Consider the following 44,601-nt stretch of genomic DNA (forward strand, 5'->3'; position numbering starts at 1 on the left):
CCTGCCATGGCTGCCATGTCTGCCATGTCTGCCACAGCAGCAGCGCGGCGGCCACTGCCACGCTGATGCCACCCAGCGCCAGCCAGACGGGCCCGCGCTGGGCCGCAGAGGACACCGCGGCAGCGTGCAATGGCACTTGCGGTGCATGGATCGACGGCAACTCGCCCAGTTGGCGCTCGGCCTGCGATTTTTTCAGTGCTTCCAGTATGTAGGACATCTTATTTTCCTGCCACCATCACCGTCGCAGCGGGCGCCGCCACGGCAGGAGCTGCGCTGCTCAGGCGCGGCTCCGAATTATCACCCAGTTGCATCAGGCGGATGAACGTTTTAGGGCCAGCCAGGCCATCGGCCCGCAAGTTCTGGCTCTGCTGGAAAGCGCGCAGCTGGCTTTGCATCTCGGCATCGAGCGGCAGATTGGCGGCAGGCGCCGGCAAGCCCCGCTGTTGCGCCAAGCGCTGCGCCAGCCAGTCCACGTCGGCGCCGCGCGCCCCCAGTGGCACTTCGTCGCGCCAGTTGCGCGGGGCGCGCCAGAAGGTAGTAAAACTGCCATCGCTGCGCTGCGCCAGTTGGGCCAGCGACAAACTTTGTTGTTTGCCGTCAAACATCAGCGTGGCGCTCTCGTCCTGCACGCGCGTCAGCAGCGCCAGCTGTTCCCCCCCTTCCCCATCGCGCAAGGCCAGCATGGCGGGGCGGTCCAGCACGCGCAGCTCGGCGATACCGCCCCGGCTATGCAGGCAACGCAGGCCGGCGCGTGTGCCCGCCTGGCAAGCGTCGCCGGCCGGCAACTGTTCGCCCCACAGACTGGCCAGCTGGCGCAGCACGGCGTTGCGGTCCGGCACGCGGGTGGGCGTGGGCGTAGGCGCGGCGGCAACCAGCACGGCAGACGCGGCCGGATGCGAGGCGGCCACGGCAGATACTGGGGGCACAGAGGGCGGGCGCGGCATGACATGCCAGGCCAGCGCCGCCGTGACCACGGCGCCGGCCAGCACGCCGCCGGCCACGTGCGGCCAGCGCAGACCCCGTCCGGCTGCCGGCTTGCCCTCTTCGGCAAACACTTCCTCGGCGGCACGGCGCAGTATCTGGCGCGTCACCTGCGGCTGGTTTTCCACGTAGGCGCCCAGCAGCGCACGATCGCACAGCAGGTTGATGCGGCGCGGCACGCCGTGGCTCAAGGCATGGATCTGCGCCATCAGGAGCGGCGCGAACGGCGTCTGCGCCGTGCTGCCCGCCACGGCCAGGCGGTGGCGTACATAGTGGGCCGTTTCCTCGGCCGTCAGCGAACCGAGGTGATAACGGGCGATCACGCGCTGCGCCAGTTGCTCCAGCTCGGGCCGGGCCAGCATGGCGCGCAATTCCGGCTGGCCGATGAGGATGATCTGCAGCAGCTTGCGTTCGCTCGTCTCCAGGTTGGTCAGCAAGCGCAACTGCTCGAGCACGGCAGCGGACAGGTTTTGTGCCTCGTCAATGATCAGGACATTGTTCTTGCCCTGCGCATGGCTGGCCAGCAGGTGGGCATTGATGGCGTCGACATAGCCTTTCACGCTGGCCACGCCGGGCGCCAGGGCGATGCGGAATTCCTCGCAGATCGACAGCAGCAATTCCTCGACGGACAGTTTCGGATTGAAGATATAGGCGAGCTGGCAGTTTTCCGGAATCTGCTCCATGAAGCAGCGGCACACGGTGGTCTTGCCGGCGCCGATTTCCCCCGTCAGCAGCACGAAGCCGCCGCCGCTGCCCACGCCATACAGCAGATGCGCCAGCGCTTCGCGGTGGCGTTCGCTCATGAACAGGTAGCGGGGATCGGGGGCGATCGAGAACGGCGATTGCTTGAGCTGGAAATAATGCGTGTACATGGAGACCCTGCGGATGAAACGATCAAAATGCGCGGCGACAAGCCGAACCCCTCAACGGGTGCGGGCCGGCGGCAACGGCTTGTATTTGGCGCAATACACTTTCGCCTTGCTACGGAAGTAGACAATTTTACTGCCAGGCATGGAACCACGGACGGGAAAGGCGGAACTGTCGAGTTTATTGAAACGCAGGCCCGAGGCGCTGCGGATGGCCGGTTCCAGCTTTTCCGGCGTCGAATCGGCCACCACGCCCATGAAGACGAGGGGACTGGTGTCGTCGCTGACGATGACGTCGGTTATCGGCGCGCCCCACAAGGTGGCATCCGTGCGGAACCAGTAGGCGCCCCCCTCATGCTTGTAGGCAGGGCCGAAAGCCGTCAGCAAATAGGCATAAAAGGCCTTGTTGTCGATCTGGTCGATGCACAGCACGGCATTGCCCACCACTTGCCCGAACGTGGACGGCGGCGGCTTTTGCTGCGCCAGCACGCCGGACACGGGCACACCGAAGGCCAGCATGGCGCACGCCGCCAGCAGGGCAGGCGCACGCCACGGCCGCGTCGGGGAACGGCGCAAGCGCATGATCAGCGCTTGCGCTCTTCTTTCTTGACCTTCTTGGCTTCCTTCTTTTCCTTCATGCTCTTGGCCGGTTCTTTCTTGGCTTCCTTCTTGCTGTCCTGTGCCTTGCTCATCATCTACTCCATACCTGGGCGGAAATGCCTGGGCCATTATGACACTCCCCCATGAAAATGCCACGTCATTTCCCCCCATGCAACAGATCCCGCCCGGCAAGCTCAGGCAGCGCATGCGCTTATTTGCAAAAAGCCGTAGGCATTTTCAATTTATTATGTTTTAATACACGAACTTTATAAAAAGATATTGTTTAGGTGTGGCAGGACCGGCACCGTAGCAAGCATACACACTGGGGACAGGACATGGCCGGCATACGCCAGACCATGTGTAATCGATTCACAGCCCTCGGCGGAAACAGACAATATGATGAGAAAGATGATCTTGCTGGGCGCGGCCCTGTCGCTCTCGGTCGCTGGCAACACGCATGCGGCAAGCACTTCGCCGGTTCAGATGGCGGCCTACCGGGCGGCGCCCTCCCCCCAGGCCGTGCGCCTGGCCTATTTCCAGCCGCCGCAAGCGAGCCTGCGCGTGCCCACGCCGCAGGAACCGCGCACGCATTCGCTGCTGCTGGTCGCCATCGGGCTGCTGGGCCTGCGCATGCATTCGCGCACGCGCAACGATAAATTCCATACGCTGACGTAAAAACAGCCGCGCAAGGCGGCTGTTCTGTCATGCGCGCAGGCGGCATCCGCCTGCCTAGTGCAGGCACAGGCGGCGGCGCGTCTTTTCGATCAGTGCCGCATCGTAGGGATACAGGTTCTCGATAAAGAACAATTCCGTTTCGGCCTCGTCTTCCAGGCACATTTCTATCATGACCGGGCCATCGCTTTCGCGACCCAGGAAATCCTTCGGCCAGCGGTTCTTGCGGTGCGTGCGCATCATTTCCATGCCCAGCGCAGCCAGCGGCGCCGACACGCCAGCGGCCAGCGCCTCTTGCTGCCAGTCGTCCCAGTACGCGCTCTTTGCTGCCTTGTCGTTCATCATGCTCTTCCAACTCAGGTGTAAAAGCCGGACTTTACTCTTCATGGCGTCCCTTGCCAAGCATGCATACAAGCAATAGCGCAACACCAGGCATAGACCAGTCCGAAAAGTGGCATTAAACAAGGCCAATTTCAATACCATTCGCAATACAAAAAATAGCCTTTATTAACAATCACTTGCAATCACACCCACGGGGGTGCTGCGTCGGGCGCGACAGAATTTTACAATACCACTTAAATACCTCTTGACTAGCCATCAGTGCAACAATATAGTGCCTTCAGCTTTTTCGCCGCCCGACAAATAGAAGAACCGAGACAGGCGCCATCAATCAACCGCGGGACTGCACAACATGATCGAATACATAATCGGCGTCGACGGCGGAGGTAGCGGGACCCGCGTACGCCTGGCGCGCCTCGATGGCCAGGAACTGGCACAGGGACAAAGCGGCCCATCCGGCCTGGGGCTGGGCATCGACCGGGCCTGGACGTCCGTGGCGCATGCCGTCACGCTGGCCTTCCGCGCCGCCGGCCTGGAACAGCCGCCGCTGCAGCGCATGGCCATCGGTCTGGGCCTGGCCGGCGTGCACAACAAGCAGTGGGCCGCCAGCTTCATCGAACACCATCCCGGCTATGCCTTTGTGGCACTCGAATCGGATGCCCTGACCACCCTGCTGGGCGCGCACGCCGGCCAGCCGGGCGCCATCGTTGCCATCGGCACAGGCAGCGTGGGCGAAGTGCTGCACGCGGACGGCAAGCGCCACCAAGTGGGCGGCTGGGGCTTCCCCTCCGGCGACGAGGCGGGCGGGGCCTGGATCGGCATGCGCGCCATCAACCATGCGCAGCAGGTAGTCGACGGGCGCGTGCCTGGCAGTGCCTTCGCCACGGCCATCATCGACGCCTGCGGCGGCCAGCGCGACGCCATGCAGGTGTGGCTGGCGGCCGCGAGCCAGACCAACTTCGCGCAACTGGCGCGGCTGGTGCTAGAGCACGCACCCAGCAATGCCGTGGCGCGTACCATCCTGACGGACGCGGGCCAGCAGATCGCCCTCATCGCCAGGGCGCTCGACCCGGCCGGCATCTTGCCCGTGGCCCTGTGCGGCGGCCTGGCGGCGCCCCTGTCAAGCTACCTGCCGGCGACACTATTGCAACTGGTCGTGCCAGCACAGGGCGACTCGGCCGCAGGCGGTCTGCGCCTGATACGCAAGCACTTGCAGGAGCAATGACCATGCTGGCCAAACTGTCTGCCTTCAAACCGAATCCCGCCAGCGACACGCCGCTCTACATGCAACTGGCGAACATGCTGTCGGACGGTATCGCCAGCGGCGACTGGCGCGCCAACCAGGCCTTGCCTTCCGAGCGCGTGCTGTCGGAAATCCTGGAAATCTCGCGCGTCACGGCGCGCAAGGCCATCGACATGCTGTGCGACCGTGGCATGCTGACGCGCAAGCGCGGCTCGGGCACCTACATCACGCCCAAGCTGGAACAGCCGCTGTCGCGCCTGACGAGTTTTTCGGAAGAATTGCGCCAGCGGGGCTTTACGGCCGGCTCGCGCTGGCTGCAGCGCGACATCGGCGCGGCCGCGCCGCTGGAATTGCTGTCACTGGGACTTTCGCCGCACATGCCGGTGGCGCGCCTGCGCCGCCTGCGCACGGCCGACGACGTGGTCATGGCGATCGAGACGACCACCATCCCCGCGCTGTATATGCCGGACCCGCAGCAGGTCACCGATTCGCTGTACGGCTACCTGGAGTCGCGCGGCACCATCCCGATGCGCGCGCTGCAGCATATCCGCGCCGTCAACGCCACGGCGGAACAGGCCAAGCTGGCCAATATCAAGACGGGTGAAGCCATGCTGCACATCACCCGTGTCAGTTATCTCGACAACGGCGCAGCGGTGGAACTGACCCACTCGTATTGCCGCAGTGATTATTATGAATTCGTAGCGGAGTCGCGCAGATGAGCAGCACTATCAAAGGCAATATCCTTACCCCCGGCGGCTGGATCCACGGCGCCATCGCCTTCGGCGAGCGGGTCGACAGCATCACGGGCGATTCCCTCCACCCGTCGGGCAACAGCGACGATTATATTTTGCCCGGCTTTATCGACCTGCACGTGCATGGCGGCGCCGGCAAGGACATCATGGAAGGCGGCGAAGCCGTCTACACCATCGCGGCCATCCATGCGCGCCACGGCACCACCAGCCTCTTGGCCACCACCATGACGGCGCCGCCGGAAGATATCGACATGGCCCTGACGGCCATCGGCATCGCCGCCAAGCACCGCCGCCCGAACACGGCGCGCGTGCTGGGTGCCCACCTGGAAGGTCCGTACATCAATGCCGGCAAGCTCGGAGCGCAGCCCAACTTCGCGCGCGCCGCCACCCTGGCAGAAATCGAGCGCCTGCAAACGCTGGCCAGGCTGCGCGTCATCACAGTGGCGCCGGAAATCGCCGGCCACCTTGAGCTGGTGCGCGCCCTGGCAGACGCCGGCGTGCGCGTGCAGATCGGCCATACCCTCGGTTCGTATGAAGACGGCGTGGCAGCGCTGGAACACGGCGCCATGGGCTTCACACACCTGTTCAACGCCATGAGCGGCCTGCATCACCGCGAGCCTGGCATGGTCGGCGCCGCCCTGGCGCACGCCGAATATGCCGAACTGATCCCCGACCTGCTGCACGTGCATCCGGGCGCCATCAAGGTGGCCCTGCGCGCCATCCCGCGCCTGTACTGCGTCACCGATTCGACCGCCGCCACCGGCATGCCCGATGGCGAATACATGCTGGGTCGCCACGCCGTGCAGAAATGCATGGGCGGCGTACGCCTGCCCGACGGCACCCTGGCGGGCAGCACCCTGACCCTGGACCAGGCGCTGCGCAACCTGGTGGGGCTGGGACTGGACCTGGCCGACGCGTCCAGGCGCGTGTCGACCAACGCCGCCGATTACCTGGGCCTGGAAGAACGCGGCCGGCTGGCCCCCGGCACTTACGCCGATCTGGTGGTACTCGATCGCGATCTCAAACTCAAAGCTGTATATATAGAAGGAGAAATCTGTGACCTCAATGATGCTTAAAGAAGCCATTTCCGCCGCCGAATGCGTCGCCCTGCAACTGGCCAGCGACACGGAACGCTATGCGGAACTGGGCCGCAAATTGAGGAGCACCTCGTTCTCGACCGCGCTGACCATCGCGCGCGGCAGCTCCGACCACGCCTGCAACTACGTCGCCTACCTGATCATGGCGCGCCTGGGCCGCGTCGTGGCGTCCCTGCCGATGTCTCTGGTGACACTGAACAAGTCGCCGCTGGTGACGCGCGACACGCTGGCCATCTCGATCTCGCAATCGGGCCAGAGCCCGGACGTGGTCGAACCGATCCGCTACTTCCGCGATGGCGGCGCCACCACCGTGGCCCTGGTCAACGACATCGATTCGCCCCTGGCGCACGCCGCCGAGTGGGCCATGCCCCTGCGCGCCGGCAAGGAACAGAGCGTCGCCGCGACGAAAAGCTTCATCACCAGCCTGGTCGCCGGCGCGCGCATGGTGGCACAGTGGCAGAACGACCCCGAGTTGCTGGGCGGCCTGGATGCGCTGCCCGAAGCGCTGCTCGCAGCAACCCGCGTCGACTGGTCGCCAGCGATCGACGTGCTGGCGCCGGCGCGCAACATCATGGTCGTGGGCCGCGGCATCAGCTTCCCCGTGGCGCTGGAAGCGGCGCTGAAATTCAAGGAAACCTCAGCCCTGCAGGCGGAAGCCTTCAGCGGCGCCGAAATCAAGCATGGCCCGATGGCCCTGATTGAAGACGGCTATCCGCTGCTCATCTTCGCCACCCGCGGCCCGACTCAATCCGGCCTGCTGCAACTGGCCACGGAAATGCGCGGTCGCGGCGCCAAAGTCTTGCTGGCGGCGCCCGACGACGTGGCCGAGCGCGACCTGACCCTGCCGGTGGCGGCGACGCCCGATCTTGACCCGATCGTTGCCATCCAGTCCTTCTACGTGATGGCGGCGAAACTGTCTGCCGCGCGCGGCATGGACCCGGATGCGCCGCGTCACTTGAGCAAGGTCACGAAGACAAATTAAGCAGTAGGCGGCAGCTGCGCTCCCGGCAAGGGGCGCGGCTGCCGGCAACAGCACGAATATAAGCGACGGCAAGGGCATGTACCCGCGCCGCAGACTCATGGACATTGGAGCCTCGCGCTCCAGGATAAAAATGACGATCAAGAGACTGTTGGCGGTTGTTGCCTGCGCGGGCCTGCTCGCGCCGCAGGCACGGGCTGCCGAGAAAATCGAATTCTGGACCTTCAGCATGAAGCCCAAGTTCACGCCGTATTTCAATGCGGTGGTGGCGCGCTATGAGGCGCAGAATCCCGACGTCAAGATCGAATGGATAGACTTTCCGTGGGACATCATCCAGACCAAGCTGGTCACGCGCATCGTGGCCGGCACGCCGCCAGCGCTGGTCAGCCTGAACGTGCCATGGGCCGACGAATTTGCGCGCGACGGTTTGCTCACGCCCGTCGATGCCCTGATCAAGCAAGCGCGCGCCAGTTACATTCCCAGCGCCCTGGACGACTTGCGCTTCAAGGGTCACACCTACGGTTTTCCCATGTACAGCAATGTCGCGGTGATCGCCTTCAATACCGCCATTTTCAGGCAGGCGGGCCTCACGCGCGGCCCCACCAGCCTCGATGAACAACTGGCGTTCGCGCGCCAGATCGCGCAACGCACGGGCAAGGCCGGCATCGCCCCCGCCCTCTCGAAAATCGATGGCCTGTTCATGCAGCAGGGCCTGGCAGTCATCACCGACAACCGCGCCGTCTTCAATTCGCCGCAGCACGTGGCGCTGGTACAGAAACTGGCCGACACCTACAAGGTCGGTGGTTTGTTGAAGGAGAGCCTGTTCGCCGAAGATAATTTTCCGGCCGTGATCGACGCCTACAAGGGCGGCCGCCTGGGCATGCTGCTGGCGCCGCCGACTGCCATGCAGCGCATCCGCGGCGACGCGAAAGACATCTACGCCATCACCGACGTGGCGCCCGCGCCGCTGGGCCCGACCGGTATCGCCGATGGCGGCTGGCTGGTGCACTTCGCCATTCCGAAAGGCGTGCCGGCGCGTTTGCTGCCGTCGGTCGGCAAGTTCGCGCGCTTCCTGACGAACGACGACAACCAGCTGGCTTTCGCCAGGCAGGCCAGCGTCTTTCCCACCACCGTCAAGGCAGCGGCCGACCCGTTTTTTCTATCCACGCCGCAGAACGCGGGCGCGGCCGAAAAGGCGGTGGCCGCCGGTGCCCTGTCGATGGGCCACTCGCGCACCTTGTACGTGGCTGGCATCGATGACTACGACGAATTGCGCCGCTCGCTGGTGAAGGCCGTCGAAGCGGGCGTGACGGGCAAGCAGGATGTCAAGCAGGCGCTGGACCAGGCCGTCGCCATCTGGAACCGCAAGCTGGCCACCCTGCCGCGCCACTGAGGACACCATGAAACTCGCCCACCGCCACACCCTGCAAGCCTGGCTGTTCCTGACCCCGGCCCTGCTGCTGCTGGCCGCCTTTTCCTTCTGGCCCGTCGGCTACGGCTCCGTGCTGGCCTTCACCGACTACAGCCTGATACGCGAGACGCGCTTCGTCGGCCTGGATAACTTCCGCTACATCTTCAACAACGAGATGTTCGTCTCGGGCCTGAAAAACTCGCTGATATTCCTGCTGATGGTGCCCTTCGTGCAAGTGGGCGCCATCGTGCTGGCCGTGCTGGTGAACAACCGCCTGCCCGGCATCCGTTTATTCCGCGCCGCCTTCTACGTGCCGGTAGTGACCACCGTGTCCGTGGTCGGCATCATGTGGGGCTTCATGTTCCACGAACAGGGCGCGCTGAACTACGTGATGATGACGTTAAAGCTGGTGAACGCGCCCGTGGGCTGGCTGACGAACGATAGCCTGGCCCTGTTTGCCGTCATGTTCGTCACCCTGTGGCGCGGCCTGGGCTGGTACATGGTGATGTACCTGGCGGCGCTGCAAGCCATCCCGTCAGACATGCAGGAAGCGGCCATGCTCGATGGCGCCAACCGCTGGCAGCGTTTCTGGAAAATCACCGTGCCGATGCTGCGCCCGACCATCATGCTGTGCTCCATCCTGTCCGTGCTGGCAGCCTTGAAGGCATACCAGGAAGTCGATGTTCTGACGCAGGGCGGGCCGATGAATTCCACCTTCACGGCGCTGTACTACGCCTACGACCAGGGCCTCAAGCACTTGAAACTGCCGCGCGCACTGGCGGCCAGTTTCGTCGTCTCGCTGTTCTGCATAGCCATCGCCCTGCTGTGCCTGCGCTATTTGAAACCCAAGCACCGCTGACAGGCAATGACCATGAAAATCCGCTCCCGCCCCCTGAAAACGCGCCTGCCGATAGCAGGCCACTATGCCGTGCTGTGCGCGATCGCCGTCATCTGCGTCTTCCCGTTCTGGTGGACCCTGGTGACGGCCATCTCCACGGAAGGCAATATCTTCGCCTTTCCACCCACCTTCTGGCCGAAGGCGCCATCCTTCGACAACTTCATCGAAGTCTTCCAGGCCATCCCGATCTGGTCCTTCTTCAAGAACTCGGTGCTGATCGCCGTATTTACCGTGTTCTGGAAACTGCTGCTGTGTTCACTGGCCGCGTATCCGCTGGCGCGCCTGAAATTTCGCGGCCGCAAACTCGTGTTCGGCCTGATCCTGGCCACCCTGGTGCTGCCCTCGGAAGTGAACTTCCTCGTCAACTTCATCACCATCACGCAAATGAGCCTGGTCGACACCTACACGGGCGTGATCCTGCCCAACGTGGTGACGGCCGTGGCCATTTTGCTGCTCAAGCAGGCGTTCGAGGAAGTGCCACAAGACTTGATCGACGCGGCGCGTGTCGATGGCGCCACCGAATGGGTCATCTTCAGCCGCATCATGCTGCCGTTGATTACGCCATGGCTGGCCACCGTCGGCATCCTGACGGCTGTCGAATCGTGGAATGAATACATCTGGCCCTCCATCGTCATGAGCAAGCCCGATGAATTCCCGCTTTCTGTCGGCGTGCTGTATTTGCGCGGCACCTTCGGCAGCAGCACGCGCGTGATCGCCGCCGGCACCCTGATCACCATCGTGCCGACCCTGCTCGCCTTCCTGTTTACCCAACGCTTTTTCATGCGCGGCATGGACGGCGCAGTCAAATGAAAACGTCTCTCGATAAGGAAGCTTCCATGCACGACAAGCGCATCAGCATCAGCAAAAAAGTACGCAGCCCGATCTCCTGGGTACCGACCTTGTACTTCGCCCAGGGCCTGCCGTTTTACGCCGTGGCCCTGGTGGCCGGCCTGATGTTCAAGAGCCTGGGCGTGCCGAACGACCAGATCGCCCGCTGGACGGGCCTGATCGGCTTTGCCTGGGTCTTCAAGTCGCTGTGGAGCCCCTTCCTGGAACTGGCGTCGAGCAAGAAGACCATGGTGGTGCTGTTCCAGTTCGCCGGTGGCCTGAGCCTGGGCCTGATCGCGCTGGCCCTGCAAACGCCGCTGTGGTTTGCCGCCTGCATCGCCGTGCTGTTCGTCGCTGCGCTGGCGTCGTCCACGCACGACATCGTCTGCGACGGCCTGTATATCGCCAGCCTGTCGAACAAGCAGCAGGCGGCCTACGCGGGCTGGCAAGGTGCCTTCTTCAATGCGGGCAAATTCATTTCGCTGGGCGGCCTGGTGATCCTGGCCGGCTACCTGGAGCAAAAAATCGGCATCAAGCCGGCTTGGTCGGTGATCTTCCTGATCATCGGCGCCATGATGCTGTCGCTGGCCGCCTACCACCTGTGGGCGCTGCCACAGGTGCGCAACGCAGCGGTGGCCGACAAGAGCGTGGCCGGCATCAGCCGCACCCTGTGGGACGTGCTGGTGGACTTCCTGAAAAAGCCTGGCATCTGGGGCATGATCGCCTTCATCATCCTGTTTCGCGCCGGCGAGGCGCAGGTGCAAACCATCGGCCCGCTGTTCCTGCGCGAAGCGCGCGAATTGGGCGGACTGGGCCTGTCGACGACGGAAGTGGGCGCCGTGTACGGCACGGCAGGCACCGTGGCCTTCTTGCTGGGCAGCATAGGCGGCGGCTATTTCACCTCCTGGCTGGGCCTGAAGCGCGCCATGTTCTTCCTGATCCTGGCCATGAACTTGCCGAACCTGGTGTTCTACTACCTGAGCCACAGCATGCCCACCGATCTGACCCTGATCACGGCCGCGCTCAGCGTGGAGATGTTCGGCTATGGCTTCGGCTTTGTCGGCCTGATCCTGTTCATGATGCAGGTGGTCTCCGTGGGCAAATACCAGACGGCCCACTATGCGTTTGCCACCGGCGTGATGCAGCTGGGCTTTGTGCTGTTCAAGATGATCAGCGGCGACATCCAGACGGCGCTCGGCTACAAGAGCTTTTTCCTGTGGGTGCTGGTGTCGGCCGTGCCCGTATTGATCCTGTCGCGCTTCATGCGTATCGGACCGAAGGCTCCTTCCGACCAAGCTGACGCCGGCGCCACATCCGCGCCGGCCAGCGCCAGCTAGGATAGAACCACCTCATGGCACACATTGCATTAAAAAATATCGTCAAGCTGTATGACGACAAGCACCCGGTCATTCACGGCATCGACCTCGATATCGGCGACGGCGAATTCGTCGTCTTCGTGGGGCCGTCCGGCTGCGGCAAATCGACCCTGCTGCGCATGATCGCCGGACTGGAAGACATCACGGATGGCGAACTGCATATCGGCGGCAAGCTGGCCAACGATATCGCGCCGGCCGAGCGTGGCCTGGCCATGGTCTTCCAGAGCTACGCCCTGTACCCGCACATGACGGTGTTCGAAAACATGGCCTTCGCCCTGAGCCTGGCCGGTCACAAGAAGGCGGACGTGCGCGCCGCCGTCGAACGCGCGGCCGACATCCTGCAAATCACGCCACTGTTGAAACGCAAGCCGAAAGACCTGTCGGGTGGCCAGCGCCAGCGCGTGGCCATCGGCCGCGCCATCGTGCGCAAACCACAGGTGTTCCTGTTCGACGAGCCGCTGTCGAACCTCGATGCCTCGCTGCGCGTGCAAATGCGCGTGGAAATCTCGCGCCTGCACCAGGAATTGAAAACCACCATGATCTACGTCACGCACGACCAGGTCGAGGCCATGACCCTGGGCGAGCGCATCGTCGTCTTCAACGGCGGACGCATCGAACAGGTGGGCAGTCCGCACGCGCTATATAACAATCCCGGCAACCTGTTCGTGGCCGGCTTCCTCGGTGCGCCAAAGATGAATTTCGTCGCTTGCGTCGCCGTCGCCAGCGCTCCCGGCACGGTGGCCGTGCGCCTGCCCGGCGGCGCCGTGATCGAGGTCGAGGCGCGGGGCCAGAGCGTGGCAGCAGGCGACCAGCTGACTCTGGGCGTGCGCGCCGAGCATGTCGGCCTGCAGCACGGGGAAAATGCGGGTAACAACGTCGTTGACGCCACCGTCAGCCATGTCGAATACCTGGGCGACGTGGCCATCGTTTACGCCAGCATGCACGGCGTGACCGAGATGCTGGCCGTCAAGCTGCCGGCCGAGGAAGGCTTGCGCCAGGCGGGCGACACCATGCGCCTGCATCTGCCAGCGCAGCGCTGCCTGCTGTTCGATGCCAAAGGGCAAGCCCTGGCACGCACGTTTGCCGCACCCGCTCAGCCGTTTATGTGACAATAGCCGCTCTGTAACATGCCACTTCTGTTTGACTTATGCAGGCAGACTGGCAGAATGTGTTTTTTCAAGCTTCCTTGCCCCTCTGGCAATGCCACTGCACGATGTTGCGGCTGCCAGTGCCGGTGCGTATTTTTGTTATTGATTGAAAGATAACCCATGTCCCAATTCCGCCTTGCCCGTCTCAGCCTGATCCTGGCCGCCATCGGTCTGAATGTCCTGCCTGCCCTGTCGCATGCGCAGGATGCAAAACCTGCGGCCGCCGCCGGTGCCCCTGCCGTAGCCCCGGCCGACACGGTGCGCCCTGAAGTGTTCAAACTGCTCGATCCGACCGTCGTGAAGGCATCGATGGATGCCAAAAACTACGCCGACGTGCAAAGCCGCATCGACCAGGCTGCCGCCATTCCAGCCTTGACGCCCTACGAATTGTTTGTGCTGAACCGCCTGCGCGTGGCGCTGGCATCGACCACGAACAATGCCCCCATGGCCATGACGGCGCTGGAAGCGGTGATCGAATCGGGCAAGCTGGACAAGAAAGCCCAAGGCGACTTCATCCAGGCGCTGGCGAACTACCACTACAACGCCAAGGATTACCCGAACGCCATCAAATGGTTTACCCGCTACCAGACGGAAACGGGCGACGTGGCCACCGTGCGTCCCTACATCATCCGCGCCTACTACTTCAGCAATGATTTTGCGCGCGCGAAACAGGAACTGATGGCCGATGTGACGGCCAAGCAGCAAGCGGGCAAGACGCCGACCATCGAAGAACTGCAATTGCTGGCCAACACAGGATCGAAAAGCAAGGATCCGGCCACCTACCTGATCGCCATGGAAAACCTGGTGCGCTACTACCCGTCGGACGACTACTGGAGCGACCTGCTGGGCCGTTTGCAAGGCAAGGCCGGTTATTCGGACCGCTTCGCGCTGGACGTGCTGCGCCTGCAATTCCAGGCCGTCGCTACCATGCCGCCTCAGGACTACAGCGACATGGCGGAAATCGCCCTGCAAAACGCCTTCCCGACGGAAGCGAAAAAAGTCCTCGACGCCGGCTATGCCAAGGGCGTGCTGGGCACGGGCGCGAATGCTGCCAAGCACAAGAAACTGCGCGACCAGGCCAACAAGGCTGCCGCCGACGATGCGAAAAACATCGCCAGCGGCGAAGCGTCGGCCATGAAAAGCAAGGACGGCACGGGCTTGACCAACCTGGGCTACGCCTTCGTGACGATGGACCAGTTCGACAAAGGTATTGACCTGATCCAGAAAGGCATCGCCAAGGGCGGCCTGAAGCGCCCAGAAGACGCCAAGCTGCGCCTCGGCTATTCCTACGCCATGGCCGGCAAGAAAGACGATGCCATCAAGGTGCTGGAAACCGTCAAGGGCAGCGATGGCGTGAGCGATCTGGCCCGTTACTGGATACTGTGGCTGAACCGTCCTGCCACCCCAGCGGCAGCACCGGCGGCAGCGGCACAGTAATTCTTGCTCACGCAAGCACGCGCAAAGCGGTTCCCGGTCCAGGCCGGGGCTGCTTTTTTTTCGACCTTTTCCTTCCATGCCGCCAGCCACCGCCACCGCCACCGAACGATTGACCAGCCTGGACGCCTTTCGCGGCTTCGTGATCATCACCATGATCTGGGTCAACTACCTGGCCGGCATGCCCGGCATTGCTTATTGGCTTGAACATACGGGACCGCGTGCCGACGGCATCACCATGCCCGACCTGGTCTTTCCCGGCTTTCTGTTCATGGTGGGCATGGCCATTCCGCTGGCCTTGCAACGCCATTGCGGCCACGTCACGCCAGCCTTGCTGGGACGCCTGCTGTGGCGCTCCGCCAGCCTGATGCTGGCCGGCGTGGTGCTGGCGAATGCATACCGCTACGATGCGCAGGCGGTGCTGCTGCCGCAGGCCGTGTCGCACTCCGTCTATTTCCTGCTGTTTTACAGCGCCATGATACTGCTGTGGCGCCAGGGCGCGGGCAAGCTTGAGCTGGCTGCCGGCGGCGCCTTGATGCTGTTCCTGCTGGCGACCTTCCGCGGCGAATTGAATGCGGAATTTTCCAGCACCTGGCTGCAACCGTCGTGGTGGGGCATCCTCGGCATGATAGGCTGGTCCTACCTGCTGTGCAGCCTGATGTACCTGATGTGCCAGGGCAACGGCACGGCGCTGATGGGCGTATTTGCCCTGCTGATCGCGCTGTACATGGGCGGTACGGCGGGCAGCCTGGATTTCCTGCCGGCTGGCGTGAACGCCATCGTCAATGTGCCGCAGGTGCTCGGTTCGACGGCGGCCAATGTAATGGCCGGCACCCTGGTGGGCCAGCTATTCCTGCGCGGCGCGGCCCTGAGCCATGCCCAGCGCATCCGTTTCATGGCATGGTTCGCGCTGGGCCTGCTGGCGGCCGGCCTGCTGCTGCGGCCCTACCACCACATCAACAAGATCGCGGCGACGCAATCCTACACGCTCGTGTGCAGCGCCCTCATCCTGGCCCTGTTCCTCGTGTTTTACATCGTCATCGACGTGTGGCGCTGGCGCGCGTGGGCGGTGGTGCTATTGCCCGCCGGTACCAATGCCCTGTTCGCCTACATCGTGCCCGACCTGTGGCAGCAACTGGCGGCCGTACTGCACCTGCCGCGCTTCTGGTGGCCCTACCTGGAAACGGGCGGCGCGGCCGGCCTGTGGAATGCCGCCGCCGTCACCGCCCTGATGCTGCTGTTCACCGCCCTGGCCACGCGTTACGGCCTGAAGCTGAAGTTCTAGACTTTGATATAAATCTTGCGCTTGTCCATGGCGTAGGCGATCAGCCAGCACAGCAGCATGAAACTGACGGCAAACAGCAGCGAGCCCACGCGCGCCGGCGCCCAGCCCGTGAACCACTGCTGATACAGCCACTGGTACAGATTGCCGCCACCGATGCGCACGGTAAAGGCGATGATCACCAGCACTTCCGAGACCAGGTAAATGAACAGGGTGTTCTTGCCGAAGACTTCAAAAAAATACGTCCAGCCCGTGATCTTGCGCACGTCGATGAGGAACATCAGCAGCGCCAGCAGCAGCAAATCCAGGCCGATGCCCAGCATCACGTAAGAGCTGGTCCAGAGTTTCTTGTTGATCGGAAACACCTCATTCCAGCATAGCGCCACGACCACGCAGAGTGCACCGGCCACGGCCAGTTGCCCCAAGCGGTAGCGCAGTTGCGCCGGCGCCGTCTGGCGCAAAAAACTGCCCGCCAGGTAACCGGCGATCACGTTGACGATAGACGGCAAGGTGCCAAGCACGCCTTCCGGATCGAAGGCGAGGCCTTCGCCGTGGTACAGGTGGCTGTCACCCAGCAGGATCAGATCGAGCTTGGCCGGCGCGTTGCCATGCAAGCTGTAGTCGCCCCAGGTCGCCAGGATGGCCCAGTAGACCAGCAAGGCGCAGGCGCTGAAGAGCAACGCGCCCCGCGCCTTCCAGTAATGCAAAATCAGCGCGGCGGCCAGGTAGCACACGGCGATGCGCTGCAGCACGCCGGGAATGCGCGTCTGCGACAGCGGCGACCAGGCGAACTGGCCCGCATCGTCGAGCTTGAAGAAAGGGAACCAGTACAGCAGGAAGCCGAGTAAAAAGATCAGTGCGCTGCGCTTGCACAGCTTGGCCAGCACGGCGCCATGGCCCAGGTTTTCATACTTGCCCAGCGCAAAGGCCAGCGCATTGCCGACGACAAACAAAAAGCTGGGAAAGACCAGGTCCGTCACAGTAAAGCCATGCCATTCGGCATGCAGGAGGGGCGCATACACGCTGCCCCAGTCGCCGGGCGTATTGACGACGATCATCAGGGCGACGGTCAGGCCGCGCAGGACGTCGAGGGCGAGGTAGCGCTGGTTCATGGCTGCGCCCCCTTCAGGATGGGCGCCAGGGCAGTGCCCAGCACCTGCTGCGCATCGCCGCTCAATTCCCAGAACATACCGCCACGCAAGCCCATGTCGCGGATATAGCGCACTTTATGGGCCACCGATTGCGCATCCTCATAGCTGATGAAGACGCCGCTGTCGCGGTTGTACAGATATGGCACTTGCGACGCGCCATTCCAGTGGCGCTGGAAGCCGCGCGCGCCCTTGCCGTCGCGCAGGTAACCCTGCTCCAGCAGATGCCGATAGGTGAAGGTCGGCGTACCATCAATCCCGCTGGCTGCGCCCTGGCAAGGCTGGTACAGGCCGTCACTGCGGGGACCTGCGGCGCACTGCTTCCAGCCATAGCCATAGAAGGGCACGCCCAGCACCAACTTGGCGGCGGGCACGCCGGCGCGCAGGAAGCGCGTCACGGTGGCGTCCACATTCAGGGCCTTGTCGCGCTGCGGGTCGGCGGGATCGGCATACAGGGGGGCCAGCTGGCCACTCTCGGCATCCCAGACGCCGCGATAGTCATACGTCATCAGGTTGATCCAGTCCAGCTGCGCCGCCAGGCGGACGATCCAGCCGGGCGCGGCGGCGCTGTCGTCGCTCAGGCTGGCATGCGCACCGGCGGCGATGGTGATCAGGTAATGGCGGCCGGCCGTCTGCTTGCCCGCCTGGTCGAAGGCGCTGCGCAGTTCGCTGGCCAGGCGCACATAGTTTTCCTTGTCGTCGCCTCGGTGGCAGACCTTGCCTTCGATGCAGGGGATTCCCCCACTCGTCGGATGCTCCCAGTCGATATCGATGCCATCGAGACCATGCTGGCGCACCAGTTCCAGTGCGGAAGCGATGAATGCCTGGCGCGCGGACGGCGTGGCTGTCATGTCCGAAAAGCGGTTCGACCAGATCCAGCCGCCCACCGACAGCAGGACGCGCAGCTGCGGATTATTGTGCTTGAGCGCATTGAGTTTGCGCAAGTTGTCGGCATCGGCTTGAGGCGCCGGTAGCACGATGCTGCCATTGGCCGGCCGGGACGGCTGGCCCTGCGCATCGAGGCAGGCGCTCATGCCACCGCCCTCGGGCGCAGGATTGCCATGTTCGCCATCCCAGCAGATGTCGGCGAACGCGTACTGGATCAGGCTGACATTGCCAGGGCGAATATTGTGCTCGTTAACGGGAAAATCAGCCGATTTCCAACCGGGATAATAGGCCACCACTTCCGGCGCGAAAGCCGGCGCGGCGGGAGCGGCGGAGGCTGCCAGTGGCAGCGCGCAAGCGAAGCAAGCCAGCATTGCATGTAATGTCATCGGATGTATCTCACCATGTAAAGAAAAGCATCTTGCAATAAAAAAATGGCGGAGCCAGCTGCGCTCCGCCATTGTCATGCCATCCCAGGTGTCCGCCGGGGGGCATCCACTATATAAACGTCTTACATCTTGCCTTGCAGTGCCAGGTAGATCTGACGACCATTCTTGTAGAACGCGCCTGGCATATCATCCGAACCAGGGGTCTTGATGGTCGAACGCGACAGTGGATTGTTCAGATCCTTGCCGTCCAGGGTGATGGCCAGGTTTTCCGTCAGCTGGTAGGCGATCGATGCCGACAGGCCGCCGATGCCAGCCTGATACGCTGCGCTGCGGCGCGAGGTGCCGTTCAGGAATTGCGAACGGTAGCTGTACGTCAGGCGCGCGCTGAACTTGTCGTTTTCAAAGAACGCGCCAATGTTATAGGCGTTTTTCGAGGTGCCGATCATGGTGCATTCGCCGAAATCACCGCATGGCGAACCCTTGACGTTACCCGTTTCCTTGCCATCGGTATAGGTGTAGTTGGCGTTCACACCGAAGCCTGCTGGCAACGCTTGTACGTACGACAGTTCCAGGCCCTTGACTTCCGCCGTGGTATTGGTTGGCGTGCCAACTTCATACTGGGTGAACTTGTTCTGCAACTGGTTGTAGAACGTCGTCACACCTTTGCCGTAGGTCACATAACCATCGAGCGACGAGTAGAAGATGCCAGCCGAGACCATCGATTTTGGGGCGAAGTACCATTCCACGCCGATGTCGGCGTTGTTCGAGCGGATAGGACGCAGGTTAGGATTGCCGGCGTTGCCGTCGAGCTGGTTGTCGCGCAGATCCAGGCCGGCCATCATGCCCAGTTCAGGACGAGCCATGGTGCGGCTGATGCCGAAACGGCCGATGATATCCTTCGTCACATCCAGACGGAAGTTGGCGCTAGGCAGGAAATCATTATACGTGTTGGTGTAGTTTTTGATTACATACTGGGCAGCCGGATTCAACTCGTAGCGGTTGACGTCTTCCTTGGTATGCACATAGCGCACGCCGAAGTTACCCGAGAGGCCTTCCGTGCCGAAGTTCGCCATCGCGTACACCGACTGGGTCGGCTCCTTGATGTTGAATTCGGACTGGCGCAGATTGCCTTCGTACGTGGCATTATCGTTGAGCCACTTGTTGACGCTCGCTTGCGAGAACGTCCAGTAACCGGCGCCATTCACGCCCAGGTCGTTGAAGTTGCTTGGGAACGATGTCAGGCCGTTCATCGGCAAGTTGGCAGTCACGCCCAGCGATGGCTTGGCAACGATGCCGATGGCCGTCAGGTCACGCTTATGTTCCGCAACGCGGGCACCGAATTCCACCGACGAGATCGCTGGCAAGTCCAGTTTCAGGAAGCCGTCGATCTGGCCATAAGTTTCCTTGTCGTTCGCAGTGACGTGCGAGCCGTAGGTGTAAGGTGTTGCCTGACGGCCGCCGATCGAGAACTTATCCGCACCCGGCGTATCGTAGATCACGCCATGGCTGGCACCCTTCTGGGTGTAGCCGCCGCCCGTCCAAGGCATCCAAACGCCCAGCGCGCCGCTTTCTGTATTGCCCACGCCCTTGGTCGTGCCGACCTTGCCCGAGAAGGTCAGGCGGTCATTGACGCGGTACTTGGCATCGACGTTGAAGAAGTCGGACTTGCTTTCCGCCACAGGACGGCTGAACTCCTCCTGCACGGCACTGGAATAGCCGGCGCAGACGACGCCGCAATTGGCTGGCACGGTGGTGTGCAGGCCGGTAACAATACCGCCCTTGTAAGTGCCGCTGACATTGCCGACAGGATAACCACCCTTGCTGCCCGTTTCCAGGCCCACGGTCTGGATGAAGTTATGGTTAATGTTCGGCGCGTCGAGTTCGGAGTGGAACAGGGTGAAATCCAGCGTCAGCGCGTTGCTCGGTTTTATCTGCACGTCGATCAGGCCGCCCTTGCGCGTACGTTCCTGTTCGAACCAGGCGGTACCACCCATGTAGTTGACGCGGCCACCGGCCGAGCCTGGCAAGGCAGCAGCGACTGCCGAATCCGGCTTGACTTCGTCATACCAGACGCCATTTTCCTGGCCGACACGGCTCAGTTTGCGCTTCTGATAGAAGCCCTGCACCATCACACCCATGGTGTTGGCATCGTTCTTCCAGTTCAGCATGCCGCTCACTTGCGGATCTTTCTTGCCCGAGTTGGACGAGTACACGGCGCCCAGGCTGACCTGACCCGTAATTTGTTTCTTGAAGTCCAGCGGTTTGCGCGATTCGATATCGATCACACCTTGCGCGCCACCTTCCAGCAGATTCGCTTGCGAGCCTTTGTGCACGGTGACGCGGCCGATCAGTTCGGATGGGAACAGCGAGAAGCTGACGCTGCGGCCACCGCCGATGATGTTGTCGGCAAACCAGTCGCCACTGCTGACGGAGTGGCCATTGAAGGTAGTCAGGGTCAGGCCGAACGGTGTGCCGCGCAAGGCCACGCGGTCGTTTTCGCCAAAGCTGCCTTCGTTGCCGCCGGCAGCGGCGACGCTGACACCTGGCACGCGTTGCAGCGAATCGGCGATATTTTTGTCAGGCATCTTGCCCACGTCTTCAGCCGTGATCACCTCGACCAAGCTGTCGGAATTGCGTTTTTGGTTCAAGGATTGTTGCAGCGATGCACGGATACCCGTCACGACGACGGTCTGGCCTTCGTCAACATCAGCCGTCGCTGCCGGCTTGGTCTCTTTAGCCACGGCTTCCTGCGCATGCGCCGAGAAACTCGCGCCGGCCATCAACATAGCCACAGCAGCGGCGATAGGCGTCAAATTGCGTGCTGCAGAGCTAGCTGTCAAATTGCGTTTCATGTACTCCCCCTTGATTTAGGCTCCAGGATTGGAACCTTTTCATTTTTAACGTAGGTCTTCTTTCCAGCCCGCCTACTCTCACCGGCGTGCTGCAGACCCTTCGGCACAACCACTTACAAAACCAATTCAACGCCAATATACTACTATCCAATACCAGAACACTACCAGTTGCAACTTTTTTTTTATAACGTTGTTTGAATCACACAGACCACTTCTCCTGAATCACTCTGTAGCCCGTATGAGTGAGGTAAATACCTGCAAGGCCAGGAATAAATTGACGGCCTGATAATTCAAATTGGTTTTATAACGGTCTTTTTTGGTATTATCCAGCGACTCAAAACAGATACAGAGCGCGTCTGTAACGCGCCGTAACGGAGACCCTCAGCGTATGACAACCCTGGCTCACATCATGCAAGGCCTGGGGCAGACGAGTAGCCTGCCCCTGTACCAGCAACTGCAGCGCGCGCTGCGCGAAGCGATCGACAAGCGCATCCTCGGCCCCGAGGAAGCCCTGCCGGCCGAGCGCCAGCTGGCCAGCGACCTGTCCGTCTCGCGCATCACCGTGCGCAAGGCCATCGATGGCCTCGTCAATGAGGGCTTGCTGGTGCGGCGTCCCGGCTCGGGCAATTTCATCAATACGCGCATCGAGAAGAATTTCGCCAAGCTGACCTCGTTTTCAGAGGACATGCGGGCGCGCGGGCGCACGCCGCGCAGCGTGTGGCTCAAGCGGGCAGAAGGCACCGTCACGCCGGAAGAGGCCTTGCGCCTGCGGCTGTCGCCGGGCGCGCCCGTGTACCGTTTTCACCGTATCCGCTATGCGGACGAAGTACCGATGTGCCTGGAATACGCGACCATCGTCGCCAGCTGCCTGCCAGCGCTCGACGCCGTCGACGTGTCCATGTATGACGCGCTGGAACAGGCGGGCAACCGGCCCGTGCGGGCCTTGCAGCGCCTCAGCGCGCTTTTACTGACGGGGGAGCAGGCCAGCCTGCTGCAGGCGGAGCAAGGTGATGCGGGCTTGTCGGTGGAAAGGCTGGGCTTTTTGCGCGATGGCCGCGCCGTGGAATTTTGCCGCTCCTACTTCCGCGGCGATATGTATGACTTCGTGGCTGAATTAAGTACCAATTAATACCAATCGCCCCATTTTCTCAATACCAGAGAAAACCACTTATTGCAGTGCAATATATATGCCGCCATCGCGCCGATATAGGCAACGCAATGGTGAAGTCATCGGCAGCGATTATGTGGCAGCCTCTCAAATAATATAAAACAGCGGCGCAATGCGGTTTTGCGCATTGCAGCAAAATGTGACGTTTTCCGTCACGGCGCAGGCACGGCGCGCCGGCCCAGGCACAGCACAATCACGCCCAGCGCCACGCACAGCCAGCCGAACAGCGGCCCCAGCCATCCTGCCCAGGTGGCGACGGATGCGCCTGCCGGCAGCGGCGCCAGCAGGGTGCTGCCCGGCATGGCACTGCTGGCCCGCTCCGCCAGCACCCGCCCATACGCGTCGCTGACCGTCAGCACGCCCTCGCGCGCCGCACGCAGCACCGCATAGCCGTTTTCCACACCGCGCACGACAGTCATGCGCGCCCCCATCCAGGCGTCAAACTGGAAATCCCAGGCCGGCACCAACATCGTTTGCGCCCCGGCCGCGCCATACGTTTGCCCCAGGGACGCGAAATGCATGTCCTTGCAGATGGCCAGGCCCATGGCCAGACCCGCCACCGGCTGCACGGCGTAGGCGCTACCAGCAAGAAACTCGCGCTCCGGCGGCGCCAGATGATGTTTTTGATAGCTGACGGGCGCCGCGCCATCGGGTGCGAACAGCCAGGCCAGGTTGCGCCGGCCGGCAGCGTCTTGCACGCCGAGGCCCACGGTGATCCACACGCCCGTACTGCGCGCCAGCGCCTGGAAGCGCTGCCGCACGGCCTCCGCCTGCGCGGGCGCCAGCACGGCTATCTTTTCCGGCAACAGCACCAGGCTGGCGCCCTGCCCGGCCAGCTCTTCGACATGGCGCGCATACTGGTCCCAGATGGCTTGCGCACGCGCCGGCGGCGTGGCCGGGCCGATAAAGTCATCGATGGCCACCAGCCCCGCCAGCGGCCCGCTTGAGGCCACCGCGCCCTGCACGCGCCAGGCGCCACCGGCGAACGCGGCCGCCAGCAGCAGCACGGTCGCGCCCGCCGCTGGCGCATACGTGCGGCCGCCCGCCAGCAGCAAGGCCAGCGCGCAGGGGACCAGGCACAGCAAAAACAGCAGGCCAGGCACACCCGCCAGTGCCGCCACCTGCAGCGCGGCCACGTTATCGGCTTGCGAATACGCGAGGCTGCCCCAGTTGCCGTCCGGCAGCAAAGCCGCCATCAGGGTATCGATGGCCACCCACAGCACGGGATAGGCCAGCACCGTCCAGCCGGAGCGGTAGCGCAACACGAGGCGCCGCGTGGCCAGCACCACCAGCAGCCACAGCAGTGCCTTGACGAGCAGCACGGCCAGCACGGAGGCCAGGGGCATGAGCAGGCGAAAATAGGCAAAGTTGGATGACAGGCCCAGCACGGCCGCCAGGAACGTCATCCAGGCCGCATCGCGGCGCGACGAGCGCAGGGCCAGCCACAGCACGGGCAGCGGCGCGCACCAGGCGAGCCAGCCCAACGGCTGCGGCCCCAGCACCCAGTACAGGGGCAGGCCCGCCGCCAGCGCGGCGGCGATTTGCAACAGGCGCTGGCGCAGCGCGGTGCCGCCGGCAGACGTGGCCGGCGCAATCATGCTTGGGAACATACTCATGCTTTCAAGGGCAGCCAGATTTCCACGCCGCCAATGCCGCTGGCGGGATCGAAATGCTGGTCATAGCGTTCAAAATCGGGGGCGTCCGCCACCTCCAGCCCGGACTGGGGCAGCCATTCATTCCACACCGTATGCCAGGTGGCGCGGATGGTGGAAATATGCCCGCCGTGATGAAACACGGCGTAGCGTTGCGGGGCGATGCGCAGCCGCGCCCAGCTGTCGGGAACCAGGGAAAAGTCGCTCACCGGCATGGCGCACAGGTAATCGAAATTGCCCGCATCGTCATTGTTGCAGCACACGCCATACACCAGCTGGCCGGGCGCCACGTGGGGCAGGAAGCGCTGCCACAGAGCGGGGATGCCGGCCGAGGTTTCTGCGCGATACCGTTCAAGCAGGCCCGCTACCAGCAAGGCGGGACCCTGCTCGAAACGGGGCGCCTCCAGCGCAACGCCAGGTGCCACATCCATTTTGATGGCCTCCACCAGCGCGAGGTTGGCGACGTGGCGCTGGGCACGTACCTTTTCCGGCGTGATCTGGAACTGCTCGCGGAAGGCCCGCGTAAATGCTTCATGGGAACTGTAGCCGGCCTGCAGGGCGACGGCGAGGATGTCTTGCGCGCCCTGCGCCAGCACCAGGGCGGCCTCACTGAGCCGGCGCGCCCGCACATAGCGCATCACGGAGTGGCCCGTGGCCAGGCCAAACGCGCGCGTCAGGTGACACGGCGAGGCGCCGCCCACGTGGGCGATATCGCCGAGCGAGATATTGTCGGCAAAATGCGATTCGATATACCAGAGTGCCTTGGCCAGATAATGCATGAACGCTTCCCGTTGAACGAGCAGCGACTGTAGCATTTTCAGGCGAAGCTGATTTGACCGGAATTGCGCAATGCGGGAGTACTTCCGCATGCACTTTTCATGTAACAGTTGGCCGCTGCTGATCCGGGCCAGGAAGGCGAGCAGGTCGTCGATACTGACGACGCTGGCGGGGTCCAGGGCTGAGGATGTCGCGGTCGGTGAGGATGCCGATGGGGACGCGCTCGCCGTTCGGCTGTTCGGCCACGATCAGGTCGCCCACATGACGCTGGCGCATCAGCAGCGCCGCTATCTGCACGCTCGTGTCACGCTGGCAATGGCCGGTTTGCGGGGGCAGATACGCGTGTCGCCACTGCGTTGGAGGCAGAGTGTCCGCGCTACGCCAACCCACCGAGGCGGGTTTGAGGCACATCAGTGAAACGGATCTTACTTTTCTTCGGGGGGCGGCAGGAAGCAGGCTTCGACGATCTGCAAGTCATTATCCTTGGCAAATTCGCGCACGAAGTGAAACGCCATCGGCTCGATCTCGCGCAGCTTGGTGTTGACCACCACCGACTTGACGCCATTGACGACGGTCGGGCGCACGTAGGGCGAATACTGGAGGTGCGCGTTGCGCCCGCCACCTTCGGGATTGAAACAGGACATCACTCCACAAAGGCGTTCGGCCCAATCGCTGGGTCGGAATTGCTTGCCATTGCTGGTGAGACCAAGGATGAAGAACTCGTCTGAGAGTTCCCCTGTTTTTTGAGATAACTCGGCCATGTGGCTTGTCGGGACTGGATTGCGTGAATGGCCCCGGCGGGTAAGCCGGGCTGGTAATTCAACTACGTTTGCTGCGGTAAGCCAGTATTATATCTTATAGAAGACTTGGGTTCTACCTCGATCTGCCCCGACTATGCAAACAGGGGCCGGCACGCCTTGCGCGCCAGCCCCTATTTTAACCTTGTTCCACGCGCAAGGCGCATGGATGGCGCGTGTGCGTCCGCGTCAGCCGAGGAAAACGGCGCCCGACATCAATAGCAGCAGCAACATCCACAGCAGCAAGGCGCGCCAGACCAGGCCAACCGTGCTCTGCAAGGCGCGCGGGCCCGGCTCTTCGCCCGGCAGGATATCGCTTTCGCTGTCGCTGTCATCGACGGCCAGGTCGGGCGTGACGAGCACGCGGGCCGCCGTTTCCACCGGCGTGCCCAGGCGCACGCCCATGGCGCCGCCGCCGGCCGTCAGGATGATGCCGATGGCCTCGTCCTGCCAGCGCTGGGCAAAATTGCGCCAGGCGTAGATGGCATCTTCGAAATTGCCGACCACGGCAAAGGCCACGGCCGTCAGGCGCACGGGGATCCAGTCGATCCAGTAAAAGGCGCGCGCGGCGAACTGACCGAAAGCTTCATTGCGCATGTGCTCGGGCTCGTTCCAGGCGCGCGCCAGGTATTCGGCCACGCGGTACATCACTGCGCAGGCGGGCCCCAGTGGCATGAGGAACCAGAAGAAGACGCCAAACACATTGCGATGCGTGGTGATCAGGGCTTTTTCCACGGCGATGCGGGCGATTTCACTCGCTTCCATGCCCACCGTGTCGAGCTTGGTCCAATCGGCCAGCAAGGTGCGAGCGGTCGCTTCGTCGCCGGCGCTGAGGGCCAGTTGGATGGAGGTAAAGTAATGGCTGTAGTGACGAAAGCCCAGGGTCAGGTAGACGATGAGGACGTTCCAGGCAAAAGCCAGCAGGGAAAGCTGATAATGCTGCAAGAGCCAGTACACGCCAGCCGCCGGCACCATCAGCACGCCGATCATGAGGAACCAGCCCATGCGGCCATGGTTGGCGTGGCCGGCATTGAACCAGGTCTCCATGCGCATTGCCAGGCTCTTGATTTCGGCGTAGATCGGATTATCCGCGCGCAAAGGTTTGAGCTGCTCGATCAGCAATGCGCAAAGTATGGAGAGAAATGTCATCAAACGTCCTTTTTGTCTTTTTCAGCAATACCGCAATGCCCGCTACGATAGCGCAGTGCAGTGCTGGAATCAAACTTATTACGTGCGGGGCAGCATTTTACGCGCGCAAGAGGTGAAACAGATTGCGCAGCATGCCGGCGGTGGCGCCCCAAATGTAGAAGCGCTCATACGGCATGGCGTAGAAAGAGCGCCGCCCGCCGGGCAATTCCACCGACAGGCGCTGATGGTTGAGGCCATCCATGAGGAAGGCCAGCGGCACTTCGAAAATTTCCGCCACTTCGGACGGGTCGGCGCGCAGTTCGAACGGTGGCGCCACCAGGCCCACCACGGGCGTGACCTGGTAGCCGGTACCCGTCAGGTAGTCGGGCAGGCAGCCCAGCACTTCAATGTGCGCGCGCGCCAGGCCGACTTCTTCTTCCGTTTCGCGCAAGGCCGTGGCGGTGGGCGACACATCGAAGGCTTCGCTGCGTCCGCCGGGAAAGCTGACCTGGCCCGCATGGCTGCTCAGGTTGTCCGTGCGCATGGTCAGCAAGATGGTCAAGCCCTGCGGGCGCTGCACCATAGGAATAAGCACGGCGGCGCGCACCGGCACGGCGCGGGCGGAGAGGAAATCCTGGGTGATCTCGGGCTGCCAGTCCGGCTGTTCGGCCAGGCGCTGGCGCAGCCAGCCTGGCGTCAGGCGCGCGGCGTCGAGCGCCGCCTCGCCGGCGATCGAATCGATGGCGAGTTGTTTGGGATCAAATGCGATGGTGGCCATGGCAGCTTGCCTCAATAGCAATTCAGAATAAAAAAAGGGCACCCTGAGGCACCCTTTTCCCAACGCAGACGCTGATATTACGCGCTTGCTTTCGCCACAACGCGGCGATTTGGCAATTTTTCTTTGATACGCGCCGATTTACCCGAACGCTCACGCAGATAGTACAGCTTGGCGCGGCGAACATCACCACGGCGTTTCACTTCGATCGAAGCGATCAGCGGCGAGTACAGTTGGAACGTACGCTCGACGCCTTCGCCGGACGAGATCTTGCGAACGATGAAGTTCGAGTTCAGGCCACGGTTACGACGGGAGATAACGACGCCTTCGTAAGCCTGGGCGCGCTTGCGCGTACCTTCGACTACGTTGACGCTGACGATAACGGTATCGCCTGGTGCGAATTCAGGAATGGTTTTACCCAGACGAGCAATTTCTTCCTGCTCTAATTGTTGAATCAAGTCCATTTTTATAACTCCGAAAACCATCATGCCGGCGCACTGTGGATAGCAAGTATCCGCCCGGTAGAGGATGGGTAACACAATATGGGCAACATGCCCGGCACTGCAAAGCCACCCTGCTTGCCGTCCGAAAACGGCTTACAGGCTGGCCAGAAATTTTTCGTCGGTCTTGCTGAGCAAGCCGGCGGCGCGTGCGCTGACCAGCAGGTCAGGCCGCTTTGTCGCGGTCGCTTCCAGCATGCGCTGGCGGCGCCACTTGACGATCTCGGCATGATTGCCACCCATCAAGACGGGCGGCACGGCCATGCCTTCATACGTTTCAGGCCGCGTATAATGCGGCGAATCGAGCAAGCCATTGACGAAGCTATCCTCGATGGCCGATGCCTCGGTGTTCAAGACACCCGGCAACAGGCGGATCACCGCATCCATCAGCGCCATGGCAGGCAATTCACCGCCCGACAGGACGAAGTCGCCGACGCTGATCTCTTCGTCGACGCAACGGTCCAGCAAACGCTGGTCCACGGCTTCATAGCGGCCACACAAGATCACCAAACCAGGTTCGGCTTTCAACTGCGTGACACGCTCATGCGTCAACGGACGGCCTTGCGGCGACATGAACACCACGCGGGGCGCCGCCAGGCCGAGATCGGTCTGGCGTTGCTTTGCTGCATTAATTGTCGCTTCGAGTGGACGGGCCATCATCACCATGCCGGGGCCGCCGCCATATGGGCGGTCATCCACGGTGCGGTGATTGTCGCTGGTGAAATCACGGGGATTCCACAGCGACAAGCCACATCTACCCTGCTCGAAGGCACGCCGGGTCACACCCGACTGCGTCAGCGCGGCAAACATTTCCGGGAACAGGGTCACGACATCAAATTGCATCGTTCACCATCCTGCAAAGTTTGCCCGGCGCATTGTTAAGCGCAGGCGGTTTAATAATCGAGGCCCCAGTCGACCGTGATCTTGTTGGCGGTCTTGTCAACGTTAATGACAAACTGACCAACAAACGGGATCAGGCGCTCAGGCGCCTTTTCAACGGTCTCATCGGCAGTGGCGACGGGCGTAACGCGCAAGATCGACTGCGGACCATTGCTCATCATGTCGTGCACTGTGCCGAGGCACTCGCCTTGCAAATTCTCGACTGTCAGTCCGATCAGATCGGACCAATAAAATTCATCGGCCGTCAGCGTCGGGAAATGGCTACGCGGAATTTGCACAGAGACGCCTTTCAGCGCTTCTGCGGCATCCCGCCCGACCACACCCACCAGCTGGGCCACGACGTCGCCGCCGTGTAACTTCGCTTGCCTGACTTGAACATCATGCAAGGTCGGTTTATCAAACCACCAGGTTTTGACGCTTAATAATGCATCCGCGTCGTCGGAGAAAGGAGTGATCCTGACTCCGCCAGCAATGCCATAAGCACCGGAGACATAGCCTACCTGTACCAGGTCATCGGGGACTTTCACCCCGGATGCAGTCTTGACCGTCAAACCAGTGATCTAATTAAGCTGCTGCTTTGTTGTTGCTAGCTACCAGGCGAGCAACGGTTGGCGACAATTGTGCGCCAACGCCTTGCCAGTAGGCCAGACGGTCTGCGGTGATACGCAGTGGAACTTCGCCACCTTGCGCCATCGGGTTGTAAAAACCGATACGCTCAATGAAGCGACCATCGCGGCGATTGCGCGAATCAGTAGCGACGATGTTGAAGAACGGGCGCTTCTTGGCGCCTCCACGAGCTAAACGAATAACGACCATAATATTTCCAAAAAGTGTGCTGAGGCGGAAAAAGCCGCAAATTATAGCGCGCTTTACCGCCAGGCAGCAAGCGTTATGATGACGGGCGTGTAATTTGGGCTAATCAAACATTATGACCAGTCATGGCCGAAGACGCAATAGGCGCGTGCGTCTATCGTGCCGGTAATGCCACTCCCAGGCAGCACAAGCGCGCGACAACATCGCCTGCGCGCCGTCTGAAAGTGCTATCGTTGCGGCAGGCAATGACCGATACTGGCAATCTTTACCGATGAGCAACTCTGGAGTCCCATGACCACCGCTACCATTTTGCAACAGTCGCACAAGAACAAGGCCGTCACGACACTACTGGCTTTCCTGTTGGGCATGCTAGGCGCCCACCGCTTCTACTTGCATGGCGCCAAAGACCGCTGGGGCTGGCTACACCTGGCCGCCCTGCCTGCCACCGTGCTGCTGCACCAACTGCTACCCGACGCCGACTGGTTTTTCCAGATATTGCCGCTGACCTTGTCCGCCCTGGGCGGCTTCCTGGAAGCGCTGGTCCTGGGCTTGATGCCGGACGACAAGTGGGATGCGCGCTACAACGCCGCCTCCGGCCACCTGTCGGACACGGGCTGGCCCCTGGCCGTGGTGCTGGTCGCTACCTTGATGCTAGGCGCAGGCGTGCTGATCGCTACCATGGCGCGCCTCTTCGACTTGCTATATACGGGCGGCGCCTACGGCTAATTTCCCCACGGAAATAGCATCACTCCGGCCCCCTGCACGCACATGTAAGTGTTGGTAAGCAATCATGATTTTCCTCTATACTGCATGCACAATGCCGGCATTACTGGCACATTCAACACCCCCTAGGAGAAGATCATGATTCGTCGCCCACTCATCCTCGCAGTCGCCATCACGGCCCTGTTCAGCACCTCCGCCTTCGCGCAAAACCTGTCGCCGAAGGCGCAATACGCTTACGACACGAAGCAAGCCAGCACGCGCTATGCGGACGACAAGAAATTGTGCGCAGAAGAAAGCAGCTCGAAAGCCCGCATGCAATGCCTGCGCGACGCCAAGGGCGAATACGACCAGGCCATCATCAACGCCAAGGCGGCGCAAAAAGCGGGCAATTCCTACGCCAACCAGCCTTCCAAGCAGCCGCAGCACCAAATCTGCGCCGATTGCGGCAAGGTGCTGGCAGTCAATGTCGCTGAAAAAGCGGGCGAAGGCGGCGCGCTGGGCCTGATCGGCGGCGGCGTGGCTGGCGCCCTGCTGGGCCGCCAGGTGGGCGGCGGACGCGGCAAGGACCTGGCTACCCTGGCAGGCGCCGCTGGCGGCGCTTACGCAGGCAAGCAAGTCGAAGGCCACATGAAGAATGCCAAGACCTGGACCGTCACCGTGCAATATGAAACGGGCGCCAAGGCCGATTTCGCGTTTGACCAGGACCCTGGCCTGGCGGCTGGCGACTTGGTACGCAATTCCGGCAACGGCATCGCCCGCCGATAAGAGTGCCTGAACGCTTTCCCAAGCATTCTTGATAGAAATAAAAAAGCGCTGGAGATCACTCTCCAGCGCTCTTTTTGCATTTTGCCGGCAGTCACCGGCAAAGATGCAACTTAAAACTGCTCTTCCGACAAGGCCATCACGCCGGCGCTGCCGTCGATGATGGTGGCGCGCAAGCCCGGTGCTTGCGACAGGATGTGGTCGGCAAAGAAGCGCGCCGTGGCGATTTTTGCCTTGTAGAACGAGGCGTCGCCACTACCTTCTCCCAGCCTTTGCTGCGCCACCACGGCTGCGCGTGCCATTTGCCAGCCGCCCAGCACGATGCCCGCCAGTTTCAGATACGGCACGCTGCCCGCGAACACGGCCTTGATATCCGTCTTCATGTTCGCCACCACGTATTCCACCACCGCTTCCAGCGCGGCACTGCCTTCGGCCAGATGGCGCTGCATGGCCTGGAAGTCGGCGCCAGAGAGCTCGCCCAACTGGGCTTCTGTGGCGCGCACCTGGGCAATGATGGCTTTCGCCACGGCGCCGCCGTCGCGCACCGTCTTGCGCCCCACCAGGTCGTTAGCCTGGATGGCCGTCGTGCCTTCGTAAATGGTGAGAATCTTGGCGTCGCGATAATGCTGGGCGGCGCCTGTTTCCTCAATAAAACCCATGCCGCCATGCACTTGCACGCCGTCGCGCGTGACGTCCTGCGACATTTCCGTGGCCCAGCCCTTGATCACGGGCACCAGGTATTCATAGGTGGCCAGGCTTTCCGCGCGCACGTCGGCGTCCGGATGGTGATGCGCCACGTCGCTGATGGCCGCGCCCACGTAGGCCAGCGCGCGCGCCGCCTCCGTCTGCGAACGCATGGACATCAGCATGCGGCGCACGTCCGGGTGATGGATGATGGAGACAGGACCCGTGGACCCCGCCAGGTCGCGCGACTGTACGCGGTCCTTGGCGAACGCCACGGCCTGCTGATAGGCGCGCTCGGCCAGGCCGATGCCTTGCAGGCCGACGCCGAAGCGGGCCGCGTTCATCATGATGAACATGTATTCGAGGCCGCGGTTTTCCTCGCCCACCAGGGTACCGATGGCGCCGCCATGGTCGCCAAACTGCAGCACCGCCGTCGGGCTGGCCTTGATGCCCAGCTTGTGTTCGATGGAAACGCAATGAGCGTCGTTGCGCTCACCGAGACTGCCGTCCGCATTGACGAGGAATTTCGGCACGATGAACAGCGAAATGCCTTTCACGCCAGCGGGCGCGTCCGGCGTGCGGGCCAGCACCAGGTGGACGATATTTTCCGCCATATCGTGCTCGCCATAGGTGATGAAAATCTTCGTGCCGAAGACTTTATAGGTGCCGTCGCCCTGGGGCACGGCGCGCGTGCGCACGGCGGCCAGGTCGGAACCGGCTTGCGGCTCCGTCAGGTTCATGGTGCCCGTCCACTTGCCCGACACCAGGTTTTCCAGGTAGACCGCCTTCTGCTCATCGCTGCCGGCCGTCAAGAGCGCCTCGATGGCGCCGTCCGACAGCAGGGCTACCAGGGCAAACGAGATGCTGGCCGAGTTGAGCATTTCGATGCAGGGCGTGGCCAGCAGCTTGGGCAAGCCCTGGCCGCCGAACTCGGTCGGGTGCTGCACGCCTTGCCAACCTGCTTCGCCATAGGCCTTGAAGGCTTCCTTGAAGCCTTTCGATGTGGTCACCTGCCCGTCGTGCCAGAAGCTCGGCTCCTTGTCGCTGGGCCAGTTCAGGGGGGCCACTATGCCGCCGCAGAATTTGGCGTTCTCTTCCAGCACGGCCTCGGCCGTATCGGGCGTGGCATCTTCGCAGCCCGGTAAGGTATGGACTTCGGCCAGACCGGCCAGTTCGTTCATGACGAACAACATGTCTTTCAGCGGGGCTTGATAGCTCATCTTCACTCTCCAAGAAAAAAGCCACGCGCGGCTCGCCGTGTGGGGCGGGCCGGCGTGGCTTTGTGATATACAAAACCTAGATGGGTGTGACTTAACCCAGTTCTTTCACCAGTTGCGGCACGATCTCGAACAGATCGCCCACGATGCCGTAGTCGGCCACGGCAAAGATCGGCGCTTCCGGATCCTTGTTGATGGCGACGATGGTTTTCGAGTCTTTCATGCCGGCCAGATGCTGGATCGCGCCCGAGATGCCGACAGCGATGTACAGCGATGGGGCGACGATCTTGCCCGTCTGGCCAACCTGCCAGTCGTTCGGCACGAAGCCGGCGTCGACGGCGGCGCGCGAAGCACCCATGGCGGCGCCCAGCTTGTCGGCCAGCGGTTCCAGGATGTGGAAGTTCTCGGCCGAACCCATGCCACGGCCGCCCGACACGATGATTTTCGCGGCGGTCAGTTCAGGACGGTCCGACTTCGCCAGTTCGCGGCCCACGAAGGCCGACTTGCCGGCGTCGGCAACGGCGGAGATCGTTTCCGTGGCAGCCGAACCGCCGGTAGCGGCGGCCGCATCGAAACCGGTGGTACGCACGGTGATGACCTTGACCTTGTCGCCAGATTGCACGGTGGCAATGGCGTTACCGGCGTAGATCGGGCGCTCGAAGGTATCCGGGGAATCGACCTTGGTGATTTCCGAGATTTGCGCCACGTCCAGCTTGGCGGCCACGCGCGGCAGGATGTTCTTGCCGTAGGCGGTGGCTGGCGCCAGGATGTGGCTGTAGTTGCCGGCGATGGCCAGCACTTGCTCGGCCACGTTTTCAGCCAGGCCGTCGGCGAAGTACGGCGCGTCGGCGACGATGACTTTCGTCACGCCGGCGATTTGCGCGGCGGCAGCGGCAGCAGCCGAGGCGTTCGAACCTGCGACCAGCACGTGCACGTCGCCGCCGCACTGGGCAGCCGCGGTCACGGTGTGGTGGGTGCTACCCTTTAAGGTAGCGTTGTCGTGTTCAGCAATAACTAATGCGACCATGATGTGTCCTGTAATTGTTCTGGATAAACGGCGGGGCCGCGCTTAGATGACTTTGGCTTCGGTACGCAGCTTGGCGACCAGGGTAGCGACGTCCGGCACCTTGATGCCGGCCGAGCGCTTGGCTGGCTCGACGACTTTCAAGGTCTTCAGGCGTGGCGCAACGTCGACGCCCAGGTCTTCCGGCTTGACGGTCTCGAGCGGCTTTTTCTTTGCCTTCATGATGTTCGGCAAGGTCACATAGCGTGGCTCGTTCAGGCGCAAATCGGTGGTGATGATCGCTGGCAAGGTCAACGCCAGGGTTTCCAGGCCGCCATCGACTTCGCGCGTGACCGTGACTTTGCCGTCTTCCAGCACGACTTTCGAGGCGAACGTGGCTTGTGGCCAACCCAGCAGGGCTGCCAGCATCTGGCCGGTCTGGTTGCTGTCATCATCGATGGCTTGCTTGCCCAGGATGATCAGTTGCGGCTGCTCTTTCTCGGCCAGGGCTTTCACCAGCTTGGCCACGGCCAGCGGTTCCAGTTCAGTCGTCGTTTCCACCAGGATGCCGCGGTCGGCGCCGATGGCCATGGCCGTGCGCAGGGTTTCCTGGCACTGCGTCACGCCGCAGGAGATGGCGACCACTTCAGTGACCTTGCCGGCTTCTTTCAGGCGCATCGCTTCTTCCAGCGCGATCTCATCGAAAGGGTTCATCGACATTTTGACGTTGGCGGTATCGACGCCAGTGCCGTCACTCTTGACGCGGACTTTGACGTTATAGTCGACCACGCGTTTGACGGGTACCAAGACTTTCATAGCTATGCCTTTGGGAAATTATAAAAATGACGGATCAAGTGCTGATTGTGCGTTCGATTATAAGAGAAATTTGAATCCTGAACCGAATTTAAGCACGATCGTGCGATTTTTTATTAGAACAATCCATCTAAACTGTGCAGCTTTGGGGATTTCAGGAAGGTCGGCCGCTACGCTGCAAGGCAGCAAAAGGGCTTGAAAGTGACGTAAAAGTGATGCAGCACGGCAAGGTATCAGGCAGGCCGCGCCACGGCGGCCCCGGCTGGCAGAATTATTTGCGTTGCATCAGGAAGACGAATTCGGTACCCGTCTGCACATGCGACAACAGGGCATTGCCCGTTTGCTTGGCGAAAGCCTGGAAATCGCGCACGGAACCGGGATCGGTTGCCATGATGCGCAGCACTTCCCCACTCTGCAGCTCTGACAAAGCCTTTTTCGCCTTCAGAATCGGCAACGGGCAATTCAAGCCCCGCGCGTCGAGTTCTTTGTGAAATTCCATAATTTCGGTATCAAGTAGTGTGTCGCTCATCATCAATATCCCGCCATTTTTGTTGTACTGATTTTCGACATACTACTCTAAATCAGGGGCATTGACGCGCTGCACCAAAATAGTTCATCGGCTGTTGTGGTGTCACAACGAGATTCCACACGGCAAAACGGCCCACAAACAGTGTCTGCGGGCCGTTTTCATGGGGCTGTGGGGTAAAAACCCCGCATGTCCTCTGGCTTACGCCTGTGTTGCGCGTTCGCCAACCCAGGCCGGCACGCCAGCCAGGGCGTTCGCCAGGCCGCTGGCATCGGTGCCGCCAGCCTGCGCCATATCGGGGCGTCCGCCGCCTTTTCCGCCCACTTGCTGTGCAACGAAGTTCACCAGCTCGCCCGCCTTGACCCTGGAAGTGGCGTCCGCCGTCACGCCGGCGATCAGGCTGACCTTGCCGTCAGCCACGCTGGCCAGCACGATGGCGGCCGTTTTCAGCTTGTCCTTCAGCTTATCCATGGTTTCGCGCAAACGGGCCACGTCGGCGCCGTCGAGCACGGCCGCCAGCACCTTGATACCGTTCACATCGACGGCTTGCGTGACCAGCTCATCGCCCTGGCCCGAGGCCAGTTTCGATTTCAGCGCGGCCAGTTCTTTCTCCAGTGCCTTCACGTGGTCCTGCACCTGGACGATGCGGGCAGTCAGCTCTTCCGGCTGCGCCTTCAGGGCGTTGGCCGCTTCGACCAGGCGGCGGTTGATGGTTTGCACCAGCGCCAGCGCGCCCTCGCCCGTCACCGCTTCCACGCGGCGGATGCCGGCGGCTACGCCGCTTTCGGCGATGATCTTGAACAGGCCGATGTCCCCCGTGCGCTGCACGTGGACGCCGCCGCACAGCTCTTTCGAGCTGCCGATATCGAGCACGCGCACTTCGTCGCCGTACTTCTCGCCGAACAGGGCCATCGCGCCATGCTTGACGGCATCGTCAAACGACATCAGGTGCGCTTGCGTGGCGCGATTTTCCAGGATTTCTTTATTGACGATGGTTTCCACGGCGGCGATTTGCTCCGCCGTCATCGGCGCATGGTGGCTGAAGTCGAAACGGGTTTTGTCGGGATCGACCAGCGAACCCTTTTGCGCCACGTGGCTGCCCAGCACTTCACGCAAGGCCTTGTGCATCAAGTGCGTGGCCGAGTGGTTGCGGATGGTGCGCGCGCGCTTGGCCGTGTCGACCTCGGCCGAGACGGCGTCACCCACCTTCAGCACGCCCGACTCGAGCACGCCGTGGTGGCCAAAGACGTCAGCCTGGATTTTCAGGGTGTCGCTGACGGCAAAGGTGCCTGCGCCCGAGGCGATCGCGCCCTGGTCGCCCACCTGGCCGCCCGATTCCGCGTAGAACGGCGTGCTGTCGAGCACGACGATGCCATCCTGGCCCGCTTTCAGCTCCTGCACGGGCGTGCCGGCTGCGTACAGCGCCACGACCTTGCTGCTGAAGGTCAATTGATCGTAGCCGACGAATTTGTTTTTCTCGCCCGCATACTCGACCTTGCTGTCCTTGTGCGTCTTGCCACCCTTGCGCGACAGTTCCTGGCTTTCCTTCAGGGCCGCATCGTAGCCCACCTGGTCGAACGTGATATTGCGTTCGCGACAGATATCGGCCGTCAAGTCTGGCGGGAAGCCGTAGGTTTCATACAGGGTGAAGGCGGTGGCGCCGTCGATGCCCGTGGCATCCTTGGCCAACTGCGCTTCCAGCACTTTCATGCCCGTTTCCAGGGTTTCGCCGAAACGCTCTTCCTCGGCTTTCAACATGTTGGCGACATTTTCTTTCGCTTCTTCCAGCTCCGGATAGGCGCCGCCCATCTCGATGGCCAGATCGGTCACCAGCTTGTAGAAGAACGGTTTCGTCTGGCCCAGCTTGTGACCATGGCGCAGGGCGCGGCGGATGATGCGGCGCAAAACATACGCGCGGCCTTCGCTGCCCGGAATGATGCCATCGACAATCATGAAGGCGGCGGCGCGGATGTGGTCGGCAATCACGCGCAACGACTTGTTTTCCAGGTCGGTGGCGCCCGTTTCACGCGCGGCAGCCTTGATCAAATGCTGGAACAGGTCGATTTCATAGTTCGAATGCACGTGCTGCAGCACGGCGGCCAGGCGCTCCATGCCCATGCCCGTGTCGACGCAAGGCTTGGGCAGCTTGTGCATGACGCCCGCTTCGTCGCGGTTGAACTGCATGAACACCAGGTTCCAGATTTCAATGAAACGGTCGCCATCTTCGTCCGGCGAGCCCGGCGGGCCGCCAGGAATGTCGGCGCCGTGGTCGTAGAAGATTTCCGTGCACGGACCGCATGGGCCCGTGTCAGCCATCTGCCAGAAATTGTCGGACGCGTAGCGCGCGCCCTTGTTGTCGCCGATGCGGATGATGCGCTCGACAGGCACGCCGATTTCTTTCGCCCAGATATCGTACGCTTCGTCATCTTCGATATACACGGTGACGGTCAGCTTGTCAGCCGGCAAGCCATATACCTTGGTCAGCAATTCCCACGCGTACTGGATCGCATCGCGCTTGAAATAGTCGCCGAAGCTGAAGTTGCCCAGCATTTCAAAGAAGGTATGGTGGCGCGCCGTGTAGCCGACGTTTTCCAGGTCGTTGTGCTTGCCGCCGGCGCGCACGCAGCGCTGCACGGAGGTGGCACGCGTGTACGGACGGCTGTCCGTGCCCGTAAACACATCCTTGAATTGCACCATGCCGCTGTTCGTCAACAGCAAGGTCGGATCGTTGCCTGGCACCAGGGAGCTGGAACGGACGATGGAATGGCCCTTGGACTCGAAAAATTTGAGGAACTTGTCGCGGATTTCAGATGATTTCATGTTTTTTTGGCAAAGAGTGGCGGCAGCTTTAAAGGGAAGATTATACGTGATCTGGGTACGGGAATTGACGCCGGGCGGGCCGCACTGTTGCAAGCCTGCCCAGCAATGCCACCCTGCCCGCTCAGGCCGGGTCGTGGCCGCCGGCGCAGGCGTGCACAGTGGTGGCAACTGCCGCGGTGGCGCCCGCCGCAACGGCAGGGACGGCGCCGGCGGTGGCATTGCAGTCGGCGCAGCGGCCGTACAGGGTCAGTTCATGGCGCTCGACAACAAAGCCTTGCGGTGCCATGCGCTTTAAGTCGCCGGGGCAATCATGCACGTCGAACACACGCTGGCACGTGGTGCACTGGAAATGGTGGTGGTGGTGAATGGCTGCCGTGTTCGACTCATAGCGCGGGTTTTCACCCGGCAAGGTCACGACGTGCACCTTTTCTTCCAGCACCAGCGATTTCAAATTGCGGTAGACGGTGGCGATGCCCAGCTGCGTCACCTGCAAGCTGGCCTGTTCGAGGATTTCCTGCGCCGACAGGGGGCGCTGGGCCGACTCGATGGCGGCTTGAATAGCGGTTTTTTGACGTGTTGTGCGTTCCATAGCCGACAGAATACACCATCCGCCTGCATCTACCGCCCGGAAAAACTGTCACACAGTAATGATAATGGGTTATCATTATCATCTTAGGGCAGACCAGCACCGTGCACGCACTGCCCCAAACTTGCCAACACCGTTAGCCGATAAGGAACTCTTGCCCATGTCCGTCCGTCCTCACCAACCAACTCCCCTCGCGCTGGCCATCATGCTGGCCTTCGCCGCGCCCGCCAGCGCCCTGGCGCAGCAGGCAGCCACCTTGCCTGCCGTCACCGTCTCGGCCAGCGCCCTGGCCCTGGGCAGCGACGACATGAGCACGCCTGTCACCGTCCTGGAAGGCGAGGAACTGGTGCGCTCCCGCGAAGCGACCCTGGGCGAAACCCTGGCCGGCCAGCCCGGCATCACCTCCAGCCATTTCGGCGCAGGCGCCAGCCGCCCCATCATCCGCGGCATGGATGGCCCGCGCGTCAAAGTGTTGTCCGATGGCGCCGAAATACAGGATGCCTCGACCATCAGCCCCGACCATGCCGTGGCGGCCGAACCGATGCTGTCGGAACAGATTGAAGTCTTGCGCGGCCCGTCCGCGCTGGCGTATGGCGGCGGCGCCGTCGGCGGCGTCGTCAATGTGATCGACAAGAAAATCCCCACGCGCGTGCCGGCGAAAGGCTTTGAAGGCAGCGCGGAAGTACGCGCCAATTCGGCTGCGCGCGAGAAGGCGGGCGCCTTTGAAGTCACTGGCGGCTCCGGCAACATCGCCTTCCACGCGGAAGGCGTCAAGCGCGACGCCAAGGAATACAAGGTCGGCAGCGGCTGGGAAGGCGGCTCCAAAGTGGCCGGCAGTTACAACAAGACGGACACGGGCAGCGTGGGCGTGTCGTGGGTGGGACAGCGCGGCTTCCTGGGCCTGGCCTTCACCAGCCAGCATGCGCAATACGGCTTGCCCGGCCACAACCACGAATTCGAGAGCTGCCACCCGCACGGCACGCACCTGCATTGCGGCGGTCATGACGGCCACGACCATGGTGCTGAAGAGGAACATGACCACGAGCACGCCAGCGTGCCCTTCGTGAAGCTGAAGAGCGAGCGCTGGGACGTGCGCGGAGAATTGCGCGATCCCGTGCCCGGCTTCGCCAAGCTGCGCCTGCGCGCCGCGTTCACCGATTACAAGCACGATGAAATCGAAGGTGCGGAAATCGCCACCACGTTTAAAAACAAGGGCCACGACGCGCGCCTGGAAATGGAACACCACCCCGTCTTCGGCTGGCGAGGCGTGCTCGGCCTGCAAACGTCGAAGCGCGATTTCTCCGCCCTGGGCGAAGAAGCGTACGTGGCGCCGACGGTAACGAAGAAACATGCGGCCTTCCTGGTGGAGGAATACAAGCTCGACCAATGGCGCTTCGAAGCGGCCTTGCGCCACGAATGGCAAGACATCACGGTCGACAGCGCCACCCTGCAAGACCGCAGCGCCAAGGGCACGTCCGTGTCGCTGGGCGCCGTGTGGAAATTCGCGCCCCAGTATTCGCTCGGTTCGACCATCTCGCGCACGCATCGCTTGCCCAGCGCCGAGGAACTGTATGCGCACGGCGTGCACATGGCTACGGCCACGTATGAACTGGGCAATCAAAACCTGGGCAAGGAAACGTCGAACAATATCGACTTGACCTTGCGCAAATATGCGGGCGCCACGACGTTTTCGGCCAGCGCCTACCGCAACAAGGTCGACAACTACATCTTCGGCAGCACGCTGGACAACCACGAAGGCTTCAAGCTGATCCAGTACGCCCAGCGCGACGCCACGTTTACGGGCGTGGAAGGGCAAGTGCGCCAGCAATTGAGCCCCATGTTCGGCGCCAGCGTCTTCGGCGACTACGTGCGGGCCAAGCTGGCCGACGGTGGCGGCAATTTACCCCGCATCCCCGCCCAGCGCGTCGGCGTGAAGTTTGACGCCAACTGGCAGGCATGGAGCGGCGTGGCCGAGTTCTACCGCGTGGGCAAGCAGGATAAAGTGGCCGCGTTCGAAACGGCAACCCCGGGCTACAACATGCTCAACCTGTCCGCCAACTATGACACGCGCATCGGCACGACGCCGGCCCAGTTCTACCTCAAGGCCAACAACCTGACGAATCAACTGGCATACAGCCATACCTCGTTCATCAAGAATGCGGCACCGTTGACGGGGCGCAACTTGACGGTAGGGATGCGTGTAACTTTCTAATTTTTGTCCGAACGACAACTGCCGAAATGCCGGGGTCAGACCCGACCGGGGGAATTTTTTCCAATGGGAAAAATTCCGCTCCCGAAGGGACTGACCCCGGATTTCCGCTGCGTATACATCACATTATTCGGCCGCGCCAATCAGGTCTATCCTGTCCGTACACATCCCATCCACGCCCCAGGCCAGCAACTCGCTGGCCCGTTCGGGCGTGTTGACGGTGTAACAAAACAGTCCAAATCCCCCCCTTTTTACCTCTCGCGCCAGTTCCGGCGTCAGCTGCAGATGGTCGCAATGGATGGCCACCACGCCCAATTCCTTCGCCGTGCGCGCCCAATCATCCGGTATCTGTTCGACCAGCCAGCCGCGCGCCAGTTCCGGCGCCGCCTGGCGCGCCGCCTGCAAGGCCTCGATGCTGAACGACGATAGCAGCGGCAGCAATTGCCCGGCAGCGATTTCCTGCGCAAAGTAATCGCGCGCGGCTCGCGCCACCAGCGTGCCTGTCTGTACGTCAAAGCCGGGCGCCGGCTTGATTTCGATATTCATCCAGATGCGCTGCGCCTTGCAATACGCCAGCACGGCGGCCAAGGTGGGCACGCCTTCGCCCGCAAACTGCGGGGCGAACCAGGCGCCCGCCTCCATGGCGCCCAGCTGCGCGGCCGTGTAGTCGTTCACATGGCCGCTGCCGGCCACCGTGCGACCCAGCTCGGGGTCATGCACGACGACGGGCACGCCGTCGGATGCCAGCATGACATCGAATTCCACGGCGCGGTAGCCGTAAGCCAGGCCGCAGCGCAGGGCGGCCAGGGTGTTTTCAGGCGCCAGGGTGCCGCCGCCGCGGTGTGCCAGGGTGCGTGGATAGGGCCACATGGTATTCCTTTATTGTGATGGGCTTGTCGATCAAAGCGTCTTGCCATCATCGCGTGCAAGCGCCACCGTGTAAAGGACGCGCTCAGGCGATTCGCGCCACGCCTGCCCTGTTTCGTCGCGGCGGCGTTGCGCCCACATGCAGAGCCGCCCATAATTACCGCATTGCCAAGCCGAGCGCCCACCTGAAAGCAGTCCCGCATGCACACTACCGCCGCAGCATCCCGCAAGACGGGCTTTCCCTACCGGCGCCTGCTGGCCGACGCCCGCTATGCGCTGTTGCTCAATGTCTTGTGCGCCCTCTTCATCACCTATGTGCTGAGCGGCGGACAAAGCTTCTGGCTCAACCTGCTCGCGTCCATGTGCATCGGCAGTATTGCTTTCCTGCTCATCGACGGCATCCGCCTGGCGAGGTGGGGCGAACAGCGGCGTGCCCCATTGCTGCCCTTCACTGCCCTCATCATCGTCAGCGCCGCCGTGGCGCAAGTAGGCGGCACCATGCTGTTCGGCTGGCTGGCCAATATCGACGTTCCCGCCCCCGTCTCCATGTCGCCCCGCAATGTCAGCATGACGGTGTTCACACTGGCGGCGGCGGGAGCGGCCATCCTGTTTTTTGGCAGCCGGGAAAAAATTGCCCGTCTGCAAATGGAAGCGGCCCAGGAAAAGGCCCGCGCCGAATCCGTGGCGCGCCAGGCCATGCAGACGCAGCTGCAATTATTACAGGCACAGATCGAGCCGCATATGCTGTTCAACACCCTGGCCAACCTGCAGGGCCTGATCAGCTTTGACCCCGACCGCGCCCAGTTGCTGCTCGATCAATTGATCCAGTACCTGCGCGCCACCCTCTCTTCCTCGCGCGCCGGATCCACCACCCTGGAACAGGAGTTCTCCCTGATGCAAGCCTACCTGGGCCTGATGTCGATACGCATGGGCGCGCGCCTGAGCTTTACGCTGGACTTGCCCAAGGCCTTGCGCCAGATCAAGGTGCCTCCCATGCTGCTGCAGCCGCTGGTGGAAAACGCCATCCAGCACGGCCTGGAACCGAAGATCGAAGGCGGCCATATCCATGTGCAGGCCTCCATGGACGGCGGCATGCTGCTGCTCACCGTCAGCGACGATGGCCTGGGCCTCGATCATCCGGGCCAGACCAAGGGCACACACCTGGGCGTGGCAAATATCCGCGAACGCCTGCGCGGCATGCATGGCGATTGCGCCAGCCTGTCGCTGGACGCCAACCATCCGGCAGGCGCGATCGCCCGCCTGACACTCCCCCTTCCACCCACCATCACGAGTCCCCTCGCATGAGCCAGCACACCCCACACGCACCACGCGCCCTGATCGCCGAAGACGAACCCATCCTCGCCGCCGCCCTCGCGCACGCCTTGCAACGGCTATGGCCGGAACTCGACATCGTCGCCACCTGCCCCAACGGCGTGGAAGCCTTGCGGCAAGGCCTGGCGCTGCAGCCCGACATCCTATTTCTGGACATCAAAATGCCTGGCAAGACGGGCCTGGAAGCGGCCGAAGAGCTGGCCGAGCAGTGGCCCGCCGACACGCCCTTTCCGCACATCGTGTTTGTCACCGCCTATGACGAATACGCGCTGGCCGCCTTCGAACATGCGGCCGCCGATTACGTCTTAAAACCCGTCAACGATGCGCGCCTGAGTAAGACAGTGGAACGACTGCAGCAGCGCTTGCGCGACAGTGGCAACGGCAGCGGCAGCGCTACAACAACCGCAAGCCCCGCGCCAGCGACAGCCGCCACGGCGGCGGCGATAGCCGGATCCGTCAACGACGACAACATGGCCCGCCTGCTGAGCCAACTGCAAGCCATGCTGCCACCCGCCCCGCGCCTGCAAATGATACGGGCGGCCGTCGGCAACAGCGTGCGCATGATCGCGCTGGCCGACGTCGTGTATTTCGAAGCGCTGGACAAATACATCAACGTCGTGTGCCAGGATAGCGAAGCGCTGATACGCACGAGCCTGAAGGAGTTGCTGCCCCAGTTGGACCCGCAACAATTCTGGCAAATCCACCGGGGCACCATCGTCAATGCCAGCGCCATCGCCACGGCCGTGCGCGACGAGGCGGGCAAGCTGTCACTGACGCTGCGCCAGCATCCGGCGCAGCTGCGCGTCAGTCCTTTATATGCCCATCTGTTCCGCCAGATGTAAGGCGTTCAAGCGCCAAGCCCTAGTGCAGCTGGTGCTTCAGGTCCGATAATTCATCGTGCACCTTGAGCACCGCACTCTTCATTTCCGGCGTCACGCTGGACGCCGTGCCGCACGCCCGCTTGGCGCGGTCGCCCAGGGATTCCATCTGCTCGACGGCTTGCCGGATGCGCGTATCGTCTTGCAGATCGATGGCTTGCCGCACGGCGCTCTTTTGCTGGTCTAATTGCTTGATGCAATCCTTCAAGTCCATCGGCATGCCCTGCTGCTTGCCGCATAGCTGGGCCGCCCGACCGATCGCGTGTTCGATGGCGCCAAAGCGCCGTGCCACTTCCTTTGCCTGCAGCATGATGTGTCCTCCCATGGTGTCAGGAGTTGGATCGTCAAACCGCGACAGGGTTCCCCGCCAGCGGCCAGGGCGTCGAAATTTCCGCGTGGCAGTTTTTTGTAAGTACGTGTGACATTTTAGATAAGTATCAAATCCTTCAGATACATTGGCGTACCTGAACCAGCATGCCATCCATGAACGC

General features: G+C 62.2%; 42 protein-coding genes and 1 pseudogene. 18 read left to right on the top strand and 25 right to left on the bottom strand.

Features of this window, described 5'->3' with window-relative positions; translation table 11 throughout:
• The 3 genes and pseudogenes from K0F85_RS28965 to K0F85_RS21390 all read right to left on the bottom strand — a co-directional run.
• Nucleotides 1–217 (bottom strand): annotated as a pseudogene (locus K0F85_RS28965) (hypothetical protein); the annotation flags it as partial.
• A 1-nt stretch (nucleotide 218) separates the two neighbouring features.
• Nucleotides 219–1,853, bottom strand: coding sequence for an AAA family ATPase (locus K0F85_RS21385; RefSeq protein WP_219117946.1), 1,635 nt, complete (start codon nucleotides 1,851–1,853; stop codon nucleotides 219–221).
• Between the two features lie 51 nt (nucleotides 1,854–1,904).
• Complete coding sequence (locus tag K0F85_RS21390) at nucleotides 1,905–2,429, bottom strand: hypothetical protein (RefSeq protein WP_219117947.1); 525 nt, start codon at nucleotides 2,427–2,429, stop codon at nucleotides 1,905–1,907.
• A 414-nt stretch (nucleotides 2,430–2,843) separates the two neighbouring features.
• Here K0F85_RS21390 and K0F85_RS21395 point away from each other — a divergent pair, with 414 nt between their 5' ends.
• Nucleotides 2,844–3,122, top strand: a complete 279-nt coding sequence (locus K0F85_RS21395; protein ID WP_219117948.1) for a hypothetical protein — start codon at nucleotides 2,844–2,846, stop codon at nucleotides 3,120–3,122.
• A gap of 54 nt (nucleotides 3,123–3,176) precedes the next feature.
• Here the strand turns inward: K0F85_RS21395 and K0F85_RS21400 are convergent, their stop codons facing one another.
• Nucleotides 3,177–3,464: a hypothetical protein gene (locus K0F85_RS21400; RefSeq protein WP_086148127.1), complete on the bottom strand. Its 288-nt coding sequence runs from the start codon at nucleotides 3,462–3,464 to the stop codon at nucleotides 3,177–3,179.
• Between the two features lie 346 nt (nucleotides 3,465–3,810).
• On the opposite strand from K0F85_RS21400, the gene K0F85_RS21405 reads away from it, so the two are divergent.
• The 11 genes from K0F85_RS21405 to K0F85_RS21455 all read left to right on the top strand — a co-directional run bounded on the left by K0F85_RS21405 (nucleotide 3,811) and on the right by K0F85_RS21455 (nucleotide 15,909).
• Nucleotides 3,811–4,683, top strand: a complete 873-nt coding sequence (locus K0F85_RS21405; RefSeq protein ID WP_219117949.1) for a BadF/BadG/BcrA/BcrD ATPase family protein — start codon at nucleotides 3,811–3,813, stop codon at nucleotides 4,681–4,683.
• A gap of 2 nt (nucleotides 4,684–4,685) precedes the next feature.
• Nucleotides 4,686–5,420: a GntR family transcriptional regulator gene (locus K0F85_RS21410; RefSeq protein WP_219117950.1), complete on the top strand. Its 735-nt coding sequence runs from the start codon at nucleotides 4,686–4,688 to the stop codon at nucleotides 5,418–5,420.
• Nucleotides 5,417–6,529, top strand: a complete 1,113-nt coding sequence (gene nagA, locus K0F85_RS21415; protein ID WP_219117951.1) for an N-acetylglucosamine-6-phosphate deacetylase — start codon at nucleotides 5,417–5,419, stop codon at nucleotides 6,527–6,529. Before K0F85_RS21410 ends, nagA begins: the two co-directional genes overlap by 4 nt.
• Nucleotides 6,519–7,532 carry an SIS domain-containing protein gene (locus K0F85_RS21420; RefSeq protein WP_219117952.1) on the top strand — a complete coding sequence of 338 codons (1,014 nt, stop codon included), beginning with the start codon at nucleotides 6,519–6,521 and terminating at the stop codon, nucleotides 7,530–7,532. The genes nagA and K0F85_RS21420 overlap by 11 nt, the downstream gene beginning before the upstream one ends.
• Nucleotides 7,533–7,662: 130 nt before the next feature.
• Nucleotides 7,663–8,922 (top strand): ABC transporter substrate-binding protein, encoded by a 1,260-nt coding sequence (locus K0F85_RS21425; RefSeq protein WP_219117953.1) that lies wholly within the window; start codon nucleotides 7,663–7,665, stop codon nucleotides 8,920–8,922.
• 7 nt (nucleotides 8,923–8,929) lie between these two features.
• Nucleotides 8,930–9,799, top strand: a complete 870-nt coding sequence (locus tag K0F85_RS21430) for a carbohydrate ABC transporter permease (RefSeq protein WP_219117954.1) — start codon at nucleotides 8,930–8,932, stop codon at nucleotides 9,797–9,799.
• Nucleotides 9,800–9,811: 12 nt separating this feature from the next.
• The gene (locus tag K0F85_RS21435; protein ID WP_219117955.1) at nucleotides 9,812–10,648 is read left to right on the top strand and encodes a carbohydrate ABC transporter permease; all 837 of its coding nucleotides are present in this window, start codon (nucleotides 9,812–9,814) and stop codon (nucleotides 10,646–10,648) included.
• Between the two features lie 26 nt (nucleotides 10,649–10,674).
• Nucleotides 10,675–12,003, top strand: a complete 1,329-nt coding sequence (locus tag K0F85_RS21440; protein ID WP_219117956.1) for an MFS transporter — start codon at nucleotides 10,675–10,677, stop codon at nucleotides 12,001–12,003.
• 14 nt (nucleotides 12,004–12,017) lie between these two features.
• Nucleotides 12,018–13,151: an ABC transporter ATP-binding protein gene (locus K0F85_RS21445; RefSeq protein ID WP_219117957.1), complete on the top strand. Its 1,134-nt coding sequence runs from the start codon at nucleotides 12,018–12,020 to the stop codon at nucleotides 13,149–13,151.
• 159 nt (nucleotides 13,152–13,310) lie between these two features.
• On the top strand, nucleotides 13,311–14,627 hold the full coding sequence (locus K0F85_RS21450; protein ID WP_219117958.1) for a lipopolysaccharide assembly protein LapB: 1,317 nt from the start codon (nucleotides 13,311–13,313) through the stop codon (nucleotides 14,625–14,627).
• A 76-nt stretch (nucleotides 14,628–14,703) separates the two neighbouring features.
• On the top strand, nucleotides 14,704–15,909 hold the full coding sequence (locus tag K0F85_RS21455; protein WP_219117959.1) for a DUF5009 domain-containing protein: 1,206 nt from the start codon (nucleotides 14,704–14,706) through the stop codon (nucleotides 15,907–15,909).
• Here K0F85_RS21455 and K0F85_RS21460 read toward each other — a convergent pair.
• The 3 genes from K0F85_RS21460 to K0F85_RS21470 form a co-directional block, all read right to left on the bottom strand.
• Nucleotides 15,906–17,018: an acyltransferase family protein gene (locus K0F85_RS21460; protein ID WP_219117960.1), complete on the bottom strand. Its 1,113-nt coding sequence runs from the start codon at nucleotides 17,016–17,018 to the stop codon at nucleotides 15,906–15,908. The genes K0F85_RS21455 and K0F85_RS21460 overlap by 4 nt on opposite strands.
• Entirely contained in the window at nucleotides 17,015–18,328 is a 1,314-nt protein-coding gene (locus K0F85_RS21465; RefSeq protein WP_219117961.1) for a glycoside hydrolase family 18 protein, read from the bottom strand. The genes K0F85_RS21460 and K0F85_RS21465 overlap by 4 nt, the downstream gene beginning before the upstream one ends.
• A gap of 122 nt (nucleotides 18,329–18,450) precedes the next feature.
• A complete protein-coding gene (locus K0F85_RS21470) occupies nucleotides 18,451–21,108 on the bottom strand; it encodes a TonB-dependent receptor (RefSeq protein WP_219117962.1) in 2,658 nt (885 codons plus the stop codon).
• Between the two features lie 460 nt (nucleotides 21,109–21,568).
• On the opposite strand from K0F85_RS21470, the gene K0F85_RS21475 reads away from it, so the two are divergent.
• Nucleotides 21,569–22,309, top strand: coding sequence for a GntR family transcriptional regulator (locus tag K0F85_RS21475; RefSeq protein ID WP_219117963.1), 741 nt, complete (start codon nucleotides 21,569–21,571; stop codon nucleotides 22,307–22,309).
• A gap of 191 nt (nucleotides 22,310–22,500) precedes the next feature.
• Here the strand turns inward: K0F85_RS21475 and K0F85_RS21480 are convergent, their stop codons facing one another.
• From K0F85_RS21480 to rpsP, 10 genes are all read right to left on the bottom strand, one after another.
• A complete protein-coding gene (locus K0F85_RS21480) occupies nucleotides 22,501–23,964 on the bottom strand; it encodes a carbon-nitrogen hydrolase family protein (RefSeq protein WP_219117964.1) in 1,464 nt (487 codons plus the stop codon).
• On the bottom strand, nucleotides 23,961–24,779 hold the full coding sequence (locus K0F85_RS21485) for an AraC family transcriptional regulator (protein ID WP_219117965.1): 819 nt from the start codon (nucleotides 24,777–24,779) through the stop codon (nucleotides 23,961–23,963). Before K0F85_RS21485 ends, K0F85_RS21480 begins: the two co-directional genes overlap by 4 nt.
• Nucleotides 24,780–24,876: 97 nt before the next feature.
• A complete protein-coding gene (locus tag K0F85_RS29225; RefSeq protein WP_374198766.1) occupies nucleotides 24,877–25,188 on the bottom strand; it encodes a CBS domain-containing protein in 312 nt (103 codons plus the stop codon).
• Nucleotides 25,189–25,202: 14 nt separating this feature from the next.
• Nucleotides 25,203–25,538, bottom strand: coding sequence for a DUF3579 domain-containing protein (locus tag K0F85_RS21495; protein WP_029496213.1), 336 nt, complete (start codon nucleotides 25,536–25,538; stop codon nucleotides 25,203–25,205).
• Nucleotides 25,539–25,763: 225 nt separating this feature from the next.
• Nucleotides 25,764–26,723, bottom strand: a complete 960-nt coding sequence (locus tag K0F85_RS21500) for a CobD/CbiB family protein (protein ID WP_219117967.1) — start codon at nucleotides 26,721–26,723, stop codon at nucleotides 25,764–25,766.
• A 97-nt stretch (nucleotides 26,724–26,820) separates the two neighbouring features.
• Nucleotides 26,821–27,480: a CoA pyrophosphatase gene (locus K0F85_RS21505; RefSeq protein ID WP_219117968.1), complete on the bottom strand. Its 660-nt coding sequence runs from the start codon at nucleotides 27,478–27,480 to the stop codon at nucleotides 26,821–26,823.
• Nucleotides 27,481–27,557: 77 nt separating this feature from the next.
• Entirely contained in the window at nucleotides 27,558–27,941 is a 384-nt protein-coding gene (gene rplS, locus K0F85_RS21510) for a 50S ribosomal protein L19 (protein WP_010395528.1), read from the bottom strand.
• 132 nt (nucleotides 27,942–28,073) lie between these two features.
• Entirely contained in the window at nucleotides 28,074–28,820 is a 747-nt protein-coding gene (trmD, locus tag K0F85_RS21515; protein ID WP_219117969.1) for a tRNA (guanosine(37)-N1)-methyltransferase TrmD, read from the bottom strand.
• A 50-nt stretch (nucleotides 28,821–28,870) separates the two neighbouring features.
• Nucleotides 28,871–29,428: a ribosome maturation factor RimM gene (gene rimM / locus K0F85_RS21520; RefSeq protein WP_257572951.1), complete on the bottom strand. Its 558-nt coding sequence runs from the start codon at nucleotides 29,426–29,428 to the stop codon at nucleotides 28,871–28,873.
• Between the two features lie 13 nt (nucleotides 29,429–29,441).
• A complete protein-coding gene (rpsP, locus tag K0F85_RS21525; protein ID WP_010395524.1) occupies nucleotides 29,442–29,693 on the bottom strand; it encodes a 30S ribosomal protein S16 in 252 nt (83 codons plus the stop codon).
• A gap of 288 nt (nucleotides 29,694–29,981) precedes the next feature.
• Between rpsP and K0F85_RS21530 the strand changes: the two genes are divergently transcribed.
• Complete coding sequence (locus K0F85_RS21530; protein WP_219117970.1) at nucleotides 29,982–30,416, top strand: NINE protein; 435 nt, start codon at nucleotides 29,982–29,984, stop codon at nucleotides 30,414–30,416.
• A gap of 135 nt (nucleotides 30,417–30,551) precedes the next feature.
• Entirely contained in the window at nucleotides 30,552–31,178 is a 627-nt protein-coding gene (locus tag K0F85_RS21535) for a glycine zipper 2TM domain-containing protein (RefSeq protein WP_219117971.1), read from the top strand.
• Nucleotides 31,179–31,288: 110 nt separating this feature from the next.
• Here the strand turns inward: K0F85_RS21535 and K0F85_RS21540 are convergent, their stop codons facing one another.
• The 6 genes from K0F85_RS21540 to K0F85_RS21565 all read right to left on the bottom strand — a co-directional run bounded on the left by K0F85_RS21540 (nucleotide 31,289) and on the right by K0F85_RS21565 (nucleotide 38,827).
• Nucleotides 31,289–33,079, bottom strand: coding sequence for an acyl-CoA dehydrogenase (locus K0F85_RS21540; protein ID WP_219117972.1), 1,791 nt, complete (start codon nucleotides 33,077–33,079; stop codon nucleotides 31,289–31,291).
• Nucleotides 33,080–33,170: 91 nt separating this feature from the next.
• Nucleotides 33,171–34,103: an electron transfer flavoprotein subunit alpha/FixB family protein gene (locus tag K0F85_RS21545; RefSeq protein WP_219117973.1), complete on the bottom strand. Its 933-nt coding sequence runs from the start codon at nucleotides 34,101–34,103 to the stop codon at nucleotides 33,171–33,173.
• Nucleotides 34,104–34,145: 42 nt separating this feature from the next.
• On the bottom strand, nucleotides 34,146–34,895 hold the full coding sequence (locus tag K0F85_RS21550; protein ID WP_099379460.1) for an electron transfer flavoprotein subunit beta/FixA family protein: 750 nt from the start codon (nucleotides 34,893–34,895) through the stop codon (nucleotides 34,146–34,148).
• 268 nt (nucleotides 34,896–35,163) lie between these two features.
• On the bottom strand, nucleotides 35,164–35,391 hold the full coding sequence (locus K0F85_RS21555) for a sulfurtransferase TusA family protein (RefSeq protein WP_010395510.1): 228 nt from the start codon (nucleotides 35,389–35,391) through the stop codon (nucleotides 35,164–35,166).
• A gap of 228 nt (nucleotides 35,392–35,619) precedes the next feature.
• Nucleotides 35,620–38,238 carry an alanine--tRNA ligase gene (alaS, locus tag K0F85_RS21560; protein WP_219117974.1) on the bottom strand — a complete coding sequence of 873 codons (2,619 nt, stop codon included), beginning with the start codon at nucleotides 38,236–38,238 and terminating at the stop codon, nucleotides 35,620–35,622.
• Between the two features lie 121 nt (nucleotides 38,239–38,359).
• Nucleotides 38,360–38,827, bottom strand: a complete 468-nt coding sequence (locus K0F85_RS21565; protein ID WP_257572952.1) for a Fur family transcriptional regulator — start codon at nucleotides 38,825–38,827, stop codon at nucleotides 38,360–38,362.
• Between the two features lie 157 nt (nucleotides 38,828–38,984).
• On the opposite strand from K0F85_RS21565, the gene K0F85_RS21570 reads away from it, so the two are divergent.
• Nucleotides 38,985–41,036, top strand: a complete 2,052-nt coding sequence (locus K0F85_RS21570) for a TonB-dependent receptor domain-containing protein (protein WP_219117975.1) — start codon at nucleotides 38,985–38,987, stop codon at nucleotides 41,034–41,036.
• Between the two features lie 123 nt (nucleotides 41,037–41,159).
• On the opposite strand, the gene ugpQ is transcribed toward K0F85_RS21570, so the two are convergent.
• Entirely contained in the window at nucleotides 41,160–41,903 is a 744-nt protein-coding gene (gene ugpQ / locus K0F85_RS21575; RefSeq protein WP_219117976.1) for a glycerophosphodiester phosphodiesterase, read from the bottom strand.
• A gap of 198 nt (nucleotides 41,904–42,101) precedes the next feature.
• Here ugpQ and K0F85_RS21580 point away from each other — a divergent pair, with 198 nt between their 5' ends.
• Entirely contained in the window at nucleotides 42,102–43,205 is a 1,104-nt protein-coding gene (locus K0F85_RS21580) for a sensor histidine kinase (RefSeq protein WP_219117977.1), read from the top strand.
• Entirely contained in the window at nucleotides 43,202–44,074 is an 873-nt protein-coding gene (locus tag K0F85_RS21585) for a LytTR family DNA-binding domain-containing protein (protein ID WP_219117978.1), read from the top strand. The genes K0F85_RS21580 and K0F85_RS21585 overlap by 4 nt, the downstream gene beginning before the upstream one ends.
• Before the next feature lie 19 nt (nucleotides 44,075–44,093).
• On the opposite strand, the gene K0F85_RS21590 is transcribed toward K0F85_RS21585, so the two are convergent.
• Entirely contained in the window at nucleotides 44,094–44,420 is a 327-nt protein-coding gene (locus tag K0F85_RS21590) for a hypothetical protein (RefSeq protein WP_219117979.1), read from the bottom strand.
• Nucleotides 44,421–44,601: the final 181 nt, after the last annotated feature.

Source organism: Janthinobacterium sp. UMAB-56, from assembly GCF_900095265.1.
Classification (GTDB): domain Bacteria; phylum Pseudomonadota; class Gammaproteobacteria; order Burkholderiales; family Burkholderiaceae_D; genus Janthinobacterium.

Excerpts from the sequence above, each read along its gene's own strand:
- K0F85_RS21385 (WP_219117946.1), bottom strand. The coding sequence starts at position 1,853 with ATGTACACGCATTATTTCCAGCTCAAGCAATCGCCGTTCTCGATCGCC.
- K0F85_RS21390 (WP_219117947.1), bottom strand. The coding sequence starts at position 2,429 with ATGCGCTTGCGCCGTTCCCCGACGCGGCCGTGGCGTGCGCCTGCCCTG.
- K0F85_RS21395 (WP_219117948.1), top strand. The coding sequence starts at position 2,844 with ATGATGAGAAAGATGATCTTGCTGGGCGCGGCCCTGTCGCTCTCGGTC.
- K0F85_RS21400 (WP_086148127.1), bottom strand. The coding sequence starts at position 3,464 with ATGATGAACGACAAGGCAGCAAAGAGCGCGTACTGGGACGACTGGCAG.
- K0F85_RS21405 (WP_219117949.1), top strand. The coding sequence starts at position 3,811 with ATGATCGAATACATAATCGGCGTCGACGGCGGAGGTAGCGGGACCCGC.
- K0F85_RS21410 (WP_219117950.1), top strand. The coding sequence starts at position 4,686 with ATGCTGGCCAAACTGTCTGCCTTCAAACCGAATCCCGCCAGCGACACG.
- nagA (WP_219117951.1), top strand. The coding sequence starts at position 5,417 with ATGAGCAGCACTATCAAAGGCAATATCCTTACCCCCGGCGGCTGGATC.
- K0F85_RS21420 (WP_219117952.1), top strand. The coding sequence starts at position 6,519 with ATGATGCTTAAAGAAGCCATTTCCGCCGCCGAATGCGTCGCCCTGCAA.
- K0F85_RS21425 (WP_219117953.1), top strand. The coding sequence starts at position 7,663 with ATGACGATCAAGAGACTGTTGGCGGTTGTTGCCTGCGCGGGCCTGCTC.
- K0F85_RS21430 (WP_219117954.1), top strand. The coding sequence starts at position 8,930 with ATGAAACTCGCCCACCGCCACACCCTGCAAGCCTGGCTGTTCCTGACC.
- K0F85_RS21435 (WP_219117955.1), top strand. The coding sequence starts at position 9,812 with ATGAAAATCCGCTCCCGCCCCCTGAAAACGCGCCTGCCGATAGCAGGC.
- K0F85_RS21440 (WP_219117956.1), top strand. The coding sequence starts at position 10,675 with ATGCACGACAAGCGCATCAGCATCAGCAAAAAAGTACGCAGCCCGATC.
- K0F85_RS21445 (WP_219117957.1), top strand. The coding sequence starts at position 12,018 with ATGGCACACATTGCATTAAAAAATATCGTCAAGCTGTATGACGACAAG.
- K0F85_RS21450 (WP_219117958.1), top strand. The coding sequence starts at position 13,311 with ATGTCCCAATTCCGCCTTGCCCGTCTCAGCCTGATCCTGGCCGCCATC.
- K0F85_RS21455 (WP_219117959.1), top strand. The coding sequence starts at position 14,704 with ATGCCGCCAGCCACCGCCACCGCCACCGAACGATTGACCAGCCTGGAC.
- K0F85_RS21460 (WP_219117960.1), bottom strand. The coding sequence starts at position 17,018 with ATGAACCAGCGCTACCTCGCCCTCGACGTCCTGCGCGGCCTGACCGTC.
- K0F85_RS21465 (WP_219117961.1), bottom strand. The coding sequence starts at position 18,328 with ATGACATTACATGCAATGCTGGCTTGCTTCGCTTGCGCGCTGCCACTG.
- K0F85_RS21470 (WP_219117962.1), bottom strand. The coding sequence starts at position 21,108 with ATGGCCGGCGCGAGTTTCTCGGCGCATGCGCAGGAAGCCGTGGCTAAA.
- K0F85_RS21475 (WP_219117963.1), top strand. The coding sequence starts at position 21,569 with ATGACAACCCTGGCTCACATCATGCAAGGCCTGGGGCAGACGAGTAGC.
- K0F85_RS21480 (WP_219117964.1), bottom strand. The coding sequence starts at position 23,964 with ATGAGTATGTTCCCAAGCATGATTGCGCCGGCCACGTCTGCCGGCGGC.
- K0F85_RS21485 (WP_219117965.1), bottom strand. The coding sequence starts at position 24,779 with ATGCATTATCTGGCCAAGGCACTCTGGTATATCGAATCGCATTTTGCC.
- K0F85_RS29225 (WP_374198766.1), bottom strand. The coding sequence starts at position 25,188 with ATGTGCCTCAAACCCGCCTCGGTGGGTTGGCGTAGCGCGGACACTCTG.
- K0F85_RS21495 (WP_029496213.1), bottom strand. The coding sequence starts at position 25,538 with ATGGCCGAGTTATCTCAAAAAACAGGGGAACTCTCAGACGAGTTCTTC.
- K0F85_RS21500 (WP_219117967.1), bottom strand. The coding sequence starts at position 26,723 with ATGACATTTCTCTCCATACTTTGCGCATTGCTGATCGAGCAGCTCAAA.
- K0F85_RS21505 (WP_219117968.1), bottom strand. The coding sequence starts at position 27,480 with ATGGCCACCATCGCATTTGATCCCAAACAACTCGCCATCGATTCGATC.
- rplS (WP_010395528.1), bottom strand. The coding sequence starts at position 27,941 with ATGGACTTGATTCAACAATTAGAGCAGGAAGAAATTGCTCGTCTGGGT.
- trmD (WP_219117969.1), bottom strand. The coding sequence starts at position 28,820 with ATGCAATTTGATGTCGTGACCCTGTTCCCGGAAATGTTTGCCGCGCTG.
- rpsP (WP_010395524.1), bottom strand. The coding sequence starts at position 29,693 with ATGGTCGTTATTCGTTTAGCTCGTGGAGGCGCCAAGAAGCGCCCGTTC.
- K0F85_RS21530 (WP_219117970.1), top strand. The coding sequence starts at position 29,982 with ATGACCACCGCTACCATTTTGCAACAGTCGCACAAGAACAAGGCCGTC.
- K0F85_RS21535 (WP_219117971.1), top strand. The coding sequence starts at position 30,552 with ATGATTCGTCGCCCACTCATCCTCGCAGTCGCCATCACGGCCCTGTTC.
- K0F85_RS21540 (WP_219117972.1), bottom strand. The coding sequence starts at position 33,079 with ATGAGCTATCAAGCCCCGCTGAAAGACATGTTGTTCGTCATGAACGAA.
- K0F85_RS21545 (WP_219117973.1), bottom strand. The coding sequence starts at position 34,103 with ATGGTCGCATTAGTTATTGCTGAACACGACAACGCTACCTTAAAGGGT.
- K0F85_RS21550 (WP_099379460.1), bottom strand. The coding sequence starts at position 34,895 with ATGAAAGTCTTGGTACCCGTCAAACGCGTGGTCGACTATAACGTCAAA.
- K0F85_RS21555 (WP_010395510.1), bottom strand. The coding sequence starts at position 35,391 with ATGGAATTTCACAAAGAACTCGACGCGCGGGGCTTGAATTGCCCGTTG.
- alaS (WP_219117974.1), bottom strand. The coding sequence starts at position 38,238 with ATGAAATCATCTGAAATCCGCGACAAGTTCCTCAAATTTTTCGAGTCC.
- K0F85_RS21565 (WP_257572952.1), bottom strand. The coding sequence starts at position 38,827 with ATGGAACGCACAACACGTCAAAAAACCGCTATTCAAGCCGCCATCGAG.
- K0F85_RS21570 (WP_219117975.1), top strand. The coding sequence starts at position 38,985 with ATGTCCGTCCGTCCTCACCAACCAACTCCCCTCGCGCTGGCCATCATG.
- ugpQ (WP_219117976.1), bottom strand. The coding sequence starts at position 41,903 with ATGTGGCCCTATCCACGCACCCTGGCACACCGCGGCGGCGGCACCCTG.
- K0F85_RS21580 (WP_219117977.1), top strand. The coding sequence starts at position 42,102 with ATGCACACTACCGCCGCAGCATCCCGCAAGACGGGCTTTCCCTACCGG.
- K0F85_RS21585 (WP_219117978.1), top strand. The coding sequence starts at position 43,202 with ATGAGCCAGCACACCCCACACGCACCACGCGCCCTGATCGCCGAAGAC.
- K0F85_RS21590 (WP_219117979.1), bottom strand. The coding sequence starts at position 44,420 with ATGCTGCAGGCAAAGGAAGTGGCACGGCGCTTTGGCGCCATCGAACAC.